Annotated in this window: 52 protein-coding genes (2 of these 52 only partly in view); 24 read left to right on the top strand and 28 right to left on the bottom strand. The window is 67.5% G+C overall.

The window, feature by feature from the left end:
* The 4 genes from KF709_08050 to KF709_08035 all read left to right on the top strand — a co-directional run.
* Window positions 1-745 carry the 3' portion of a PQQ-binding-like beta-propeller repeat protein gene (locus KF709_08050; GenBank protein MBX3174351.1) on the top strand. The gene continues 554 nt to the left of window position 1, outside the view, so the window shows 745 of its 1,299 coding nt (coding positions 555-1,299); its start codon lies beyond the left edge, outside the window; its stop codon occupies window positions 743-745.
* 153 nt (window positions 746-898) lie between these two features.
* Entirely contained in the window at window positions 899-1,465 is a 567-nt protein-coding gene (locus KF709_08045) for a sigma-70 family RNA polymerase sigma factor (GenBank protein ID MBX3174350.1), read from the top strand.
* 467 nt (window positions 1,466-1,932) lie between these two features.
* Window positions 1,933-2,586, top strand: coding sequence for a thioredoxin domain-containing protein (locus KF709_08040; protein MBX3174349.1), 654 nt, complete (start codon window positions 1,933-1,935; stop codon window positions 2,584-2,586).
* 49 nt (window positions 2,587-2,635) lie between these two features.
* Window positions 2,636-3,808 (top strand): hypothetical protein, encoded by a 1,173-nt coding sequence (locus KF709_08035; GenBank protein MBX3174348.1) that lies wholly within the window; start codon window positions 2,636-2,638, stop codon window positions 3,806-3,808.
* A 92-nt stretch (window positions 3,809-3,900) separates the two neighbouring features.
* Here KF709_08035 and KF709_08030 read toward each other — a convergent pair whose 3' ends face one another.
* The 6 genes from KF709_08030 to KF709_08005 all read right to left on the bottom strand — a co-directional run bounded on the left by KF709_08030 (window position 3,901) and on the right by KF709_08005 (window position 11,185).
* A complete protein-coding gene (locus KF709_08030) occupies window positions 3,901-5,076 on the bottom strand; it encodes a hypothetical protein (GenBank protein ID MBX3174347.1) in 1,176 nt (391 codons plus the stop codon).
* A 2-nt stretch (window positions 5,077-5,078) separates the two neighbouring features.
* Complete coding sequence (gene gyrA / locus KF709_08025; protein ID MBX3174346.1) at window positions 5,079-7,598, bottom strand: DNA gyrase subunit A; 2,520 nt, start codon at window positions 7,596-7,598, stop codon at window positions 5,079-5,081.
* A 332-nt stretch (window positions 7,599-7,930) separates the two neighbouring features.
* Window positions 7,931-8,644: a mechanosensitive ion channel gene (locus KF709_08020; protein ID MBX3174345.1), complete on the bottom strand. Its 714-nt coding sequence runs from the start codon at window positions 8,642-8,644 to the stop codon at window positions 7,931-7,933.
* A gap of 36 nt (window positions 8,645-8,680) precedes the next feature.
* Window positions 8,681-9,898 carry a hypothetical protein gene (locus KF709_08015; protein ID MBX3174344.1) on the bottom strand — a complete coding sequence of 406 codons (1,218 nt, stop codon included), beginning with the start codon at window positions 9,896-9,898 and terminating at the stop codon, window positions 8,681-8,683.
* Between the two features lie 26 nt (window positions 9,899-9,924).
* Entirely contained in the window at window positions 9,925-10,149 is a 225-nt protein-coding gene (locus KF709_08010) for a hypothetical protein (GenBank protein MBX3174343.1), read from the bottom strand.
* Window positions 10,142-11,185: a zinc-binding dehydrogenase gene (locus KF709_08005; GenBank protein ID MBX3174342.1), complete on the bottom strand. Its 1,044-nt coding sequence runs from the start codon at window positions 11,183-11,185 to the stop codon at window positions 10,142-10,144. The genes KF709_08010 and KF709_08005 overlap by 8 nt, the downstream gene beginning before the upstream one ends.
* Window positions 11,186-11,215: 30 nt before the next feature.
* Here KF709_08005 and odhB point away from each other — a divergent pair, with 30 nt between their 5' ends.
* Window positions 11,216-12,586 (top strand): 2-oxoglutarate dehydrogenase complex dihydrolipoyllysine-residue succinyltransferase, encoded by a 1,371-nt coding sequence (gene odhB / locus KF709_08000; GenBank protein ID MBX3174341.1) that lies wholly within the window; start codon window positions 11,216-11,218, stop codon window positions 12,584-12,586.
* Between the two features lie 11 nt (window positions 12,587-12,597).
* Window positions 12,598-14,007: a dihydrolipoyl dehydrogenase gene (gene lpdA / locus KF709_07995; GenBank protein MBX3174340.1), complete on the top strand. Its 1,410-nt coding sequence runs from the start codon at window positions 12,598-12,600 to the stop codon at window positions 14,005-14,007.
* A gap of 129 nt (window positions 14,008-14,136) precedes the next feature.
* On the opposite strand, the gene KF709_07990 is transcribed toward lpdA, so the two are convergent.
* The gene (locus tag KF709_07990) at window positions 14,137-14,661 is read right to left on the bottom strand and encodes a DinB family protein (protein MBX3174339.1); all 525 of its coding nucleotides are present in this window, start codon (window positions 14,659-14,661) and stop codon (window positions 14,137-14,139) included.
* Window positions 14,662-14,802: 141 nt separating this feature from the next.
* On the opposite strand from KF709_07990, the gene KF709_07985 reads away from it, so the two are divergent.
* Window positions 14,803-15,171 (top strand): GxxExxY protein, encoded by a 369-nt coding sequence (locus tag KF709_07985; GenBank protein ID MBX3174338.1) that lies wholly within the window; start codon window positions 14,803-14,805, stop codon window positions 15,169-15,171.
* A 91-nt stretch (window positions 15,172-15,262) separates the two neighbouring features.
* Here the strand turns inward: KF709_07985 and KF709_07980 are convergent, their stop codons facing one another.
* The 3 genes from KF709_07980 to KF709_07970 form a co-directional block, all read right to left on the bottom strand.
* On the bottom strand, window positions 15,263-15,553 hold the full coding sequence (locus KF709_07980) for a hypothetical protein (GenBank protein ID MBX3174337.1): 291 nt from the start codon (window positions 15,551-15,553) through the stop codon (window positions 15,263-15,265).
* Window positions 15,553-16,119: an RNA polymerase sigma factor gene (locus KF709_07975; protein MBX3174336.1), complete on the bottom strand. Its 567-nt coding sequence runs from the start codon at window positions 16,117-16,119 to the stop codon at window positions 15,553-15,555. Before KF709_07975 ends, KF709_07980 begins: the two co-directional genes overlap by 1 nt.
* A gap of 139 nt (window positions 16,120-16,258) precedes the next feature.
* Window positions 16,259-17,353 carry a CoA transferase gene (locus tag KF709_07970; GenBank protein ID MBX3174335.1) on the bottom strand — a complete coding sequence of 365 codons (1,095 nt, stop codon included), beginning with the start codon at window positions 17,351-17,353 and terminating at the stop codon, window positions 16,259-16,261.
* Window positions 17,354-17,517: 164 nt separating this feature from the next.
* Here KF709_07970 and KF709_07965 point away from each other — a divergent pair, with 164 nt between their 5' ends.
* The 10 genes from KF709_07965 (at window position 17,518) to thyX (ending at window position 26,191) form a co-directional block, all read left to right on the top strand.
* Window positions 17,518-17,994, top strand: coding sequence for a hypothetical protein (locus tag KF709_07965; protein MBX3174334.1), 477 nt, complete (start codon window positions 17,518-17,520; stop codon window positions 17,992-17,994).
* A 9-nt stretch (window positions 17,995-18,003) separates the two neighbouring features.
* Window positions 18,004-19,197, top strand: coding sequence for an ArgE/DapE family deacylase (locus tag KF709_07960; protein ID MBX3174333.1), 1,194 nt, complete (start codon window positions 18,004-18,006; stop codon window positions 19,195-19,197).
* The gene (locus KF709_07955; GenBank protein MBX3174332.1) at window positions 19,185-19,403 is read left to right on the top strand and encodes a hypothetical protein; all 219 of its coding nucleotides are present in this window, start codon (window positions 19,185-19,187) and stop codon (window positions 19,401-19,403) included. Before KF709_07960 ends, KF709_07955 begins: the two co-directional genes overlap by 13 nt.
* Entirely contained in the window at window positions 19,400-20,017 is a 618-nt protein-coding gene (locus tag KF709_07950; protein ID MBX3174331.1) for a ribonuclease HI, read from the top strand. Before KF709_07955 ends, KF709_07950 begins: the two co-directional genes overlap by 4 nt.
* Window positions 20,018-20,030: 13 nt before the next feature.
* Window positions 20,031-20,675 carry a zinc ribbon domain-containing protein gene (locus tag KF709_07945; protein MBX3174330.1) on the top strand — a complete coding sequence of 215 codons (645 nt, stop codon included), beginning with the start codon at window positions 20,031-20,033 and terminating at the stop codon, window positions 20,673-20,675.
* A complete protein-coding gene (locus tag KF709_07940) occupies window positions 20,636-21,748 on the top strand; it encodes a hypothetical protein (GenBank protein ID MBX3174329.1) in 1,113 nt (370 codons plus the stop codon). Before KF709_07945 ends, KF709_07940 begins: the two co-directional genes overlap by 40 nt.
* A 41-nt stretch (window positions 21,749-21,789) precedes the next feature.
* On the top strand, window positions 21,790-22,563 hold the full coding sequence (locus KF709_07935) for a hypothetical protein (protein ID MBX3174328.1): 774 nt from the start codon (window positions 21,790-21,792) through the stop codon (window positions 22,561-22,563).
* Window positions 22,560-23,648 carry a phytoene/squalene synthase family protein gene (locus KF709_07930; GenBank protein MBX3174327.1) on the top strand — a complete coding sequence of 363 codons (1,089 nt, stop codon included), beginning with the start codon at window positions 22,560-22,562 and terminating at the stop codon, window positions 23,646-23,648. The genes KF709_07935 and KF709_07930 overlap by 4 nt, the downstream gene beginning before the upstream one ends.
* Window positions 23,641-25,371 carry an FAD-binding oxidoreductase gene (locus tag KF709_07925; GenBank protein MBX3174326.1) on the top strand — a complete coding sequence of 577 codons (1,731 nt, stop codon included), beginning with the start codon at window positions 23,641-23,643 and terminating at the stop codon, window positions 25,369-25,371. The genes KF709_07930 and KF709_07925 overlap by 8 nt, the downstream gene beginning before the upstream one ends.
* Before the next feature lie 64 nt (window positions 25,372-25,435).
* Window positions 25,436-26,191, top strand: coding sequence for an FAD-dependent thymidylate synthase (gene thyX, locus KF709_07920; GenBank protein ID MBX3174325.1), 756 nt, complete (start codon window positions 25,436-25,438; stop codon window positions 26,189-26,191).
* Between the two features lie 127 nt (window positions 26,192-26,318).
* Here the strand turns inward: thyX and KF709_07915 are convergent, their stop codons facing one another.
* The 3 genes from KF709_07915 to KF709_07905 all read right to left on the bottom strand — a co-directional run bounded on the left by KF709_07915 (window position 26,319) and on the right by KF709_07905 (window position 30,183).
* Complete coding sequence (locus KF709_07915) at window positions 26,319-26,696, bottom strand: hypothetical protein (GenBank protein ID MBX3174324.1); 378 nt, start codon at window positions 26,694-26,696, stop codon at window positions 26,319-26,321.
* 746 nt (window positions 26,697-27,442) lie between these two features.
* Entirely contained in the window at window positions 27,443-29,530 is a 2,088-nt protein-coding gene (locus KF709_07910; GenBank protein ID MBX3174323.1) for an elongation factor G, read from the bottom strand.
* A 137-nt stretch (window positions 29,531-29,667) separates the two neighbouring features.
* Window positions 29,668-30,183 carry a hypothetical protein gene (locus KF709_07905; GenBank protein ID MBX3174322.1) on the bottom strand — a complete coding sequence of 172 codons (516 nt, stop codon included), beginning with the start codon at window positions 30,181-30,183 and terminating at the stop codon, window positions 29,668-29,670.
* 668 nt (window positions 30,184-30,851) lie between these two features.
* On the opposite strand from KF709_07905, the gene KF709_07900 reads away from it, so the two are divergent.
* The 3 genes from KF709_07900 to KF709_07890 all read left to right on the top strand — a co-directional run bounded on the left by KF709_07900 (window position 30,852) and on the right by KF709_07890 (window position 33,473).
* Complete coding sequence (locus KF709_07900; protein MBX3174321.1) at window positions 30,852-31,994, top strand: hypothetical protein; 1,143 nt, start codon at window positions 30,852-30,854, stop codon at window positions 31,992-31,994.
* A gap of 275 nt (window positions 31,995-32,269) precedes the next feature.
* Window positions 32,270-33,079, top strand: a complete 810-nt coding sequence (locus KF709_07895) for a helix-turn-helix domain-containing protein (protein ID MBX3174320.1) — start codon at window positions 32,270-32,272, stop codon at window positions 33,077-33,079.
* Window positions 33,066-33,473, top strand: a complete 408-nt coding sequence (locus KF709_07890) for a response regulator (protein ID MBX3174319.1) — start codon at window positions 33,066-33,068, stop codon at window positions 33,471-33,473. The genes KF709_07895 and KF709_07890 overlap by 14 nt, the downstream gene beginning before the upstream one ends.
* 18 nt (window positions 33,474-33,491) lie before the next feature.
* On the opposite strand, the gene KF709_07885 is transcribed toward KF709_07890, so the two are convergent.
* Window positions 33,492-34,088, bottom strand: a complete 597-nt coding sequence (locus tag KF709_07885) for a hypothetical protein (protein MBX3174318.1) — start codon at window positions 34,086-34,088, stop codon at window positions 33,492-33,494.
* Between the two features lie 50 nt (window positions 34,089-34,138).
* On the opposite strand from KF709_07885, the gene KF709_07880 reads away from it, so the two are divergent.
* Together KF709_07880 and rho are read left to right on the top strand one after the other, a co-directional pair.
* A complete protein-coding gene (locus KF709_07880; protein ID MBX3174317.1) occupies window positions 34,139-34,327 on the top strand; it encodes a hypothetical protein in 189 nt (62 codons plus the stop codon).
* Between the two features lie 248 nt (window positions 34,328-34,575).
* Window positions 34,576-36,270: a transcription termination factor Rho gene (rho, locus tag KF709_07875; protein MBX3174316.1), complete on the top strand. Its 1,695-nt coding sequence runs from the start codon at window positions 34,576-34,578 to the stop codon at window positions 36,268-36,270.
* 113 nt (window positions 36,271-36,383) lie between these two features.
* Here rho and KF709_07870 read toward each other — a convergent pair whose 3' ends face one another.
* The 9 genes from KF709_07870 to KF709_07830 form a co-directional block, all read right to left on the bottom strand.
* Window positions 36,384-37,772: a dipeptidase gene (locus KF709_07870; protein MBX3174315.1), complete on the bottom strand. Its 1,389-nt coding sequence runs from the start codon at window positions 37,770-37,772 to the stop codon at window positions 36,384-36,386.
* Complete coding sequence (locus KF709_07865; protein ID MBX3174314.1) at window positions 37,769-39,385, bottom strand: glycosyltransferase family 39 protein; 1,617 nt, start codon at window positions 39,383-39,385, stop codon at window positions 37,769-37,771. The genes KF709_07870 and KF709_07865 overlap by 4 nt, the downstream gene beginning before the upstream one ends.
* Window positions 39,386-39,389: 4 nt before the next feature.
* Complete coding sequence (locus tag KF709_07860; protein MBX3174313.1) at window positions 39,390-39,542, bottom strand: hypothetical protein; 153 nt, start codon at window positions 39,540-39,542, stop codon at window positions 39,390-39,392.
* A 70-nt stretch (window positions 39,543-39,612) separates the two neighbouring features.
* The gene (locus KF709_07855) at window positions 39,613-40,191 is read right to left on the bottom strand and encodes a DUF4332 domain-containing protein (GenBank protein ID MBX3174312.1); all 579 of its coding nucleotides are present in this window, start codon (window positions 40,189-40,191) and stop codon (window positions 39,613-39,615) included.
* A 290-nt stretch (window positions 40,192-40,481) separates the two neighbouring features.
* Entirely contained in the window at window positions 40,482-41,402 is a 921-nt protein-coding gene (nadC, locus tag KF709_07850) for a carboxylating nicotinate-nucleotide diphosphorylase (GenBank protein MBX3174311.1), read from the bottom strand.
* Window positions 41,399-42,409 carry a quinolinate synthase NadA gene (gene nadA, locus KF709_07845; GenBank protein MBX3174310.1) on the bottom strand — a complete coding sequence of 337 codons (1,011 nt, stop codon included), beginning with the start codon at window positions 42,407-42,409 and terminating at the stop codon, window positions 41,399-41,401. Before nadA ends, nadC begins: the two co-directional genes overlap by 4 nt.
* A gap of 35 nt (window positions 42,410-42,444) precedes the next feature.
* Complete coding sequence (locus KF709_07840) at window positions 42,445-43,956, bottom strand: L-aspartate oxidase (GenBank protein MBX3174309.1); 1,512 nt, start codon at window positions 43,954-43,956, stop codon at window positions 42,445-42,447.
* Complete coding sequence (locus tag KF709_07835; GenBank protein MBX3174308.1) at window positions 43,953-44,963, bottom strand: MCE family protein; 1,011 nt, start codon at window positions 44,961-44,963, stop codon at window positions 43,953-43,955. The genes KF709_07840 and KF709_07835 overlap by 4 nt, the downstream gene beginning before the upstream one ends.
* Complete coding sequence (locus KF709_07830) at window positions 44,960-45,736, bottom strand: ABC transporter permease (GenBank protein ID MBX3174307.1); 777 nt, start codon at window positions 45,734-45,736, stop codon at window positions 44,960-44,962. The genes KF709_07835 and KF709_07830 overlap by 4 nt, the downstream gene beginning before the upstream one ends.
* Before the next feature lie 134 nt (window positions 45,737-45,870).
* Between KF709_07830 and KF709_07825 the strand changes: the two genes are divergently transcribed.
* On the top strand, window positions 45,871-47,091 hold the full coding sequence (locus KF709_07825; GenBank protein MBX3174306.1) for an MFS transporter: 1,221 nt from the start codon (window positions 45,871-45,873) through the stop codon (window positions 47,089-47,091).
* Window positions 47,092-47,322: 231 nt separating this feature from the next.
* Here KF709_07825 and KF709_07820 read toward each other — a convergent pair whose 3' ends face one another.
* From KF709_07820 to KF709_07800, 5 genes are all read right to left on the bottom strand, one after another.
* A complete protein-coding gene (locus tag KF709_07820) occupies window positions 47,323-48,678 on the bottom strand; it encodes an NAD(P)/FAD-dependent oxidoreductase (protein ID MBX3174305.1) in 1,356 nt (451 codons plus the stop codon).
* 3 nt (window positions 48,679-48,681) lie between these two features.
* Complete coding sequence (locus tag KF709_07815) at window positions 48,682-51,342, bottom strand: PIG-L family deacetylase (protein MBX3174304.1); 2,661 nt, start codon at window positions 51,340-51,342, stop codon at window positions 48,682-48,684.
* Entirely contained in the window at window positions 51,339-54,086 is a 2,748-nt protein-coding gene (locus tag KF709_07810) for a 2-oxoglutarate dehydrogenase E1 component (GenBank protein MBX3174303.1), read from the bottom strand. The genes KF709_07815 and KF709_07810 overlap by 4 nt, the downstream gene beginning before the upstream one ends.
* Window positions 54,087-54,185: 99 nt before the next feature.
* Window positions 54,186-56,186: a protein kinase gene (locus tag KF709_07805; GenBank protein ID MBX3174302.1), complete on the bottom strand. Its 2,001-nt coding sequence runs from the start codon at window positions 56,184-56,186 to the stop codon at window positions 54,186-54,188.
* A 25-nt stretch (window positions 56,187-56,211) separates the two neighbouring features.
* Entirely contained in the window at window positions 56,212-56,925 is a 714-nt protein-coding gene (locus KF709_07800; protein ID MBX3174301.1) for a hypothetical protein, read from the bottom strand.
* 18 nt (window positions 56,926-56,943) lie between these two features.
* On the opposite strand from KF709_07800, the gene KF709_07795 reads away from it, so the two are divergent.
* A protein-coding gene (locus KF709_07795; GenBank protein MBX3174300.1) for a hypothetical protein crosses the window boundary here: on the top strand, window positions 56,944-57,671 show its 5' portion. Its footprint extends 562 nt past the window's final position; the window shows 728 of its 1,290 coding nt (coding positions 1-728); it begins with the start codon at window positions 56,944-56,946; its stop codon lies off the right edge, out of view.

The following is a 57,671-nucleotide window of genomic DNA, read 5'->3' as shown; positions in this document are numbered from 1 at the left end:
CGGCGCGCTGCGCTGGAAGTTCGCTGCCGGCGATGTCATCCACGCCACGCCGGCCGTGCACCAGGGTACCGTGTACATCGGCAGCTGGGACCGCAATCTCTACGCGCTCGACGCGCGCACGGGCGCCGAGCGCTGGCGCTACACCACGGGCAACGACACCACGATCTACAATCAGATTGGCATCGCCAGTTCGGCGGCGGTCGCGGACGGGATGGTCTTCGTGGGCGGCCGCGACGGCAAGTTCCACGCGGTGGATGCCGCCACGGGCGCCGTGCGTTGGGTGCACGACAATCGCGGTGGGTGGACGATTGGCTCGCCAGCGCTGCGCGACGGTGTCGTCTACTTCGCCACCAGCGATGGCACGCGCTTCAAGGCGCTCGACGCGCGCACGGGCGCGGTGCGCTTTGACCTGCAGAACAACGCGGTGTCGTTCTCGTCGCCGTCGATTGCCGGAAACCGCGTCTACTACGGCACCAGCGATGGCTTCCTGCACGCCGTGGATCTCACGGGCGGCAACATCGTCGCGCAATTCCAGACCGACGGCTCGCGGGCGAACCTCGCGCCCTGGGTGGACAGCACGGGACGCTTTCAGTCCGGGCGGATGTATCCGGACCGCACCCTCGACGGCATGGTGATGGGGATGCGGACGATGTACACGGTCGGGTCGATCCTGTCGTCGCCGACGATCGTCGACGGCGTGCTCTACGTCGGCAGCACGGATGGGACGCTGTACGCGATTCGGTAGCAATCTCTGCCGTTGAACAACTATTCCTCGATGAGCCTAGGGCACGCGAGCCTCTTGTGCGTACCGCGCGCACGGTGCAATGCTTGAGGGCGTTCGAGAAACTGCACCAGCCTGCCAGCACCCTGTCTTTCCGCAGATTCGGCGCGGGTGAGTATGGACGAGTCGATGTTTACCACAGAGGCGGATCGGGGATCGAGCGCGCTTCGACGGGCGGCGCTCTATTGGGCCGCAGACGCTGACGACGTCGAGGACCTTGTCCAGCAGACCTGGCTCATTGCATGGCAGCGCCGGTCTTCGTTTAGAGGCGACGGCGATTTTGTTGGTTGGCTCCTAGCGGTCGGACGATCGGTCCTTAGTAGAGAGTGGAAGAAGAGACGGCGCGAGCGCCGCGCGGAACTCTCGGAGGCAATCAGCGACGAGTCACTACCCCCTGACACCAGCGTCCAATCCGCTCACGCCCGTGATACCCAGGAAGACGAGTTGCTCGATCTCGTCATGCAGCTTCCCGCTAGACAGCGTACGGTCGTGGTGGCACATCACGGATTCGGGATGTCCGTCAAGCAAGTCGCGGAAATGCTCGGACGCAGTCCAGAGACGGTCAAAGCCACTTTGGCCCATGCGAAGAAGAATCTTCGAGGCCGGCGCGGTAGGACGGCCCGCCGGGTGCGTCCGGGGGTGCTCGAAGATTCGCGCGAGGAATCTCGCACTAACCCGATTTGACATCTGGATGCTCTCTAGGAGGCTCGTGGCGGCCTCGGCGCGGGTGCGGATTCCACAACAGAGGCCAAATCGTTTGGTGGCTACCTCGGTCCAGTTGCAGCTAACCGAGCGGCCACGCCACTCTATCCTTCACGGAGGCCGTATGCTCAGAAGTGGTGTTGCACGTTCATCGCTCGTGGTGGTGATTGCCGCACTTGCACTTCTCACCTCTTCACCAGAAGCGTCAGAAGCCGCGACATTGGCATGCGGTGATCCGATTCCTGCTTACAACTGCCAGAACGGCGACGAAGAAGACTGGGCGATTCTCTGCAACTCGTCATGCCCTGCATGGGAGGCCGCGGTTTGCTTTGAGAGTGGTGCGCTTGTGTGCCTTTCAGATCCATGGTAAGGCTGCCGCAGACTAATTTTCCTCCGGCAGCCAGGGGCGAAACAGAATGTCATCGCGCCTAGACCGGGCCCTGACGATCGTGCTGACGACAACCGCTGTGTGTTTGACGGCGGTTGTCGTCTGGCGCGAGCTGGCTCCTCGACCAACGGGGCGCGACACTTCGGCGCCAAGACAGGTCGCCTGGTGGGAACAAGCGCGCGCAGTCGGTTTGGAGATTGGAGACTCCACGGCGGCACTGAAGATTGTCGAATTCGTCGACCTGGAATGCCCCGCGTGCAGGCAGTACCACGAATCAGAGTTCGCTCGGTTCGTAGCTGAGAATGCGGATCGAGCTTACTCGCACGTAGTGGTTCACCTTCCACTTCGAGGACATCGCTTTGCCGTCGCGGCTGCGGTAGCGGCGGAGTGCGCCGCGGAGCAGGGTGTGCTGCGAGCCTTCGTGGACGTTGCTCTAATGCGCCAACGAGAGTTCGGCATTGCTTCTTGGAGCGAATTGGGCTCTGATGCCGGTGTGCCGGATCTTCCGGGGTTTGACGCGTGCCTGTCGGAACCGAGGGTGCGAGAGCGGGTTGATGCTGCAAGGAATCAGGCGCTTGCTTGGGGTATCAACGCGACACCGACGTTTGTGGTCAATGGATTCCTCTTGGGCGTGCCGCCGTCGGCCAGTCGGTTGTCTCGTTGGCTCGGTGAATCCAAGCGAGGGAGGCTGAGTCTTGCCGAAGGAACCGAGTGAGTCGCAGATCGCTGGAGGCCGAGAGCTCCGCTCGGATGCGCGCCTGCGTGTGAGTCGTGCAGCCGCGACCGTGCTTCTTGGTATCCTCGGACTGCACAGTGGCGACGCGCGCGCGCAGGCGGCCGTGGTTGACATGACCAAGGCCGAGTCAGGCAACCGCGTGAGTTTCAGTGCTATTGCGGGCGTTGTGGAGCTGGCGGACGGACGCATTGTCGTGCACGATCCAATCGATGCCGAAGTTCGAATCGTGGAGCGCGACCTTTCAGGCAGTAAGCAGCTCGTCCGTAGCGGCAGCGGACCATCCGAAGCGATGATTGCGTACCGCCTTGTTGCAGATGGATTGGGGGGGGTGCTGATTGTTGATCGTGTTGGCTCGCGTGTCATCGAAGTCGACGCAGCCGGCCGCGTGTCGGGCCAGTGGCGAGAGGCAGGAGGTCGTACATGTCTCGGCAGCGCGCGAACAACTACGATTCGTTTCGTCCTCGCTGATGGACGATTCTTCACGCAAGGTCCGCCCATCGCGACGCGCACGAACGGAGTGCGCGAAGCCGTTCCAGAGACCGCCATCGAGCGATGGCGCAACCGCTGCGAGGCGGACACGCTGGCAACGACTCCGTTTCGTCTTCCGGCGAATCCTGTCGTCATCGGCAACTCGGTCGCGGGGTCCGGCACATCCCGCCTCGCACCAGAGCCATTTGAGCCTTCAACCGAATGGGCCGTCGATGCACGCGGGCGAGTCGCGATTCTTACCCCGTTTCCCTATCAACTGAGAGTCGTGGAGGAAGGCCGGACAACGTCTATTCATACGTTGACCGCGACGCGAGTTGCAGTATCCGCTGATCACCGGCGCGCATGGTTGGAAGAGCAACGCGCCCCGCGACCGGCCACAATCATCACTCGCGGCGGACGCGCCTCAAGCTCGATGCAACGAGAGGCTATCGAGGAGCCCCGTAACTGGCCGGCCGTGCTTCCTCCGTTTCTCGCGGGCGCAACCACGATCTCTCCTCTCGGCGATGTCTGGATTCGCCGGACAGTAGAGTTCGGGAAGCCTTCGCTATATGACGTTGTGAACCTTGACTCGGGACTCATCGCGCAGGTGCGGTTCGAGCGAAACGCTCGCGTGGTGGCAGTAACGAGAACTCACGTGCTGCTTGCCCTTTCGGACGAGGACGACCTACAAACGCTGGAACGTCGAACCCTCCCAGCACCCGTCGCACGCTAGGCGATCTCGGACAAAGCGCCTCCAGGCGACGTAGGGATCGCGGGGCTTTGCAACTGCCTACAGCCATCGTGGAGCAATTCTGCGCGCACTAGTTACGGCAGCGGATGCCGGCGGATGTACAGCAGGTCATCCTCATCCTTCCGTGCCGTGTACACGCTGTTCGCCCCGAACCCTAGCAGCTGAATCCCCGGCGGGAGCTTGATCGCGTCGACGATTCGGCCCTCGGCGTCCAGCAGGTCGAAGCGTTGCCCAGGCGTACGATCGAACACGGGCACCCAGGCACGACCACGCGGATCCACCCGAATCGCGTCCGCCGTGAGCGGCGGACGCTCCGACTGCCAAGGATCGGGCTCCACGAGCTCGATTGGCGGGATGTTTGCCGCGCCGGCACCGGCGAACCCGGCCGCCTGCCGGATCCCTTCATCGATCGCGCGCCGCACTGAATCCATCATCGCCTTTCGGTCCGCCGCGGTCACCGGCATGCGCACGTACGGCAATGCCGATCCACGCTTCATCGCCGCACCCACGGGATAGATCTCCGGCACATAGCCGCGCCCACGCACGACGATCACGCGCCCGTCCGGGAACACACCCCAGGCGTCGAGTGGCGGATAGCCCGGCACGACCATCCGGATCTGCTGCGGTGAAAACTGTGGTGCGGTCGTAAACGTCGGAATCCGCGTCAGCGTGTCCCGCTTCATCGTCGCCGGATGCGTGCGCACCAGCACCGCCGAGTCGGACATACTCATCCGGCCACCTTCGAACGACACCGCGATCTGCTGCCCGTACCAGCGGCCCTGCGCGTCGATGTGCCGCGTCATCGGCTGGTTCATCATCGCCATGGGGTCACCGGCCCCCGGTAGCGGGCGCGTGCCAATCGCCTTCCCCGTCGGATCAAGCACCAGCATCCGCTGCTGGAACAGGTCCAGCGCCTGCACGGAATCGCCGGGCATCGCCCACATCCCGATCACGCTGCGGTACTCCGTGGGGCCGCCGCCCTCCTTCGACACCTCGCGCTGCTCCTGCGTCGCGAAGTTCGCGACGGCCATCCGCTTCTCACGGCCGTCGTGCACGAGGATGCTGCCGTTGCGCAGCTCGACCAACTGCAGCGGACCGGTCCAAGGCTCCTCGAGCTCGGCGTTGTGCGCGGGCAGTGCGCGCGCCGCGCGAGGCTGCTGCGCCACCGCCGGCGCCACCGCAGCCGACGCCAGGGACAGAAACACCACGGCGGCCCGCACCGCCGAGGATGGGACCGCCGTCGTGTTCATCGCTACTCCTGAGCGCTCAGCTCAATCTGTTCATCGGGTCCGTCCGATCCACCATCGACGGCCCCGTCTTCCTTGTCGTCCGATACCACGCGCGCGATCGCGGCCACCACATCGCCCATCTCGAGGTCCTTGAGTCGCACGCCCTGCGCCACGCGACCGGTCTCGCGGATCTGATTCACCGCGCAGCGCAGCGACTGCCCGCCGCGCGTGATGAGCATCAGCCCATCCTCGGGCAGTACCTCGAGCAGGCCGACCACATCGCCGGTGCGTTCCGTGCGCTTCACCGTGAGGATGCCCTTCCCGCCACGGCCCTGCACGCGGTACTCCTCGATGTTCGTCAGCTTGCCTAGCGCCAGCTCGGTCACCACAAGCAGCGAGGCCTCGCGCTTCACGACGACCATGCCGACCACCTTGTCATCGTCGGCCAGGTTGATGCCGCGCACGCCGGTGGTATCGCGGCCCATCGGCCGCGCCTCCTGCTCGTGGAAGCGGATGCTCAGCCCGTGCTTGGTCACCAGCACAACGTCGTTCGTGCCGCCCGTGATCTGCACGTCCACCAGCTCGTCGCCCTCCTCGAGCTTGATGCCCTTGATGCCCGTCGAGCGCACGTTCGAGTACTCGGAGAGCGCGGTCTTCTTCACCGTGCCCTTCCGCGTCGCGAACATCAGGTACTCGTTCTCGGAGAACTGCTTCACCGGCACGATCGCCTTCACCGTAGTGTCCGGCGTCACGTTGATGAGGTTCACGATCGGCTTGCCCTTTGCCGCCCGCGCGCCCTCGGGGATCTCGTGCACCTTCAGCCAGAAGCAGCGCCCGTCGTGCGTGAACACGAGCAGGTAGTCGTGCGTCTGCGCCACGAACAGGTGCTCCACGAAGTCCTCCGTGCGGAGCTCCGTGCCCTTGGTCCCCACGCCGCCGCGCCGCTGCTTGCGGTAGGTCGAGATGTTCGTGCGCTTGATGTAGCCCGCGTGTGAGATGGTCACGACCATCTCCTCGTTGGCGATGAGGTCCTCGACGGAGAACTCGCCCTCGTCGGACACGATCTCCGTGCGCCGCTCGTCGCCGTAGGTCTGCACCAGCGTCGCGAGCTCGTCCTTCATCACCTGCATCCGCTTCGGCTTGCTGTCGAGCAGGGCCTGCAGGTCCTTGATGGTCGCGCGGACTTCCTTGAGCTCCTCCTCCAGCTTCTCGATCTCAAGCCCGGTCAGCTTGGCGAGGCGCATGTTGAGCACGGCCTCGGCCTGCCGCTCGCTCAGCTTGAAGCGCCTCTGCAACTGCTCGCTGGCCTGCGGCGTGTCCTCGGCCGCGCGGATGACCTTGATCACCTCGTCGATATTGTCGACGCAGATCTTGAGGCCTTCCAGGATGTGCTCGCGCTCCTTGGCCTTGTCGAGGTCGAACTGCGTCCGGCGGACGATGACCTCGTGGCGGTGCGCGATGTAGTGCCCCAACACTTCCTTGAGCGGCATCACCTTCGGCACCAAGCGCCGCGTCACCGGGTCCGGCACCAGCGCCAGCATGATCACGCCGAAGGTCGTCTGCATCGACGTGTGCTTGTACAGCTGGTTCAGCACCACCTTCGGGATGGCGTCGCGCTTGAGCTCGATCACGATGCGCGTGTTCGCGTCCGACTCGTCGCGCAGGTCGCTCACGCCCTCGATCTTCTTGTCGCGCACCAACTCAGCGATGTTGATCACGAGGTTGGCGCGGTTGACCTGGTACGGCAGCTCGGTGACGACGATCTGCGACTTGTTCGAGGATTCCTTCTCCTCGATCACCGCACGCGCGCGCATCACGACCTTGCCGCGACCGGTCTCGATGTAGTCCTTGATGCCGGCGCGCCCATAGATGAACGCACCCGTCGGGAAGTCCGGGCCCTTGATGAGCTTCCGGATCTCGTCCACCTCGAGGTCCGGGTTGTCGATCATCGCTACGACCGCGGCGGCCACCTCGCGCAGGTTGTGCGGCGGGATGTTGGTGGCCATGCCGACGGCGATGCCGGCCGAGCCATTCACCAGGAGGCTAGGGAACGCCGACGGCAGCACCGTCGGCTCCTCGAGCCGGTCGTCGAAGTTGGGCGCGAAATCGACGGTGTTCTTGTCGATGTCGGTGAGCATCTCGACGGCGATGCGCGTGAGCCGCGACTCGGTGTAGCGATACGCGGCCGCAGGGTCACCATCGACGGAGCCGAAGTTGCCTTGGCCGTCCACCAGCGGATAACGCAGCGAGAAGTCCTGCACCATGCGCACGAGGGCGTCGTAGACCGACTGGTCACCGTGCGGGTGGTACTTACCGAGAACGTCACCAACGACGGTCGCGGATTTCTTGTACGGCCGCCCCGGCACCAGCCCCAGCTCGTTCATGGCATACAGCACGCGCCGGTGCACGGGCTTGAGGCCGTCGCGCACATCGGGCAGCGCACGGCTCACGATGACGCTCATCGAATAGTTGATGAACGACTCGCGGACCTCGTCCTGGATCAGGCGCGGAAGGATCCGTTCCCGGTTGTTCGGTGCGGTCATTTTCGCTCGCTCAGAGGGGCTGATTTCGCGGGGTGCGGCAGACCCCGAAATTTAGCCGATTTCAGAGGGGGAAACAACAGAAAAGACGGTGTGATTCTCTGGGTCTCTGTGTCTTGATATTTTTTGGCCACAGAGGCACAGAGACACAGAGGAACCACAACGGCGAACTGCAACTGCAACGGCAACTTCTTGGGGGAACTGCAACTGCCACGACTCAGCGCCAAGGCCGGCTGGGCGGACCCCCAAAGAAAAAGACACAGAGGGCGAGCGACGCCTGAGAACCGCGCCGACCCCTCTGTGTCTCTGTGCCTCTGTGGCAAAGCAGTTCGCCCTTAAGGCCCGTCCACCGAAGGAGGCTCCGCATCCGCCTGCGCCCTGCGCACCGCATCCCGCTCGGCACGCCACTGCTCGTAGGCCCGCCGGGTGACCTCACCGGCGAGCTCACGGTTGCCGAGCCCGAAGGAGAGCGCCAGCGCCAATGCCACGGCGCCGAAGATGATCGCAAACGCCGTCGTCACGATCCCCGTCGCCACGCCCAGCTCCTGCAGCGACATGAACACCGCCAATAGCACCACGCCCGCCTTGCCCACGCGCGCGAGGATCGTGCTCCCAGTCAGCGCCGAGGCCGAGGCAGAGATCAGGGCCGCCACCAAGTCACCCAGCACGATGCCGAGGATCACGATCACCACCGCCGCGATCACGCTCGGCACGTAGCTCACAAGCTCGCTGAACGCCTGGCCGAGGTAGTCGATGCCCAGCGTGTCCGCCGCCAGCAGCATCGCCGTGAACAGGATGAACCAGAACACGACGTTTGAGACCACGCGCGTCGGCGTCAGTGGCGTGCCCGAGGCATCAAGCGGCGCCGTCATGCCACCGCGGGCCAGCGTCTCGTTCAAGTGCACGCGGCGCAGCAGGCGCATCACCGTGCGCTGGGCGAGCCGCGCAATCAGGTAGCCAAGCGTGAGCACCACCGCCGCGCCGAAGAGCGCCGGGATGTACTCCCAGAGCCGCGCGAGGCTGTCAGTCAGTCTGTCGAGGAATGTCATGGGTCCTCAGGGGAGGACGATGGGAATGTGGACGAACTAGAACGTGATGCGCAGGATCGAATGCAGGCCGTTGGCGCCGCTGGCCGCGGCGAGCGCGCCGATCGGGTTGAACTCGGCGCTGGGCAAGCCGCGCGAGTCGTCGCCACGGGCGCCAGCCGGGCCGATGGGGCCCAGTCGTCCGCGGACGCCGGCGGCGCCGACCTCCATCCGACGACCCTGGTCCGCTGGCGGGCGCGCATAGCGCTCCGTGAGCCAGATGCCGGCCGCGCCACCCAGCGCCGCGAAGGCCAAGGTCGGCGCCGAGCTACGCTCGACGTTGCCGGACACGAGCACTCCGACACCGATACCCATCAGCGCGCCCGCACCAGCACCCAGCGAGATGAACGCACCATCGGCGCGCGAGTGGTCGAGACGACGCACAAGCAGACGGTCCGCAGCCCAGACGCCGGCGAGTCCACCGACCAGCAGCGTGCCGGCGATCGTCTGCGCGCCGGGGTCCGATTCTACGACTGCCGTACCGGCCAAGGTGCCGCCGATGGCTGCGCCAAGCCACAGCAACTGCGCATCACCCGCCGTGACCTCATAGCTGGCGCGGCCCGCATAGAGCCGACCCAGCGCGTAGCCCGCGAGGCCCGCCGCAGTCGGAATCATCACGCGCAGCTGATCGCTCGTTCCGGTTCCGTCGGAATCGTAAGGATCCACCACGTACATCAGCGCGAATGCCGACGCCGCCGAGATGTCGTGGCCGACGACCATCGACTGGGCCTCACCCTCCGTCAGCCCGCCACCGATGCCGATACCGGCACCCGCACCACCCAGCGCGCCAATCAACGTGAGCGCACCCGCCTCGCCCTCGCGCATCCGTGAGGCACCGGAGAGGAACAACCCAGCCGCGCCGCCGCGCCAAGCCATCCGCGACGACAGCACCTGCCGCGCCGGCGTGATGGCGAATTGGCGGGCCGTCTCGTTCGCGGCGAAGAACGTGCCGCCAGCCATCACCATGTAGCCGGCGATTCGCGTGGCGGGTTCCGTACCGACCATCGTCGCGAAGGCGGGCCCGTACACGAACAGCCCGAGGATCGTCTGGTTGCGCACGAAGGCCGTGCGCATCGCCGAACTCGTCAGTTGGTCCTGACGCGGCGCTTCCTCGACGGTGTCGGTGGAGAAGTCGAGCCGCGGGGGCGGCTCCTGCTGGGCTCCCGCAACGAAGGCGGTGAGCGCGATGGCGGACAGTGCGCGGAGGAGTGATCGCATCCGCGTGATAATGTAGCGACCGCCCTTCAGTTCCGTGTGCCGCGCTTCAAGTCAAAGAGCACGCTGCGCCGACACTGCGGACAGAGCAACCACTCGCGATGCCGCGCGTAGCCCAATCCGAAGCTGCCGCCGCCGATCTCGCGCTCGTGCATCCGCACCTTGCAGCGCGGGCATTCAGCGTGACCGTCGCGGCCGTAGGCCTCGCGCACCTCGCGCTCCTCCTCGGGCGTGAACTGCGCCTTCTCAGCCATCGCTCACCTTCAGCACGAGTTTGCCGAACTGTTCGCCGCGCTCCATCCGGGCGAAGGCCTCCCGCCCCTCGGCCAACGGATACACGGCATCTACGGAAGGCCACAGCCGTCCGGCCGCCAGCTCGGCAGTCACGGCATCAAACTCGGCGTCGTTCCCCATCGTCGAACCCATGATGCTCCACTGATACCAAAAGAGCCGCCGCACGTCCATCCGCAGCGACGGTCCGCTGGTCCCGCCGCAGGTCACCAGCCGACCTCCGCGCGTCAGGCTCATCAACGAGGCGTCCCAGGCCTGCTCGCCCACGGACTCAATCACCACGTCCACGCCGCGCCGCTTGGTCTTCTCTCGAACCACGCGGCCCACGTCCTCAGTGGCGTGGTTGATCAGCACGTCCGCCCCGAGCGCCTCGGCCTTCGTCAGCTTGTCAGGGCTCGACGACGTCACCCAGACCCGCGCGCCGCGCGCCTTGCAGATGCGCAGTGCGGCTTGCGCCACCCCGCCGCCGATGCCCCAGATCAGCACGTCCTCGCCCTCGCGGACGGCGGCGCGCGTCACGCACATCCGCCAGGCAGTCAGCGTGGCCAAGGTGTAGGCAGCCGCGACGTCATCCGGCACGGAGTCCGGAATGCGGCGAAGGTTCGCCGCCGGCAGCACCGCGTACTCCGCAAAGGTCCCCGGATGGTGCTCGCCGAGCAGGCCGAATCGCACGCAGAGCGACTGCTCGCCTCGCTGGCACCACTCGCACTGTCGGCAGGAGATGCCAGGGTTGACCACTACCCGGTCGCCGGCCTTCAGCCCGCCCGCATCGCCTTGCGCGGATTCGACCACGCCCATCCCGTCCGCCCCCAGCACCCAGGGGGGCACAATCGTGATGCCCGGAAGCCCGCCAATCGTCCATAAGTCGAGGCGGTTGAGGGCCACCGCCCGCATCCGTACCCGCACGTCGCCATCAGCACGCAGCTCCGGCTCCGCCACATCCTCACGGAACCGAATCTGCTCCAACCCGCCATGTGCATCGATGGTCAACGCTCGCACTGAATTCCTCCCGGCTTCTATATTTCGCGCATGATTGAGATCAAGGTGCCGCCCCTCGGCGAGTCCATCACCGAGGCGACCGTATCCCGCTGGCTCAAGCAGGAGGGCGATGCCATCGCGGTCGGCGACACCCTCGTCGAGCTTGAGACCGATAAAATCACCGTCGAAGTGCCCGCGCTCAATGCCGGCGTGCTGCAGAAGCGCGTCAAGCGCGAAGGCGATGTTGTCCAACTGAACGAGACGCTGGGGCATATCGGCGATGCCGGCAGCGGCGCGGCGGCGCCCGCCGCGAGCGCGCCGGCCCCGGCCGCACCCGCCCCGTCAGCCCCGCCCGCAGCCACCCCCGTCCCGCAGACGCCGCCGCGGATTCCGACGCCGCCGTCCACCGCCGCCATCGGCAGCGCGCCCGCGCCCCGTAACTCGGGCGAAGTCCGCGCCGCACCCTCGGCTTCCAAGCTTGCGAACGAGAACGGGCTCGACCTCTCATCCGTGCAGGGCACCGGCCGTGGTGGCGTGGTGTCCAAGCCTGACGTCGTCGACGCTCTCGAGCGCCGCACCACCGGATCCACGCCGTCGTCCACGCAGGCCAGCGACCCCGCTGCCGCGCCGCCGCCGGCCCCCAAGGCAGCCGCCCCGAGCGCCCCCCCCGCTACTGCGGCGCCAAAGCCGGCCGCCCCGGCCCCCGCCCCGCGCGCCCCCGGCGAGCGTGAGACGCGCGAGAAGATGACGACGCGCCGCAAGCGCATCGCCGAGAACCTGCTCAACGCACAGCACAGCACCGCGCACCTGACGACGTTCAATGAGATCGACATGAGCGCCGTCTCCGCCGTCCGCGCGCGGATGAAGGAGCGCGTCGAGAAGGAGCACGGCGTGAAGCTCAGCTTCATGCCCTTCTTCGCCAAGGCCGCCGCGATGGCGCTCAAGGCGTATCCGGTGGTGAACGCGCAGATCGACGGCGACAGCATCGTCTACAAGCACTACGTAAACCTCGGCATCGCCGTGGCCAGCGAGGCTGGGCTCGTCGTGCCGAACATCAAGGATGCCGACCGGCTCTCGATGGTCGGCTTCAGCCGCGCCATGAACGCCGTCGCCAAGCGCGCCCGCGACGGCAAGCTGACGATGGACGACCTCACCGGCGGCACGTTCACCATCACGAACGGTGGCGTGTTCGGCTCGCTGGTCTCCACGCCGATCATCAACTATCCGCAGGTCGCCATCCTCGGGCTGCACAAGATCCAGGACCGCCCCGTCGCCATCGACGGCCAGGTCGAGATCCGCCCGATGATGTACATCGCGCTCAGCTACGACCACCGCATCATCGACGGCCAGCAGGCCGTGCTGTTCCTCGTCCGGGTGAAGGAGCTCATGGAAGACCCGGCGTCGATGCTCATCGACGACTAGCCCTCCCTCCCGTGACCGACCAGAACCTGAATCCCGACGTCCTCGTCATTGGCGGCGGCCCCGGCGGCTACGTGGCCGCCATCCGCGCCGCGCAGCTCGGCCTCACGGTCGTCTGCGCCGAGTTCGACAAGACCCTCGGCGGCACCTGCGTCAACGTGGGCTGCATCCCGTCGAAGGCGCTGCTCGGCTCCAGCGAGCACTACGAGTTCGCCATCAAGCACGCGCAGGAGCACGGCATTCGCCTGAGCGGCGTGCAGCTGGACCTCGCGCAGATGATGAAGCGCAAGGACGATGTGGTTTCGCAGAACACCAAGGGCGTCGAGTACCTGTTCAAGAAGAACAAGGTCACCTGGGCCAAGGGCGTGGCCACGCTGCGCAAGGACAACGTGGTCGAGGTGAAGGGCATCGACGGCAATGTCACGGCCTACCGCCCGAAGAACGTCATCGTCGCCACCGGCTCCGTGCCGATGGGCTTGCCCTTCCTGCCCTTCGATGAAGAGCGCGTGCTCTCCAACGTGGGCGCGCTGCGCATCCCCGAGGTGCCCAAGCACCTCATCGTGATCGGCGGCGGCGTGATCGGCCTTGAGCTCGGCTCCGTGTGGCGCCGCCTCGGCGCGATGGTCACGGTGATCGAGTACGCGCCGACCATCCTGCCGGGCATGGACGACGACGTCATCAAGGAAGCGACGAAGATCTTCAGCAAGCAGGGCCTGGAGATTCACACGAAGACGCAGGTGACCGGCGGGCACCGCGAGGGCCAGCGCGTGGTGGTCGGCACGGGCACCAACGGCGACGCGCGCACCTTCGGCGCCGACTACGTACTGATCTCGATCGGCCGCAAGCCGGCGCTCACGGGCATCGACGCCGAGGCGCTGGGCCTCAAGCTCGGCAAGCGCGGCGAGATCGCCGTGGATGCGCAGATGCGGACCAACCTCCCGAACGTCTACGCAATTGGCGACGCCACGGGCGGCAAGCTGCTCGCGCACAAGGCCGAGGAAGAGGGTGTGATCGCCGCCGAGGTGATTGCGGGCAAGAAGGCGAAGATGCACTACCACAACATGCCGGGCGTCGTGTACACCTGGCCCGAAGTTGCCAGCGCGGGGATGACCGAGGCCGAAGTGAAGGCCAGCGGCCGTCAGTACAAGGTCGGCAAGTTCCCGTTCAGCGCGAATGGTCGCGCCCGCACGATGGGCAGCACGGAAGGTTTCGTGAAGTTCGTGACCGACGCGCGCACGGACGAGATCCTCGGCTGCCATATGATCGGCCCGAACGTGAGCGACCTACTCAGCGAGATCGTGCTCGCGATGGAGTACCGCGGCACCGCCGACGACGTGGGCGAGACGGTGCACTCACACCCGACGCTCAGCGAGGTGGTGAAGGAAGCGGCGTTGGGGGCGCTGGGGCGGACGATTCACATGTAGGGAGATGAAGGATGAAGGATGGAAGATGAAAGAGGGCGGCACCGACCATCGGTTGCCGCCCTTTATCACGTCGCGCAGTTGCCGTTGTAGTTGCCGTTCACTTCCATCCTTCATCCTCCATCCTTCATCCTAGAGGTATCGATCCTGAATCACCCCGAGATGATGGAGCAGATGCCCTGCCGTGATCCACGCAATCGCCCGTGCGGTGACGGGGCTGTCGGACGCCGTCCCCTTCCTCGTCCAGGCCTCGGCGGGCAGCCCGGTGAACAGCGTGACCGACGCCTCGCGCACGGACTCGAACTCGTCGAGGATGGACTCCATGGTGCGTGACGCGGCCCCGCTCAGGGGGGTGTAGGCGTTCTCGTCAAAGCCCGGCAGCGGCGTTGTATCACCGCGCGCGATGCGCAGCGCCCGATACGTGAAGATCCGCTCGGCATCAGTGGCGTGCAGCAGGACTTCCTTGACGGTCCACTTCCCTGGCGCGTAGGCCCGATTGGCCACGGAGTCCGGCAGGTCGCCGAGCAGCGCTGCGGCGATCTCGGCACCGCCAATCAGCGCCTCGACGATGTCCCCATCTGGGACCTGCGCGATGTAGCCCGCATAGAACTTGTTGTACTCGTCTGCCTGCGGCCGTATCCGGCGGTGTGCGCTCATAGGTGTTCCCGGTACTCGTGTGTGCGCGAGAAAGTACCACTCTCTGCGGGCTGATGCTTCTCGTGGTCGTACTCATCCAGTGTACGCTTGGTCGGTTCGAATGGTTTACCACGGAGACACAGAGACACGGAGAACTGCCGGATGCTGGAGCGGGACTGTGAGGGACTCATCGGCGCTGCCATTTCCGTGCACCGCACGCTCGGGCCGGGATTGTTGGAGTCGATCTACTCGAGGTGTCTCGGAATCGAGCTGGAGTGGCGAGGGTTCCGGGTCCATCGCGAAGTGCCCATCCCCCTGAAGTACCGCGGCATCACCCTCGACGGCCTGCTCCGCATAGACCTCATCGTAAACAATCGAATCGTGGTCGAAGTGAAGAGCGTCATCAGACACGAGCCCGTCTTCGAAGCCCAGCTCCTGACATACCTAAGACTCACAGGCCACCAAGTCGGCTATCTACTGAACTTCCATAAGCCTGTCTTGAAGGACGGCATCAAACGAATGGTGCGCTGAAGTTCTCCGTGTCTCCGTGTCTCCGTGGTAAAACAAGAGGGGCCAGCCTCACAAAGAGGCCAGCCCCCATACCACGAACCCGGAAGCGAGCTTAGTCGTCCGACAACTTCGCCAAAATCTGCGCCGGCACATGCGACGGCGTCGCCATCCGACGGCGGCGCCCAGTCTCGGCCGCGATCTTCTTCCACAGCGCCAGCTCCCGCTCCGCGCCGGCCAGCGAGGCATCCGCGACCGCGTCGCCGTCGAGGAAGGCGTGCACCGCAGGCGGCAACTCGCGGCCGTCCACCGGGACCTCGCGGTCCGTGGCAGCGTCCGCCGGCGTCGCCTGACGCGGCTCCGACGTCGGCTGGGCCGCGTCGCGGGGATCTAGGGAATCGTGCATCACGAGTATCGCTCCTCCAGCAGCTTCTGCAGCGCCTCACGGGCGCGATGGACACGCATCTTCAGGGCACCGACCGTCGCGTCCAGGAGCACCGCCATCTCTTCGTAGCTCCTGCCCTCGACGTGCTTCATCACAAAGGCTTCCCGTAAAGACGGCGGAAGCGACCCCAAGGCAACATCCAGGTCGTTGCGCAACTCCCCACGGTCCAGCTCCTCGTCCGGCGTCTCGAACGACGACGGCTGATCGTCCTCCTCGTAGCTCAGATGCGTGCGCCGGATGTTCTTGAGCCAGTCCTTGCACCCGTTGGCCACGATCCGAAAGACCCAGGCATCGAACCGGCCCCGGACCTCGGCGAGATGCTGAAACGCCTTGATGAACGAGACCTGCAGGATGTCCTCGGCGACGTCCGCGCTGCCCGTCATCCCGTAGGCGTGGCGATACAGCGGGTCGCTGTAGCGCTCGATCAGGATGCCAAAGGCGTTGCGGTCCCCGGCGAGCACGCGGTCAATGACCGCCTGGTCGGCGTCGAGGAGATCGTCCGGCGGGACGGGCTCAGTCTGTTTCACGGTCACGCCGCTAGTGTAACCCAACGGTCGCGCCTAGGACAGGCCCGCATACCACCGACCGACCCGCTCGACACGGGTCCATCGCAAGTGAGGGACGAGGCTCGCGGGCGCCTCGTCACAACGCCATCACGAGGAAACATCACGGCGCCCGAAGGAACGCCGCCCAGCCCTCGGCGCGCACGGCATCGCCGTGCTCGTTGAGGCGTGGCGGCGCCCGCCGCACGGCCGTCGCGCCGCGCGGTGCCACACCCGTGAGTGGCGACGCCTCCACCCCGCACAACGCCTCGAGTACCGGCTTCACCACACCGCAGGGAACGCCCGCCGACTCGAGCCGCGCAATCCACGCAGCTGCTGACTCGCCTCGCACACGGTCGGCGATTGCCGCCACGACGCGCTCGCGGGCCGCGATGCGCCCGGCGTTCGTGGCCAACGACGCATCGCGGGACAGCGCGTCGAGCCCAAGTGCCCGCGCGCAGGCCGCCCACTGTGGGTCGCTGCCAACCGCGATCACGAATGGACGGTCCGCCGCCTCGAAGAGTTGGTACGGCACCAGGTTCGGGTGCGCGTTGCCCCAACGCTTCGCCTCGGCGCCCGTGACCAACGCGTTCTGAGCGACGTTCACGAGAGCGGAGGTGGCGGAGTGCAGGAGCGAGACCTCGATGCGACGCGGCTCGCGGCGGCCGCCGGCGAGCGCGGCAAGGATCTGAATCGCGGCGTCCTTTCCCGCGAGCACGTCGGCCAGTGCCACACCCACTTTCATCGGCGCGCCGTCCGGTTCACCGGTGATGGCCATCCACCCGCTCTCGGCCTGCACCACGAAGTCGTAGCCCGGGCGAGGGGAGTCGAGCCCGAATCCCGTGATGGTGCACCAGACCAGTCGCGGGTGCGCGGCGAGCATCGTGTCGGCGCCGAGGCCGTGCCGCTCCAGCGTCCCCGGCCTGAAGTTCTCCAGGACCACGTCCGCTTCGGGCATCAGGCGTGCCAGGAGCTCGCGATCGGCGCTCACCGAAAGGTCAGCCGCGACGCTCAGCTTGTTGCGATTCACGGACAGGTAGTAAGCGCTTTCACCCCGGTCGTCGAACGGGGGCCCCCAGCCGCGTGTCTCGTCACCGCCGCCGGGACGCTCGATTTTGAGCACATCGGCACCTAAATCCGCCAGAATCATTGATGCCAGCGGTCCGGCAAGAACGCGGGAAAGGTCGAGAATTCTTATCTTGTGTAGCGGTAGTGTCATTATGATGGCGTTATAGAGCCGATATTTCATCGGCAATTTCCTGCTATTTCTCTCTGAAAATTGGCCTAAAATACCACCCCGCAGTCACTTGCGTAGGCCCCCAAAAATCATATACTTGCCGCCGTTCATCTCGCGCAGCACCTCGCAACACAGGACCCACCAAAATGCCCGATTCCGCGAAGCCGGCTGACGCCGCCGCTGACAAGACCACTCCCCCCAAGCGTAGCCCTGGCCACCGCGGCGCCGACGTCCGCGACACGGTCGCGGAGATGGTCGCCAAGGCCCAGGAAATCTCCCTCGAAGCCGGCTCCAAGATGGCCGCCGCGATGAAGGATGTCATCGGCGCCGCCGCCGGACTCTCCGCGTTCGCCATCGAAAGCGCCCGCGATCTCGTCCAGTTCATGGTCCGCCGCGGCCAGATGACCCAGGAAGAGGCCGACAAGCTCCTCGTCGAGGCGGAAGCCGCCTACGCCAAGAAGCACAAGGGCAAGCTGCCGCCGGCCAAGTCCTCGGCGACTGCCGCGAAGCCTGCTGCCAAGGCCGCCAAGCCGGCGGCGAAGGCTGCGGCCAAGAAGGCCCCTGCGGCGAAAAAGGCGGCTGCGAAGAAGCCCGCCGCCAAGAAGCCCGCCGCCAAGAAGTGATCCCGGGGCGTGCCCGTGCGGACTGACCCGCACGTCGCACCCGGCGACGCACTCGCCCTCACGCGCGCACTCGTCGCGTGTGACTCGCGCAATCCCGCCTTCGCCGACGATGCACCCGGCGAAGGCGCGGCCGCGGCGCTCCTGGCGGACACGCTGGGCGCCTGGGGTTTCACGGTGGACCTGCTGGAGGCCGCACCCGGTCGCCCCAACGTGCTCGCCCGCATCGGCGGCGGGCACGGTGGCCGCTCGCTGATCCTCAACGGCCATCTCGACACCGTCGGTGTCGTGGGGATGACGCACGACCCCTTTGCCGCCACGGAACGCGACGGCCGACTCTACGGGCGCGGAAGCTGCGACATGAAGGCCGGCGTCGCCGCGATGTGTGCCGCCGCGCTGCAGGCCGCCAAGGCCGGGCTCGGTGGAGAAGTCATCATCGCAGCCGTGGCCGACGAGGAGTTCGCCAGCGTCGGCACCAAGGCGCTGCTCGAGATGGGCGTGACCGCGCACGCGGCGATCGTCACTGAGCCCACGCGACTCGCCGTCTGCCCGGCGCATCGCGGATTCTCCTGGGCCGATGTCACCGTGCACGGTCGCGCCGCCCACGGCTCGCGCTATGACATCGGCGTGGACGCCATCACGCACGCGGGTCATCTGCTCAGCGAGCTCGACACGTACAATCGCGACGTGCTGGCCACACGCCAGCACCCGCTGCTGGGTCACGCGTCGCTGCACGCCGGCACCATCACCGGTGGCGGCGGTGTGAGCATCTATCCCGAGTCCTGCGCGCTTTCGTTCGAGCGCCGCACCTTGCCGGGAGAACGCGGCGAGGACTTCGCCGATGAGATCCGCGCGGCCGTCGCGCGGGTGGCCGCACGCGTCCCGAACTTCAGCGCTGACGTCACGCCCGGACTCATCCAGCAGCCGAACGATGTCGCGCCCGACCAGCCGCTGGTCACGTGGCTGGTCGAAGCAAGCGAAGCCGCCGGTAAGCCAGCCGTTGTCGAGGGCCTCTCCTGCTGGACCGACGCCGCGCTCTTCACGGCCGCCGGCATCCCCGCCATCTGCTACGGCCCGGGCGACATCGCACTCGCCCACGCCGCTGAGGAATACGTGCCCATCGCCGAGATCCAAACGGCCACCGACGTGCTGACGCGCTTCATCACCGCCTGGAGCGGACCCAAGGGGACGGCGTGGGGCAGCTGACCGTCAAGCAGTACGACGCGCTCGAGCGCGCCATCGTCGACCAGCGGCGCATCACGGTGATGCGCCGCGGCACGGAATACACGGTGATTCCCGAGCGCCTGGCGCTGATCAAGGGCCGCGAGGCCATCACGGCGCGGCATCCGTCGACGGGCGCGGCGCTCACGCTGTATCTCGACGAGGCGGATTCGCTCGAGGTGGTGAAGTGAGTGAGCCGCTTCCGCTCGTCGCCGTCTATGCCGACGAGTCCTGCCTCGGCAACGGCCGCGAAGGCGCCAACCCCGGCGGTGCCGGCGTGCTCATCGAGTTCCGCCACGCGGACGGCCGCATTACGCGCCGCGACGTGTGGATCAGCGAGCCCGGAACCACGAACAACCGGATGGCGCTGCGCTCGGTGATCGAGACCTTCCGTGCGCTCGGCGCCAAGGGCCAACACTTCCGCGTGCATTTCACCAGCGACTCGCGCTACTTGATCGACGGCCTCAGTTCCTGGCTCTTCAGCTGGTCGCGCGCCGGCTGGAAGCGCAAGACGGGGCCGATCGAGAACCTCGAGCTCTGGAAGGACGCCTGCCGCGCCAGCGTCGGGCATCGCTTCTCCTGGCACTGGGTGCGCGGCCACAACGGGCACCCGCAGAACGAGTACGCCAATCATCTCGCCACACGCGCCGCCGCCGACCAGTCGCATTCCGCCGGCGCCGTGGACTCGGAGTTCGAGCGCTGGCTCGCGGCGTATCGCGCCAAGGGCGGGCGCACGACGGACGTCGCGCCCTTCCCCGATTCCGATAGCTTCAAGGCAGCACCCGCGCTGCCACGCGTGGATTGAGGAGCAGACCCGAATGGACGCACTCGACCTCGTCTTCCGTCGCCTCGTCGTCGCCGCCCAGGCCGCCGATGCGCTCGAGCGCGCCATCGACCTCGGCGACGTGCTCGACAAGCTCGTGCCCTACAAGCTCGCGCGCCGCGACGGGCTCGACACCAACGACGACTACCTGCACGCGGTGATGCGGCTCGTCGCCGGCGAGCGCGACCTCGTGTTTGCCGACGACCTGATGCAGGACGACCTGCGCAACGAGCTCAAGTCGCCGAACCCGGACGTCGCGGTGCTGCGCACCTACGTGAACGCCAAGATCCGCATCGCCAAGGAGCCGGCGGCCAAGGTCCTCGCTGGTGACGTCGAGATCGACCTGCGTCCGCCCACGCCGTCTGGCGAGGTCGAGGTCACGTTCGAGATGGCCTCCGCGAGCGCCCCCGAGCCGCCGAGCGCCGAACCGCCCTCCACACGGCGGGTATCCACGCCCGTCGTCGCGGACACTCCCGACACGTCCTGCCCGTACTGTGCGCAGGAGCTGCCCACCGATCGCCAAGTGCGGTACTGCCCCGCCTGCGGCATCAACCTGCGCATCCGGCGCTGTCCCGGGTGCAGCGCGGAGATCGAAAGCGAATGGAAGTTTTGCGTGACCTGCGGACGCTCGGCCGCCTGAGCCTCGTGCTCGGCGCAGTGGCGATGCTCTCGACGAGCACAGCCACCAGCGCCGAGGCACAGCGCCGCCGCAACGAGCCCGCACCGCCTCCTGGCCCGCAGTGGCCACTCAAGACGCGCGAGCACGTGGACCTCTGGCTCCACGGCTTTGCGTTGCTGCAGGAGGACACCGCCAAGGTGCCCTTCTTCCAGCGCGGCTACGCCGAGCGGCTCACCGTGCTCAAGAACTCGCGCGGTCTGTACACGGAGTTCGACAAGGCACGCAACGACCTGATGCGCATCGGCGCCGAACGGAACCTCCTGCTCAACGCGCAGTTCCTGCCGCTCTACTTCGGCAGCTGGGACGAGATGCGCCAGGCCTTCGAGTACTTCTTCAAGGCCGAGGGCAACCCGCGCAGCGCGTCGAACCAGCAGGTCGCCGGCATCATCGCGTTCCTCGCCCAGCAGTTCCCGCGCAGCGACGACCGGGCCTGGGCCAAACGCTTCGTCGAGACGCTGCACGACGAGTACGCGCAGTTCTACAAGGCGTACTGGCTGGAGACCTTCCGCGCGCGCGGTGCGGCGCTCGCCAAGACGGACTCGCTGTGGCAGGGCAGCTGGCGCCCCGCGATGCAGCGCTTCCTCAGCTACGTGCAGCAGCCCGACGGCAACCTGATCCTCTCGCTGCCGCTGGGCGGTGAGGGACGCGCACTCGGCGCGGGGAAGTCGCAGAACGAGTTCGCCGTGCCCTTCCCGGCCACGCCCGACTCAGCGGAGATCGTGCTGTACGTGTTCGCGCACGAAGTCTCGGGGTCGATCGCGCGCAATGCGGTGAATGATCATCTCACGCCTGCGCAGCAGCGCGCGGGTGAGGGCGAGCGGTACAGTGCCGCTGGCCTCGTCCGCGGGGGAGCGCTGCTCGTCGAGCGATTGTTCCCGGGGATGGGCGAGCGCTACGCGCGCTACTACCTCGCGCAGATGGGCGTGGCGTACGAGGGCAGTGCCACTGCGGCGCTCGAGGCGGCGTTCCCGATGCTGCCCGAGATGGTGGCGGAGATGAAGCGGCAGATCGAACTCTCGTTCCAGGGCATCTGAGCTGTGCGCGCAGCGGTGCCTGTCCTGCCCCGACGCCTGACATGACCGGCCCCACACCGCCCGTCCTGCATCGTGCTGCGCTGGAGCGCGTGCTCCAGCGCGCCGCCGAACTGCACGCCGCAAGCACGGAGGTGCCCGAGACGCTCACCGAGGAAGAACTCGTCTCCCTCGGCGCCGAGGTTGGATTGAGCGCCACCGCCATCCGCCAGGCGTTGATCGAGGAGCGCATGCGCGTGGTGCTCCCCGAGGAGAGCGGTGTGCTCGCGTCGATTGCGGGACCCGCGACTTTCGTGGCTACCCGCGTGGTGGTGGGCACGCCCACCACGCTGCTCGCACGGCTGCGCGAGGACCTCGAAGGCGAAGAGAATCTCGCCGAGCGGCGGCGTTTCCCGGATCGCGTGGTCTGGGGCCCGCGTGGCGGATTCGCCGGCGCCATTCGACAGCTCACGCGGCTCGACGGCCGCGGCTTCCCACTCTCGCGCGCCGACGAAGTCGCGGCGACGGTCGTGGCCGCCGACAAGGAGCGCACGCACGTGCGCCTCGAGGCCACGCTGTTCGACCGCCGAGTCGGCGCGGCACAGGCCACCGGGGCCGGCGTGCTCGGCGGCGGAGCGATTGCCACCGTGGGGATTGTGCTCAACGTGCTCCCGCCGCTGGCCGTGGCCTCGGGCTTCATCCTCGCCGGCTTCACCGCCTGGCAGGCGCGCCGCAGCTACCTGCGCGACGCCCGGCACGCCCAACTGGCCATCGAACAGACCCTCGACCGACTGGAGTTCGGCGAACCGAAACGGCGACGGCTATTTTCAGGGCTATGACCGCCGTTCCGGCCGGAGTCCCGGCCTTCGTCCCACCCGCTGACCCCGCCGCGCGTATTGCCGAGGCGGAACGTTGGGGGCAGGCCATCCTGCCTGAGGTCTCGCGCACCTTCGCGATCTCCATCCGCTTCCTGCCGGGTGATTTGGGACGCGCCGTGCTCACGGCCTATCTGCTCTGCCGCATCGCCGACACGGTCGAGGACGACAACTCCACGCCGCCTGACGTCCGCGCGCAGCTGTTGGATGAGTTCCTCAAGACGCTCACCGATCGTGACGCCGCTGAGGCGTTCCCGGCCAAGGCCGCACGCCTCAAGGGCGATGAAGCGCACTTGCGACTCGTGGCCAACACGGACCTTGTGCTCGTGCTCTTCCGCACGCTGCCGCCGCGCACGCAGGAGCGCGTGGCGCATTGGGTGCGCGAGATGGGGCTCGGCATGGCCAAGTTCGTGCGCACGTATCCGCAGGGCATCCGCATCCAGACGCTGGCCGAGTACAAGGAGTACTGCTACTACGTGGCCGGCACCGTGGGATGCATGCTCACCGAGCTGTGGCATCTGCACGCCAAGCCCGTGGGCAAGCGCGAGTTCGAGAAGCTGTGGGTGAAATGCCAAGCCTTCGGCGAGGCCCTGCAGACGGTGAACATCCTCAAGGACATCGCCTGGGACGCGCAGCACGAGAACTCCATCTACATCCCGGCGCAGGACCTGGCCGCCGAGGGCAGCTCGCACGAGACGCTGCTGTCGCCGCAGCATCTCGAGCACAACCACAAGGCCGTGCGGCATTTCATCGAACTGGCGCGCACGGATCTCGATGACGCGCTCGAGTACATCCTGCTGATTCCGCGGCGCGCGGTGGCCATCCGTGCCTTCTGCGTGCTGCCACTGCTCTTTGCCTACGCCACGCTGCGCGACCTCTCCGGCTCGCGCGCGATGCTCACGGTGGGCGGCAGCGTCAAGATCTCCCGTCGCGAGGTGAAGGCGCTGATGGTCGTCGGCCTGCTCGCCCTGCTCAGCAATGCAATGCTGCGGCGCCTGGTGCGCCGCGTGAAGGCTCGGCCGTTTACGCTCGTTGCGGTCGGTGGCTAGCGGCGCGGCGACCTCGAGCGGCCGCTCCGGGGCCGATCCTGCTGCCGCTGAAGCTGCCCGCCCGGGCGCCGGAGGTTCCAGCGACTCGCTGAACGCGCCGCCCGGATTTCGCGGCACCTTCCGCAGCGACGACGTGGCCCGCGCGGTCTACAGCGAGGCAGCCGGCGTCGGTCGCATCCTGCCGACGGCCGTCGCCGTGCCCAGCGATGCCGAGGATGTCGTCACGCTGGTGCGATGGGCGGCGGCGAGTGGCGTGTCGCTCACCGCACGCGGCTCCGGCAGCTCGATGGCCAACGGCGCCATCGGTCCCGGCGTGATCGTCGACCTCTCGCGCCTGCGCGAACTCGGCGAACCAGACCTCGCGACGCAGCGCATTGTCGTCGGACCCGGCGTCACGCGGCACGAATTGAATGCCGCGATTTCCCACACCGGTCTCGTGTTGCCGGTGGATCCCTCGAGCAGCGCCTTTGCGACCATCGGTGGCCTCGTCTCCACCAACGCGGCCGGCGCCCGCACGGTCAAGTACGGCGCGATGCGCGCGTGGGTCGAGGGCCTCGACTGCGTCTTCGCCGATGGTTCCCGTGCCTGGGTGCGCCGCGGTGACTCGCTTCCCAGCGTGGCAGCCGCACAGCGGTTTCGGGACGAGGCCGCCACGCGACTTCGCCGAACGCCGCCCGCGGCACTGCGCCACGCCTACGTGCGCAAGCAAAGCTCCGGCTACGGGGTAGCGGAGTGGCAACGCACCGGAAGCCTCGTCGATCTGCTCGTCGGTTCGGAAGGCACGCTGGCCCTCGTCGTCGGTGTGCAGTTGCGACTGGCCCCGCAGCCGAAGGCAACCGTCGGCCTGCTCGCCGCCTTCCCCGACCTTGAGGGTGCCGCGGCGGCCGCCAGCCGCGTGGCGGCACTCGGCGCCAGCGCCGCTGAGATGCTAGACCGCAGCTTCCTCGAGATTGCCGCGAGTGAGGGAAATACACTGCCGGTCGAACTGCCGCGCGACACGGAAGCGGTTCTGCTGGTGGAAGTCGAGGAGCCCAGCGAAGGCATCGCCGAGCACCGCGTGCACGACCTCGCCGCCTGGTGCGACGCCGGCGGCGCGACGTTCATCGAGAAGGCCCTCGACGACGACAGCGCGCACCGCCTCTGGGCGCTGCGCCACGCGGCCAGCCCGATCCTCAATCGCCTCGCTCCCAAGCTGCAGAGCATGCAGCTGGTCGAGGACGGCTGTGTCCCACGCGAGCGCCTGCCCGAGTACGTGCGCGGCGTGCGCGAGGCGCTCGATGCCGCGCGCTTCCGCGGTGTGATCTTCGGCCACGCCGGCGACGGCCACGCGCACGTGAACGCGTTGGTGGACATGACCGAAGCCGACTGGCGCGAGCGCTGCCGCTTATTAATCGAGGACGTCACGCGACTGGTGAAGCGCCTCGGCGGCACCCTCGCCGGCGAACACGGCGACGGCCGCCTGCGCGCCCCCCTGCTCCCGCAGGTCTGGTCACCCGAGGCCCTCGCCGCCTTCCGCGCCGTAAAGGACGCCTTCGATCCGAACGGCATCCTGAACCCCGGCGTGAAGCTGGCCGAGCCCGGCGCCACGCCGCTCGCCGACGTGAAGTACGACCCCGCGCTGCCCCCGCTCCCGCAGCTAGCCCGCCAGGCGCTCGACCACATCGTGCGCACCAAAGCCTGGAACGCCGACCGCTTGGCACTGCTGGAGCCCACATCCGAGTAACTTTCAGAGCCGTGAGCCTCGCCACTCACAACTCACGACTCACAACTCACCACTGCCGTTCCCCATGCCCCAGTTCTACTCCGAGCCCAAGGTCACCGTCCTCGCCCGCCCCGTCTTCGCGGAGCCCGCGCATCTCCCGGTGAACTGGCTTGGCGAGAGCACCGACGGCGAGCGCCTCGCCGAGTTCGCCGGCCGCCTCTGCTACATGAGCCAGCGCAACCCCGCGAGCCGTAGCACGCGCGAGTACCTCGAGAACATCAAGAAGCAGGGCCACGGCTCGGTGCTCGAGCACGCGAACTATTCGTTGCTGCTTGAAGGCGTGAGTCGCTCACTGACGCACGAGCTGGTCCGCCACCGCGCGGGCTTCGCCTACAGCCAGCTGTCGCAGCGCTACGTGGACGAGTCCGACGCCGCCTTCGTGATCCCGCCCGCCATGCTCGGCGACGAGGCGCTGGTCGAGGCCTGGAAGAAGCAGATCGAGGGCGCGCAGCAGACTTACATCGCGCTCGTCGACCAGCTGATGGAGCGCTACAAGTGGGTGGACGACAAGGTCCACCGCCGCAAGATGGCCCGCGAAGCCGCGCGTGGCGTGCTGCCGAACTCCACCGAGACGAAGATCGTCGTCACCGGCAACGTGCGCGCCTGGCGCACGATGTTGGAGCTGCGTTCTAGCGAGGGCGCCGAGTTCGAGATCCGGCGCATGGCGCTGATGGTCCTGCGCGTGCTGCAGGTGGAGGCGCCGAGTTTCTTCAGTGACTTCGAGATCTACACGGCGGCGGACCGGGCTGAGTCGGCGCGCATCTCGTATCACAAGGTTTGACCGGTGCTCCTGACCGGGGCGTCGTCTCTGCTCCGCGTGCAATAACCGAAACGCCGACCGTCGCCCTGCGGCGCCGGTCGGCGTTTCGTCCTTCGCATTTTCGTCAGCGGTTTAGTCGAGAGAGTCTCTAACCGCCCGACGCCGACTGGGCACCATTCCTGCCGCGAGTTCGAGCAAACGAGTATCCGCCCAGACCTCCGGCTCCAAGAAACACCAAGGCCTTGAGCGTCTCGCGCGCGAACTCTTCCCTTCCCAAGAACAGCGAGTAGCCAACGAACCCCGAAAGCACCAGAATCACGAATCCTGAGAAGTACATGCGATCGCGCCGGGCCGCACGCGCTGCGCTTCGCTGACGCTCACGGTCCTCGGCCTGTGTCGACAGGGATGCTTTCGCGAACTCGTAGTTGTGAACATCCTGCTGCTTCTGAAGTTCAATCTCTTCCTTGCGGACCCTGAGGGTCTCTGCCTGCTGCTCGAGCATTTGCTCGAACAGCTCCGCGTTCACCTGAGCGGGAGACTCAGGCGGATTCTGCCGCGCGGGAAGTCCGGATGCACCCTCAGCTCCGCTCGTCATTTGCTGCTACTCGGATTCCGGAAGCGGCGAATCAGCATTCGCAATTTCATCGCTGCGCCGAGGACGCGAACCACCGCTTCCGACGGGGGGAAGCTGTTTCGTCAGTGTCGTCTACCCGCGGCAGCGAGCTCTCGGCTAACTCGCGTTCGAGAACGTACTCGGGCAGCCCGACAATCAGAATCTTGCCGAAGTCTTCAGATCCGACCACGGGTGGTGCGATCCGAAGCGTTCGAAACGAACCGGCATATCGCTTGAGAAGCCGCAGGTACGTCTCTGCATCCACGGCTACTTCGCGGCCAGGCAGTTCCGATGGAAGTGTTCCCATAAAAGAGACGAAGCTGGACGTCCGCTTTGGCATCTGCACAAGCTCCTAGATTGTTGCGACCTGTGATAAGCAGAATCACCAGGTATCGAATCGCCGATGCGCGAGAAATCGACATGACCGTACGCTCGCCGTCAACCTCACACTGCGCACCTCAGCATCAGTATCGGCACATTGCTACCCCTACGGAAATCCCTCGAGCAGGTTCTGGAGTTCCACGAGGGACAACCATGCATTCTCCATACCTTCGTCTTGCCCGGAGACAGACGACTCGGACCCATCCGCGATACATAGAGCCATCATAGAGACATCATAAAAACATAAAACGTGTATTCGAGACAGTTTATATCCCGTTCTACTCCGAAGCCTGCTCCTTGGTCACCTTCGCCACAACATCAGCAGGCGCCTGCTCAAACCCGTGCATGCGGTAGCGAACAGTGCCATACCCGTGCGTCAGCGACTGCAGCCGCGACGCATAGAGGTGCAGCTCCGCCATCGGCACCACCGCCTTCACCACCGTGCCGTCGCCGTCGGTTGACGGCTCCGTGCCCACGATGTGTCCGCGGCGCCCCGAGAGATCGCCCATCACGTCGCCCAGCGAGTTGTCTGGCGTGAACACTTCCACGTCCATCAGGGGCTCCAGCAGCACCGGCTTCGCCTTCGGCGCGATCGTCTTGAACGCCAGGATGCCCGCCATCTTGAAGCTCGCCTCGTTCGAATCCACCGAGTGGTACGAGCCGTCGAAGACCTCGACCTCGAAGTCCACCACCGGGAAGCCCGCGATTACCCCACGCTCGGCGGCCTCCTGCACGCCCTTGTCCACCGCCGGCACGTACTGCCGCGGGATCACGCCGCCCGAGATCTTGTCGACGAACTTGTAGCCCTCGCCGCGCGGCGTCGGCTTGATGCGGATCCAACAATCGCCGAACTGGCCCTTGCCGCCCGTCTGTTTCTTGTGGCGCCCCTGGCCCTCGGCCTTGCCGAGCAGTGTCTCGCGATACGGCACGCGCGGCGGACGCAGCGTCGCGTGCACGCCGAACTGCCGTTCGAGTCGCGCCAGCGCGACTTCGAGGTGCCGCTCGCCCAGTCCTTCGACAATCGTCTCGTGCGTCTCCGCCTCGAAGTGCGTCTGGATCGTCGGATCCTCGTCGTGCAATCGATGCAGGCCCAGCTGCAGCTTCTCCTCGTCGGCCCGCGCGGTGGCTTCGATCGCAAAACTCACCAGCGGATCCGGGAACGGGATCTGCGGCATGCGCACCGGATGCGCTTCGGTGCTCAGCGTGTCGTTGGTGTGGGTATTGCGCAGCTTGGCCACGCAGCCGATGTCGCCCGGATACAGGCGCGGCACCTCTAGGCGATCCTTGCCCTGCGGCACGGCCAGATGCGACAGCTTCTCCGGCTGCGAGCGCGTGGCGTTGAAGACCTCATCGCCGTTCTTCAGCGTCCCACTGAAGGTGCGGAAGTAGGTGACCTCACCCACGTGCGGCTCGGTGGTCGTCTTGAACACCAGCGCCGTGAACGGTCCGTCTTCCTTCGGGTGCACTTCCACCGCGTGGTCGCCCTCGGCGCCCTTCAGTGCGTGCAGTTCTTCCATCTCGTAGGCGTTCGGCATCAGGCTTACGAGCAAGTCGAGCACCGTGCGGATGCCATAGGTGAGCTGCGCCGAGCAACAGAGCAGCGGGAAGAGCTCGGCGTCCTTCATCGCCTCCTTCATGGCGTTCATCTCGTCGTCGCCGGGCAGCTCCTCGCCGGCGAAGAAGCGCTCGAGCAGCGCGTCGTCCGTGGCAGCGACGGCCTCGACCATCTCGGCGTGGTACTTCTCGAAGCGCGCCTTCTCGCTCTCGGGGATCGGGCCCTCATCAAACTCGCCGTTCTTGGTACCGGCCTTGAAGAGCTGCGCCTTCTTCGTGAAGAGATTGATAATGCCGCGGAAATCGGCACCGGCGCCGATGGGGATCTCCACCGGCACGACCTTGGCGGTGAGCTTCGCCTTGATGTCCTCGTAGGCCGCGTCGAAGTCCGCGTTTTCCTTGTCCATCATCGAGACCACGAACAGCACGGGGTCCTTGCGCTTCACGGCCTCGCGGAACATCCGCTCCGTGCCGACCTCGACGCCTGCCGTGGCACCGACCGACACGAGCGCGCCGTCAGCGGCCACGAGGCCGGCCAGCGCGTCACCGGCGAAGTCGCTGTAGCCCGGCGTGTCGAGCAGGTTGAGTTTGGTGTCCTTCCACTCGGCGTGGGCGCAGCCGAGGGAGATGGAGTAGCCGCGCTTGGCTTCCTCCGGGGAGCTGTCGGTGAGCGTGGTTCCGTCCTTCACCGAGCCGTGTCGTCGGGAGGAGCCGGAAACAAAAGCGAGCGCGTCGACCAGTGTGGTCTTCCCGCTCGCTCCGTGCCCAACGACCGCGATGTTCCGGATTTCCGCGCTTTGGTACTCCCGCATGGGACACCCTCCTCCCGCCTCCTGGCGGGCGCATCAGGGGGATGTCATTGTGCCACCTGGCCGCGGGCGATGCAAGACGGAGATTCCCCACGCACGTGCAAGGGAACCACCGGACAGGCCTGTCCGGTGCCTAGCGCCTACTCGTCGTCGGCGAAGTTCTCGGCGTCGGCGAGGCGGAGGTCGTCGAGGCGCGTCGCGTCCGAGCTGCGCCCGGCCGATGCCACGGCGACCTGCAACGAGAGCGCGCGGCGCGTGCCCTCCGGCCAGTCGGGCATCAGCAGGCCGGCCAGCAGGCGCCGGATGGAGTTGCCACCCTCGGCGAGCAGCTCGGCAGCGGTCTCACGCAGCACCGTCAGCGGGATGGCGAGCTCCTGACGGATGATCTCACCAGTGCGCCGGTCGGTGTAGGCCGCGTCGCCGACGGCCCCGTCCTGCGCGGACAGTCGGAGATCACCGGCGGCGATGGGCCCGTGGTCGCTGGCCTTGCGGGCCTCGACGGCGGCAGCGAGCGCGAGTGCCAGGGACTCGGGCGTCGGCACTCCGTAGAGCGTGACGACTTCGCGGGTGGGTGTCTCCAGCGTCTCGGGCGAGGCCACCGCGCTCACGCGCGCAATGGAACCCTGCTCGGCCTGTGTCTGATCCCACTCCACCATCACGTCCATTCTTCGCACCCCGCGTTTCCGCAGCGAAAGCCTGTTTCGCGTTCTACCCGACGGGACCGCGCGGTGTCACGGCCTGCCGTCATTGGTGCAGAGATGCAATTCACACGCCATCTGCTGCACCGACCAACTAACACGGGATGCGGTCACATCGTTCGCGCCGTTGCTCACGCTTGTCTACGCAGCCTCGTCGTTGGAAGTGTCGTCGCGGCGCCGCGGAGTCTTCACCCGGCGTGCCGGGACCCACTCGGTGCTCCGGTGCACCGACTGAGCGAACCGCATCCGATGCCAGGCCGCCACGATTGTCCGTGAGGTGGATGGTGCCGTGGCGGACATTGGCTCACGGCGCCGCTGTGGCCTCAGCTTCTATGCTGCGGCCCGACTCGTGTTTTGGGCTCTACAGCGGCTGGGCGTGAAGATATGCAACAGTTCACAGGTTCAGGACGTAAACCTCGCCAAGAGGCTGTCTCGTCACGTGGTGACGCGCTATCTTGCCGCCAGCGGCCCGAAACCCCACGTTCCTGCCACACATTTCATCTGGCCCTATGCCCATCAGACGCCCTCGCGGCCCAAAACCTGCCCTGCGACACATCGCCTTTCTGGAAGCCTTGGACAGCGCTCGGACTGACTCGGAGCGCGCTTCCGCCGAGGCTACGTTCCTCGTGCTCCGGCTGTTTGACGAGTGGATGCAGAGCGGAGGTCTCGTGGCCGCTCCGGAGTTCCCTTCCCATGCCGCCGCCACCCGGGCGATCGATCGCATTCCGGGGGACGAGGAGTCGCGCCTAGCGCTTGGGCGTGTTGCCGAGGCGATCACGATGCTGCACGAGCCGGACGCTCAGCCGGTGCTGCCGCGTGTGTATGCGCTCGGGGCGCTGCTTGAGCAACGCGGGCGATTTGCCGAGGCGGCGGACGTCTATACCAGCGTCTGTCGGTTCGTCGACGTGCGCGCGCACTTCGACCTGGCCTTCGACGCGTTCATGCGCCAGGGGTTCTGTCTCCGCAATATGGGTGAGTTCGAGCAGGCATCACGCGCATACTCGACCGCGGGCATGCACGCCGGCCGCATGCGAGACCGCGTGCGCGTGCTCGAATCACGCATCGGCGAAGCCAAGGTCCAGTGGGGTCGTGGCGACCTCCCCGGGGCCGACGCCTCGATGCTGAAGATCGCGAGCGAAGCCGTCGCGCTCGGTGCGCCGGCCGCGAAGGTTGTCGTGGCCACGAAGCACGACCGGGCAGGAATCGCCCGAAACCGCGGGGACCTCAAACAGGCCGTGCGGCTCGCGTTCGAGGCCTTTCAGCAGTCCACCACCGACTACGCGCGCGAACGCGTGCTCGGAGACCTCGGCAACTTTCTTGGACTGACGGGCGCCTTCGACACGGCCCGCGCGGCGCTCACGCTGCTCGTCGCCACCGCCAACCAGCAGGAAACGAAGTGGATCGCCGAGCAGAACTTGATGGACCTTGCGATTCGAGAGGGCAGCGAACCCAGATTCGTGCAGCATCGGCGCGCACTCGAGAAGGCGAAGCTGCCCACCAAGACGCGCCTGACCTTCATGCGGGACGTGGGCAAAGGCCTCGTGGCGTTCGGCCACCTGGATGAAGCCGAAGCCCCGCTGCGCTCAGCCCTCGAGCTGGCCGCGCGCATCGGCGCACATCAGACCGAGTTTGAGCTCGAGGGAATGCTGGCGGATCTCAGCGCCACACGTCGGGCGCTTGAGGCAAGTCGACCGGCCCGATCCGAGGCTCCACCAGACATCGCTTCGGAGATTGAGAATCTCCTGGCGTCGGTCGGCGTCGCTGTGTAGACCAGCTGCGATCGCCGGACTCAGTATCCCGTGGAGTGGACGTCGTCGGATGACGGCTTTGGCCCGAGCGGGGTGGTGCAGGCGGTGCTGGAGATGGCGAACGCGGCGAAAAGGACGGTGAGGAGAAGGCGGGTGTTGCGCATTGTGGCTCCGATAGTGGGTGGGTACTCCTGTATCGAAGCTAGATAGTATTTTGATTCCTTTAACTGCTGATTTGTGTCGTCATATATGTTTTTTGTGCCAGTTTTTGGAAGACTGCCACTGGAGGTGTCTCGGTGATTGTTGCAGCCTGTGTCGAAGCCCAGAAGCTCGCGAAGCTTCGTGGGGCCGTTGGCGAGACCCATCGCCTGCACGTCGCGCTCGACTGGGATCATGCCGACAGCATCGTGCGTCGACAGCCCGTGGACGTGCTCGTCGTGGATCCGAGCTTTGGCTCAGCTGGCGAGGTGCGCACCGAGCCAATCCGCACGCTGCGGAGCGCGTTTCGCTCGGTCCCGTTCGTGGTCTACTCCGCACTGGGCTCCAGCACCCTCCGCCCGCTTATCGAGCTGGGGCGCGATGGAATGGAGCAGCTCATCATCTATGGCGTTGATGACGATCCGCGGCAGCTGCGTCGCGTGCTCGAGCGCCAGCCGGGCGTGGCGCTCGCGGCGCGCCTGAGCGAGATGCTGCAGCCGCGGCTGCGCGCGCTCCCGGCGGCAGTCTCCAACGCCATCGAGCGCGTGATTCACACGCCCGCGGCGTTCAAGGGTGTCCCCGACCTGGCCGCGGCCGCGAACGTCTCACGCCGCACGATCTACCGCGAGTGCGAGCGCGCCGACCTCTCCTCGCCGCGCGAGATCATTGCCGGTGCCCGCGTGCTGCGCGCCTACGCCTTTCTGCGCGAGTCGGACTATGCGATCGAGGACGTGGCCGAGCACCTGCGCTTCTCGAGCCCACACCATCTCACGAAGACGATGCGCTGGGCCTGCGGGATGACCACCGCCCGCGCCCGCGACCGGATCGCGCCGGACGACTTCGTGCAGATGCTCGCCGAGCGGCTGATGCCGGCGCCGGGATCCCCGCCAGCCGATGAAGCCCCCTGAGGCCTCAGCCCCGCGGATTCTGGTGGTGGACGACGATCCCGTCATTGCGCGGCTCGTCGTTCGCTTTCTCAAGCCGTTGGGATACGAGGTCCTGACCGCCGGGTCCTCGGACGAGGCGGTGCTGCAGCTTGATGAGCGCGTGGACGCGATGGTGCTCGACGTGCGCATCCCCGGGATGCGCGGCGACGCCTTCTACTATCTCGCGACGGCGCGCCAGCCCTGGCTGCTCGGACGCGCGCTCTTCGTCACCGGCGACGGCACCAAGGACTCCGAAGGCGTCGCACGCGCGACGGGCTGCGAGGTGATGCTCAAGCCATTCTCCTTCGACCTGCTGCGCATCCAGGTCCAGAAGCTCGCGCCGCTGCCAAGCCAGCGTGTCCCGCGCGTCGGCTGACGCGCAGTCGAGGCAGCGCTAGGCCTTCCAGTTCCGCAGCGTGGTGAGCGCCGCGGCCAGCGCCTCGCGCTCTCGCGCCTCGGTCGCGGTCGCCATCAAGAGCTCATAGGTACCGATCGCCAGCTTGAGCGCGACCGGATCGTTCTCGGCGCTGGCGACACTTGCCGCGTTGTCGGCCAACGCGGCGTGCGCGAGCTTGTCCTCCGGGAAGCGCTGCGTGACCTGCTGCCAGCGCGACATCCGCCCGCGCGGCGAGGACTCGGTCAGCGCCCAGAGGTGCCAGGCGGCGCGATTCGACGGATCCGCCGCGAGCGCGCGGCCCGCAATCTCGCCCACGACGTCCGGCCCACGACCGGTGAGCCAGTATGCGTTGGCCAGGGCCACCAGTGCGTCCGCGTTCTCCGGCTCGCGCTCCACCACGCGCTCATAGACCGGGCCGGCGACCTCGTGCAGTTCACGATACGGCTCGACGGCCGCCAAGAGCTCGCGCGTGTCGGGCGTGGCGTGGCAGACGGCGTCGAGTTTCGCCAACAGCGTGGCGATGTCGGCGTCGTGCCGATATGCTTTCACGGCAGCCGCCACCGCGGCGCGTGCCTCGTGCACGGACTTGACCATCCGCGAAAGCTATCGGCCCCCACTTGGCGATGGCACCGAGACCACCCGACGTGTCAGAGCAACCGGCCAAGAGCCTCAAGCACACGCTCAACAACCCGCTGGGGGCCATCCTCGCGGAGTTGCAGCTGCTGGAGATGGAGGACCTGACGCCGGCCCAGCGCGAAGGTATCGAGCGCGCCATTGCCCAGGTGCGCCGCCTGGTCGGCCTCATCCGCGAGCACGTGCCCGACGACGCCTAGACTTGCGCCCACGCCCGGGAACCGGCATACTGATACAACCGCCCGTCACGGTGAGGCCCGTTGCCCACCCGGACGGTTGCGCTCCCAGACGCTCCCCCGCCGTGCCCATTCGCGCGGCGCACTCCCGGCACTGATGGCCGGGTCTCGGCTGGATTCCGTCTCAGGACGCTCCGCTTTTACAACGCTCCATCGTTGCTCCGCGGGATTTTTCTCCCGACACGACCCGTAGTGGTCCCACACCCTCTCGCATGACCGACAGTGAACGTCCGCCCCGTCGTGGGCGTGGTGCGCGCCCGCGTGGCGCCGCCGCTGAGGATTCCCTCACCGACGCAGATCCCTATCTCGAAGCCTCCGACTCTTCCGCCGGCAACACCGATGCCGCCGCGGGTGAGGAAAGCACGTCGGAGTCGCGGCCACGCCGCGGACGCCCGCGCCGTCCCCGCCAGACGCGGAAGGACAGCGCGGAAGCCGGCGCCGAGGCCGCTGGCAACGAGGAGGCCCGCCAGGACAGTACGGCTCCATCAGGCGATGACGCCGCCGCAGGGTCTCCTCCCGACGACAGCCGCGCAGAACGCGGCGAGCGTGAACAGAGCGGGGCGGGCGAGAGCCAGCAAAACGGAAACGGTCGCCATTGGCAGGATCGCGGTAACCGCCAGGACCGTGGGGACCGCAACGAGCGCGGGGGTCGCGGGCGACGTGGCCGCCGCCAGCGCGGCCGCGGACGTCGCGGGGACCGCCACGAGCGCGGCGAGCGCGGCGACCGCCAGCAGGGGGGCAACAACGAGGAGCGCGAGTATTCGCAGAACCCGCCGGTCATCCTCGTCGTCGACGGCGAGACCACGGGTTGGTTCGACCCGGCACGCGAGGCCGGCTTCATCCGCCGCGCCGAGTACAGCTACCTGAACGAGCAGGGCGATGCCTGGGTGCCGCCGCAGCTCGTCCGTCAGTACGGCCTGCGTCGCGGTGACCTGCTCGTCGCCAAGACCGGCCACGATCAGCGCGGCCGCATGGCTGTCGCCGAGTTGGTCGAGATCAACGGCGCCGTGCCCGAGGAGGGCAAGCGCCGCCCGGATTTCCAGACGCTCATCGCGTCGTATCCGGAGCGCCGCATCACGCTGGAGACCGGCAAGCCGGCGAAGGGCGGTCCCGAGCTTACGCGTCGTGCCATCGACCTTATTGCACCCATTGGCTACGGCCAGCGTGCGTTGATCGTCGCCCCGGCCCGCGCCGGCAAGACGATGCTGATGCAGGCCATCACGGAAGGCATCGCCCTCAACCACCCGGACGCGCACCTCATCATCCTCCTCGTGGACGAGCGTCCCGAGGAAGTCAGCGAGGCGATCTCCTGGGGCGTCGGCGAAGTCGTGGCGAGCAGCTTCGACCAGCCAGCGAAGCGCCACGTCGAAGTCGTTGAGATGGTCGCCGACCGCGCGCGTCGCCTGGTCGAGACGGGCAAGGACGTCATCGTCGTGCTCGACTCGCTCACCCGCATGGCCCGCGCCTTCAACACCGCGGAGCGGGGCACCGGCCGCACGCTCTCCGGTGGCCTCGACACCTCGGCCATGGCCCGCCCGAAGGCCTTCTTCGGCTCGGCCCGCAACATCCTGCCGCAGCACGGCGGCGGCTCGCTCACGATCATCGCCACCGCGCTCGTCGAGACCGGCTCGCGCATGGACGACGTGATCTTCGAGGAGTTCAAGGGCACGGGCAACTGCGAGATCAAGCTCGACCGCAGCCTGGCCGAGAAACGCATCTTCCCCGCCTTCGACATCGCCACCTCGGGCACGCGCCGCGAGGAGAAGCTCTACAAGGCCGAGCAGATCGACGCCATCTACACGCTGCGCCGTGGCTTGCAGCAGATGCCGCCGCAGGCGGCGATGGAGTGGCTGATCAAGCGGATTGCGGCGACGACGTCGAATGACGCCTTGTTGGCGGGGCTGTAAACCAACGGCCGAACGGCAGTGGTGAGTCGTGAGTTATAAGTCGTGAGTGAAACGGCGAGCGCAGGTGCTGTTCTCTCACGACTCATGACTTACAACTCATAACTGCAGTTCGGTTACCGCATCTCATCCCACAAAAGCGCCATCGCTCGCATCCCAAGCCTGAAGTTCTCCTGGGATATCCACTCATCCGGCGCGTGCGCGTTCTCGCCCGGGAGCCCGAAGCCCACGAGCAACACCGGCGCCTTGAGGATCGTCGCGAAGTCGTTCACCACCGGGATCGAGCCGCCCTCGCCCGTGATCACCGGCTCGCGGCCAAAGACGCCGGCCAGCGCCCGCGCCGCGGCGTCGTAGATCGGCCCTGAGAGATCCGCGCGCCAGGCGTAGCCGCCGTGCAAGTGCGTCACCTTCACGGTCACGCCCTTCGGCGCCACGTTGCGCACGTGGGCCTCGACGAGCTTGCCGATCTCCGCAGGGTCTTGGTCGGGCACGAGTCGGCAGCTCACCTTGAGCATGGCGTGGCCCGGCAGCACGGTCTTGGCGCCCTCGCCCGTGTAGCCGCTCAGGAGCCCGTTCACCTCGCAGGTCGGCCGCGTCCAGAGCTTCTCCAGCGTCGTGTAGCCAGGCTCGCCGCCCAGATCCTTCACGGCGAGGTGCGACTTGAATTCGGCTTCATCGAACGGCAGCGCGCGCATGCCCTCGCGCACGTGGTCGGGGAAGGGCCGTACGTTGTCGTAGAAGCCGGGGATGGCCACCCGGCCGTCGGCGTCGTGGAAGCTGGCGACAATCCGCGCCAATGCAGTCGCCGGGTTCACCACCGCGCCGCCGTACATCCCGCTGTGGAGGTCGGAGTTTGGTCCCGTCACGTCGACCTGCAGATACGCGAGCCCGCGCAGCGAGCTCAGGATGCTTGGTACGCCTGGCGCGAACATCGTCGAGTCGGAGATGACGACCGCATCGCAGGCAAGGCGCTTCGCGTGCTCGGCGACGAAGGGCGCGAGATGATCGCTGCCGACTTCCTCCTCGCCTTCCGCCAGTACGATGACGTTCACGGGCAGCGAACCGCGCGCCGCCAAGTGGGCCTCCAACGCAGCGATGTGCAACCAGAGCTGGCCTTTGTCGTCCACGCTGCCGCGGGCGAAGATCTTGCCGTCTCGCAGCGTGGGCTCGAAGGCCGGTGAGGTCCAGAGGTCCAGCGGCTCGGGCGGCTGCACGTCGTAGTGGCCGTAGATCAGTATCGTGGGCGCACCCTTCGGCGCCTTGCGCCATTCGGCGAGCACGATCGGATGGCCCGGCGTGTCCAGCGTCTCCACCGCCATCCCGATGCGTGCGCAGTGATCGTGCAGCCACTTGGCGGCGGCGCGCATATCACCTTTGTGCTCGCTGCGTGCGCTGACGCTGGGAATCCGGAGAAAGGCGAAGAGGTCGTCGTGCAGGCGCTGGTCGTTGGCATCGAACCACGCGGCGAGCGCGGGATCGAGGGCCGTGCGAGAGGAAGCACTCATGGCAATGTCTGGTCGGAAGTCGGGTTCAGCGGCCAGCTCCCACGCCAGCCTCGGAAGATCCACACGCGGCGCGCGCCGTGTTCCTCGGCGTTGCCACGCTGGAGTGCGATGCGCGGGCCGCGCTCCACGGATGCGAAATGATCCTGCAGCGCGACGATCGCGTCGGGCAGCCGGTCGACGCGCTCGGCGCGCACATCGAGCACGTACAGCAGCGTCGCTCCCGGCGACGCCGCAGCCGTGAGTGCGGGCCAGAGGTCGTACTGGTTCCCGCGAGACGCGGCAAGGTTCAGGCTGAACGTGCGCGGCTTGCTTGGCAAGTGGAAGGCGAGGAGCGCCGCGTCCTGATATCGATTCGCCGCGACGAGCACGGGCGCGCCGGCGGTCGCGGACTCCGCGGCCATCACGGCGGCGACTTCCGTCGACGCGCGCCGCCAGCCGTGCGCGCGAGCCACCGGATCCCGTGTCGGCGGCAGTGGCCACCAACCAGCCACAACGTGCGAGAGCGCCAGCAGGGTGAGCACGCCTGCCACCCACACGGCGGCGCGCTCCCATCGCGTGCGCAGCATCGGACGCGAGGCCGCGGCGAGCAGCAGCGCGCTGACCCAGGCAATGGCCGGCCAGTTCGCTTCCACCGGACGTCGCGTGGCGCTGTAGATGAAGAAGCCGAGGCAGCTGAGCGTCACGACGGCGAACACGAAGCGGCGCGGCTCGCCGTGAGGGTTCGCCGCGCGCCAACTGGCGCGCAGGAAGGCCCCGAAGAGCAGCGGCGACACCAGTCCAATCTGTCCGCCAAGCAAGTCGAGCTCACGTTGCCACCAGGCCCCGCGTGCGGTACTGCCCAGGCCGTGCGCGAGCTGGAAGCGGAACGAGATCCAGTCGTGCTGCGCATTCCACAGGAGCACGGGCAACAGGACCATCGAAGCGGTGGCGACCGCGAGGTAGGGTCCGGGCTTCCCGAAGTGTTTTCGCAGCTCCGGGTGCAGCGCGATGCCGAACGCGACGGTCGCCGGGATGAGCACGGCCGTGTACTTGGAGGCCATCGCCAGGCCGATGGCGACACCCGCGGCCAGCCAGGCGCGTCGCTGCTCGCGGGCATTCGCACCGGGTGCGAGGGCCTGCGTGAGCGCGAGAAGCGTGAGCGCCTCGAAGGCCAGCAGCGGCGCGTCGGGCGTCGCGAGCACGAATCCCGCCGCGGAGAGCGGCATCACTGCCAGCACCAGTGCGGCGAATCGCGCGGCGATGTCGCCGGCCAGGCGCCGTGCCGTCGCGGCAACCGCCAGGCTCGCCACGGCACCGAACAGGATGGGCAGCACGCGCACACCGATGTTCGTATCGCCGAACACGGCCGTGCCCAGGGCAATCGCGTACGCCAACACGCCGGGATGGTCGAAGTACCCAGGCTGCAGGTGTCGCGACCATTCCCAGTAGTAGGCCTCGTCGGGGAAGAGCGGGACGATGGCGCCCAGCATCAATCGGGCGAGCGTTGCCGCGGCAATCAGCCAGAGCGCCTGCCGCCAGGCCACCGACGGGCCGGCCACGATCGCCGCCGTGGAGCGCGGGGTAAGCTGCGGGCCCGACGGCCGCGCAGGAATGGGCGTCGGTGTGCCGGTCACGAGGTCAGAGGTCCGCGCAGGACTTGTTGATCTGCCGGCAATCGCTGCAGATGAGTTTGCACTTCCGCCAGACCAGCGTGCGCGAGCCGCAGTGGTCGCAGGTCTCGTCCGTGGTCGGGACCTCGTCGGTGGGAGGCGTCATCTGGGGCTGGGCCACGGGCAAAAACTAACACGGGACGGCAGGGCTGATTGCCCACCGTCCCGCGCCCTGCGTCTGCTGCCCTGTCTTACGGCATCCGATACGGGCCGGATCCCGTGCCCGACACCTGATAGCCACCCGACGACTGCCCCACGCCGGCGCCTGACCCGACCACCGGCTGCCGCGGCACCGTCGGTTGGCGCTGCGCCATCGGGGAGACCGCCGTCTTTCCTGCCGTCGATGACGGAAGCGTGCGCACCATGCCCTTGTCACGTAGCACCAGGTCCTGCGCGCGGGTGACCCACTTGGTCAGCGTGCGCAATGCCGGCACCGTGCGGGTGAGCCTCTTCTCCGCATTCACCCGCGCGAGCAGGTTCATCAGGTTCTGCGGATTCCTCATGCTCAGCTCGGCGACGGACTCCACGCCCGACGCGTCGAGCAACTCACTGAACTCCGGACCGATGCCGTTCACGCGCATCAAGTCCGCGCGATGGGCCCAGGCCTCGAGATGCGCCAGGGAAATCTGCGTGCGCTCAGCGAGCTTCTTCAGCCCGCCCTCATCCTTGGCGTGCCGCAGCAACTGGTCAGTGTTCTTCACGTTCACGTTCGCCAGGATGCCGGCGAAGTGGGGGCCGATGCCCTCAATCTGCTCAAGCTTGTAAGCCATTGTCGCTCCTCCGTGATGGCCGGGCGGCGCAATGCAGGCAGCGTCACCCGGAGGGGTGGATGCGTCCAGTGGCCGCTGCAACGGGACCGGGATTCTCACACCGGTAGCGGGAGCGGCCAGGAGGCGCAGGACTCAGCGCGAGTCTCCTACGCCAGAAATCGGTGCGGCAGGTGCCGCGGTTGTACTCCATCAATGTAGTCAATCGGAGTCCCGATGTCAAGTCGTAAACGATTGTGGGGCAATCGCTTACGCCTCAGCATCGCGGCCTTGCTCTCCGAGTGGAGGCTCGACTACTCGAAGTCCAGCGCCAAGTCGAGGCTTGGGGCGCTGTGCGTGAGCGCGCCGACCGAAATGCGATCCACGCCGGTCTCGGCGATGCCACGCAACGTCTGCAGCGACACTCCACCCGAGGCCTCCGTCCAGCAGTGGCCGCGCGCGAGCTCGACGCACTCGCGCAACGCGTGGATCGGCATGTTGTCGAGGAGCAACGCATCGGCTCTTGCGGCCACGGCGGCGCGCGCCTGCGCGACCGTGTCGCACTCGATCTGGACCAACGTTCCGCCAGGCGCGTACGCGCGCGCGCGCTGTACCGCGACGGCCACATCGCCGTTGCAGGCGGCAAGATGGTTGTCCTTGATCAGCACGGCCTCGGCGAGCGTGGACCGATGGTTGATGCCACCGCCGCAGCGCACGGCGTACTTCTCGAGGAGTCGCCAGCCGGGCGTTGTCTTTCTTGTGTCGAGGATGCGCGCGCTCGTCCCGGCGACGACTGCCACGTATCGAGCGGTCATGGTTGCCACGCCGGAGAGCCGCTGCAGGAAGTTGAGCGCGACGCGCTCCGCCGAGAGCAGGCCGCGCGCGGCACCGGAGAGATAGAGCACCGTATCGCCCTTCCGCACCGGAGAGCCGTCCTCCGCGTCCACCCGGATCTCGACGTGCGCGTCGAGCAGCCGGAACGCCGCCAGCGCCAGCGGGACTCCGGCCACGACGCCGTCGGCGCGCGCGACGAGTGAGCCGCGCGCGTGGTGGCCGGGCACGACGGTCGCCAAGGTGGTCAGGTCATCGAACGCACGGTCTTCCTCGAGCGCCGTGCGCACGAGCTCGACAATCTGCGATTCAGAGAATGGAAATCCGCCGCCAGGCGGCGCATAGGCAGGCGTCGCGAGCGGCGTGATCCGCCGTGGCGGCTGGCGCTCGCGATCGGCGCTCACTCGCCGGGATCCACGCCGGGTCCGGCCGGCGTCGGCTGCCCACCGCCAATGCTCACCATCCGCTCGATGGCCAGTGTCGCGCGTGCGGCGATCTCCGGCGCCACCGTGATGCGATGCTCCAGACGCTCGAGCGCGCCGAGCACCTTTGGCAGCGTGGTCACCTTCATGTAGGCGCAGCTCGCGCGCTCGTTGGCGGCGTGGAAAGTCTTGCCCGGATAGGCGCGCTGGAGGCGGTGCAGGATTCCCACCTCCGTGGCGACGATGAACGTTTCTGAGTCTGACTCGCCGGGCCGCTTGATCATCCCCTCGGTCGAGAGGATGTGCACGCCGTCGGGATCGACATCGCCCGCGCTCACCGCCTCCACCACACTGGTGGCGCAGCCGCACTCGGGATGGATCAAGAACTCCGCCTCCGGATGCATCGCGCGTTGAAGGCGGATGTTTTCGGGGTCGATCCCCGCGTGCACGTGACACTCGCCCATCCAGACGTGGATGTTCTTCCGTCCCGTGACCCGACGCACGTGCGCGCCGAGGAACATGTCGGGCAGGAAGAGGATCTCCTGGTCCTCGGGGATCGCGTTCACGATCTCGACCGCGTTGCCCGAGGTGCAGCAGTAGTCGCTCTCGGCCTTCACCTCGGCCGTTGTGTTCACATAGGCCACCACGACGGCGCCGGGATGCTCGGCCTTCCAGTGCCGGAGCTGCTCGGCGTCGATGGTGCTGGCCAGTGAGCAGCCGGCGGCGAGGTCGGGCAGCAACACCGTCTTTTGTGGCGACAGGATTGCGGCCGTCTCGGCCATGAAGTGCACGCCGCAGAAGACGATGACATCGGCGTCGGTGCGCGCTGCCTCGCGGGACAGGCCCAAGGAGTCGCCGACGAAGTCTGCGACGTCCTGGACTTCGGGGCGCTCGTAGTTGTGCGCCAGGATGACGGCGTTGCGCTCCTTGGCCAGCGCGCGAATGCGGCGCTGCAGCGCCTCGGTCTCTTGGTCGGCTCGTGGAACCATGGTAGAAAGTTAACGCCCTTGGGCCCTGCCCCGGTTCACCACTCGATGTGGCGACCCTTCCATTTGTTCTTGGGCTTGGGGAAGTCGCTGCGATAGTGCCCGCCGCGTGACTCGCGGCGCATCAGCGCGCTCTCGACGATCAACTGGGCCGTCTCGACCATGTTGATCTCCTCGGTGGCACCGGCCGCAAGCCGCGTCTTGATCGCCGCCAGTCCCTTCCGCGCCTCCCGCAATCCCTTGGCATCGCGGTCGATGCCGGCGTGGTCCCACATCAGACGGCGGATCTCGTCCGCGGCGACCTGGGCGGCGCCGCGATCACGGAGGACCGGCACGCGCCACTCCTTGGCCTGCGGCACGCGCGGAAGCTTCGGCTGCGCGACGGCATCGCGCGCCACGCGCTCGGCGAACACGAGGCCTTCGAGCAGCGAGTTCGACGCGAGGCGGTTGGCCCCGTGCACGCCGGTGCGTGAGACCTCGCCGCAAGCATAGAGGCGCTCCATCGACGAGCGGCCGGCAAGGTCCGTGACGATGCCGCCCATCATGTAGTGTGCGGCCGGCGTCACGGGAATCAGGTCGCGGCGCGGATCGATGCCGCGTGCGAGGCAGAGCGCCAGGATGCCGGGGAATCGGCGCGCGAAGGTGCGCGAGAGCTTGGTGGCGTCCAGCCAGACGCGGCTGCCGCGTTGCTGCTCACGGAATATCTCGCGGGCCACGACGTCGCGTGGCGCGAGTTCGGCGGCGCGGTGCCGGCGCAGCATGAAGCGCGTGCCGCGATCATTCACCAAGACCGCGCCCTCACCGCGCACGGCCTCGGAGATCAGCGAGAGCGGGTTCTCCGGTGTGTCGAGCGCCGTGGGATGGAACTGCACGAACTCCATGTCCGCCACCGTCGCGCCTGCGCGGTGTGCAATGGCGTAGCCGTCGCCCGTCGCGACGAGTGGATTCGTCGTGCTGCGATACAACTGCCCGCAGCCTCCGGTCGCCAGCACCGTGGCATCGGCAATGATCTCCACCGCGCGTCCACCCACCGCCGCGCGCACGCCGCAGCAGCGCCCGCCGGAAACGATGAGGTCCAGCGCGCGCGCCGTCTCCAGCACCTCGATGTTCTCGCGCTCACGCACGCGGTGGATCAGCGCCCGCGAGACCTCGGCGCCCGTCTGGTCACCCTTGGCGTGCACGATGCGCTTGCGCGAGTGCGCGGCCTCGCGGCCCAACGTGAAGCGTCCGTGTTCGTCGAGGTCGAACTGCGCGCCCGCGTCGGCCAGCTCGCGCACGCGCGCCGGCCCCTCGGCGACCAGCACCTCGACGGCGGCCGCATCGCACAACGCCGCGCCGGCGGCCAGCGTGTCCAGGCGGTGCAGTTCGGGCGAGTCGCCCGCGCCGAGCGCCGCCGCGATGCCGCCCTGCGCCCAGGCGGTGGAGGAGTCGCGCAACGTGCGCTTGGTCAGCACGACCACGTCGCCGTGGTCGGAGCAACGACCCGCCGTGTGGAGCCCTGCGATTCCCGACCCGATGACGAGGAATCGCGTGCGGATGCGCTGGGTCAGAAGATGCTCAGGTTGACGAAGCGCTTGGGATTCGCGCGAAACTCCGACAGCAGCACGCGCAGGTCCACCAGCAGCGAGTCCGTGTTTCGATACAGACTTGGGTCGTTGAACAGCAGGCCCAGCGAACCTTCACCTCGCTCGACCCTGCCGAGCAGCGTGTCCGCTTTCGTAATGGCACGCGACAGGCTGTTCTCGGCGCGCATCAACGACTCCGACATCTCGTTCAGGCGCCCGCTCATCTGCCGGAGGTCGGCGGCAGCGGCCTGGGCGTCGGCGACAATGCGTGCGATCTCACCCGCCGAGGTCGCGGAGTCGAGCCGGCCGACGGAGCGCTGCAGCGCGGCCGCACCGGACGACAGGTCGCCCACCCCGGCGCGCACCTGCGCGGCAATCATATCCAGATTCTGCGACTGCAGGCGCACCGTGCGCGTGAGCTCGGTGGACATCACGCTGAGGTTGCGGATGGTGGTGCGCAGTTCGCGCGCCGCGGAGTCGTCGAAGGCCGTGCGCACGCGCTCGGCCACCGAGGCCACGTTGCCGGCGATGCCGCCCGCCACCGAGGTCAGCTGCGCGATGTCTGGCAGCACGGCGCCCGCGAGCGTGTTGGCCGGCGCTCCGGCGGAGTCCTGCAGCTGCAGGACCACTTCGCGAATGGCCGGCACGGCATCGCGCTGGGTAATCACGGCCTGCCATTCTCCGAACAGCGTGGATGCCTGCGTGAGCACCACGGGATTGGGCGGCAACTGAATGCCGGGATCCAGCAGCAGTGTCGTGGTCACCCAGCCGCTGTCGGCCAGGTGGATGTCATCCACGCGCCCCGCGCGCACGCCGCGGATCACGACGGCGTTGCCCACCGCCATGTTGCCGACCTCGCGGAAGCGCGCCGTGACTTCCACGCGCTGCTGGCCGATGTCGGCCTGTTGCAGCCACATCGTGACAACGACCACCAGTGCCATTCCACCGAGCACGGTGGCGCCCACGATCCAATCGTTCGACCGCCGCTTCATGTGGCCCTCCCGAGGAGCCAGACCATCGCCCAGAACGCGTCGAGGACGAGGATGAACACTGCAGATTGCACCACGGCCTGCGTGGCCGCACCTCCGACGCCCTGCGCGCCGCCGCGGGTGCGGAGGCCGTTGGCCGACGCGAGGATGGTGACCGCGAAGCCGAAGCTGGCCGCCTTCACGAGGCCGTAGCGTACGTCGAAGTTGTCGAAAAACAACCGCACGCCCTTGAGGAACTCCGGCGTGCTCAGGTCCAGCAGCACCAGCGAGGCGCCCCAGCCGGCGCCAAGTCCCACCATCATCGCGACGCCCACGACCACGGGAAACATCAGTACGCCCGCGAGGACGCGCGGTACGACGAGGTACGCCACGGGGTCGAAGGACAAGGTCTCGAGCGCATCAACTTGTTCCGTGACGCGCATCGTGCCGATTTCGGCGGCGATGTTGGCGCCGACGCGACCGGCCAGCGCGAGACCGGTGAGCACGGGTGCGAGCTCCATCATGATGGTCTTCTGCACCAGCGTGCCGACCAAGTAGCGTGGCACGGCACCGGTGAAGCTGTAGCTGGCCAGCAGCGAGAGCACCACGCCGGTGAACAGCGCAATCAGGATGCCGATGGGCAGGGAGTCCACGCCCAGCTGCCGGGCCTGCTGCGAGAAGTTCGGGCCCCAAGTCGAGACGTCCTGCAGGGAACGGCCCGACTCGACGGTGAGCCGCCCCGCCGCTCCGATGGCGCCCAGGGACTTCCGGACGGACCGCCCAATGGCCTCTATCACCCTTCGAAGTTACCGCCCGGCCCGACGCCGACCAGTAGTAGTTAACCCGTGTATCTTTCAGGGAATGCCTGCCCATCCGGCCGGCAGCCGCCCGCAGCCTCGAGGGTTCTCCGCTGGGCAAGCTCGTAGTCCTGATGGTCACCGCGTTCGTGGATATGGTGGGGCTCCTGATGGTGCTCCCGCTGTTGCCGTTCTACGCGACGCGCTTCGTGGGCCGCGGACCGCTGTGGCAGGCGCTGGACGCCGTCGGGATGGGCGGCGAAGGCACGGTGATCGCGCTGCTCGTGTCGTCGTTTGCCGTGGCGCAGCTGCTGAGCGCACCCGCCTGGGGACGGGTCTCGGACCGTTATGGTCGGCGTCCGGCGCTGATGATCGGACTCGGCGCGAGTTTCGTCGCGTATATCGTCTTTGCGTTCGCCGGAAACCTCGAACTCCTGTTCCTGTCGCGCATCGTGCAGGGCGCGGGCGGCGGCACGGTCGGCGTGATCCAGGCCTATGTCGCAGACGCCACGGAGCCGCAGGACCGTGCCAAGGCGCTCGGCTGGCTCTCCGCGGCGACGAACGCCGGTGTGGCGCTTGGACCCGCGATCGGTTCCTTCTCCGCCCGGATGGGGCCCGAGTGGCCGGGCTTGCTGGCGGCTGTGATCACGGTGGTGAACATGGGATTCGCGTGGAAGTACCTCACGGAATCCAACGAGCAGGCCGGCGTGCGCACGGCGGACCGCCCGAAGGTCTCGGGTTCGCGCGAGACCCTGTTGCGCGTGACGACGCACCCGACGCTGCCCGCGAGCCGACTGATCTGGATCTACGCCATCGGCATGGGCGCCTTCCAGGGGATGACGGCGATCCTCGCGCTGTTCCTCTATGACCGTTTTGGCATCAACGAGACGAACATCGGCTGGGTGTTCGTCTACATCGGCGCGCTGTCGGTGTTCACGCGCGCGGTGCTGCTTGGCCCGGCGGTGGATCGCTACCGCGAGCCGCGGCTCTCGCGCTACGGCGGCGCATTCCTGACGGCGGGCTTGCTGGCGCTGCCGTTCACGACGAACTACACATCGCTGGCGCTGGCGGTGTTGCTGATCCCGCTTGGTACGGCGTTCACGTTCCCGTGCGTGACGGGGATGCTCTCTCAGGTGATCCCGAACCACGAGCGCGGCCTGTACATGGGCGTGCAGCAGACCTTCGGCGGCTTGGCGCGAGTCGTGGGGCCGATCTGGGCGGGCTTTGCCTACGACTACCTCGGCAAGGGCGTCCCCTTCTTCACGGGCGCGGCGCTGGCCGCGTTCACGATCGTGATTGGGATGGGGATTGAGGCACACATCCCTGCACGCAAGCCTGTTTCTGCGGCGGCGTAGAGACTGCTAACTGCTTTGCCACAGAGGCACAGAGACACAGAGGGTTTCGCGACGGTGCTGAAGCGACCGTGCGGCCTCTGTGTCTTCTTTCTTTGGAACGGCGAGCGCGCCGACCCGCTCGCGTAGTTCATAGGAAAAACGAAGACACTGAGAGTGCAGGCAGCCGTCGCGGTGCGCTCAAGCTCTCTGTGTCTCTGTGCCTCTGTGGCAAAGCAGTTGCAGTTCCAGAGCCTACGAATCCACCGAAGCCTGCTGCGAAGACCGTACGTGGAACTCCCCGGTCCGCCCCTGCGTCGCCGGGTGCCGAGACATCGACGCGTCCTCGGTCTCGGTAATCAGGCGCACACCGCGCTCGAAGAAGATGTAGTTGTAGAACCACTGCAGCAGCACGCTGAGTCGGTTGCGGAAGCCGACAAGGTACGCGATGTGGATGAACAGCCAGAGGAACCAGGCCAGGTAGCCCGCGAAGCGGAACTTGCCGTCGAAGAAGCTTGCGACCGCCTTGTGGCGACCAATGGTGGCGAGGTCGCCCTTGTTGATGTAGCGGAAGGGCTTCGTCGGCTCGCCCTTGAGCGCGCGGCGCACGTTGTGCCCGGCCAGCGCTCCCATCTGGTTCGCCGCCGGTGCGACGCCGGGCACCCACTTGCCGTCCGTCTGCTTCACCGCGGCGCAGTCGCCCACCACGAAGACGCGAGGGTCGCCGGGCAGGCTGAGGTCCTGCTCCACCAGCACGCGGCCACTGCGGTCCAGTGGCACGTCCAGCGTCTTCGCCAATGGTGAGGCCGCGTTCCCGGCAGCCCAAAAGACCGACTGCGAGGGGATGAACTCCTCGCCCACCTGCACGCCGAACTCCGTGATGTCCGTGACCATCGTGTTCACGCGCACCTCGACGCCAAGGCGCTCGAGGTCGCGCTGCGCGCGGGCGGACAGCGATTCCGGGAATGCCGGCAGCAGTCGCGGACCGCCTTCCAACAGGATCACGCGCACCATCGCCGTGTCGATGCGACGGAAGTCGGGCCGAAACGCCCGGCGACACATCTCCGGCAACACGCCGGCCAGCTCCACACCGGTCGGCCCGCCGCCGACGAGCACGAAGGTGAGCAGCGCGCGACGCGCCGCCTCGTCCTCCTCCCACTCCGCGCGCTCGAAGGCCAGCAGGAAGCGCTTGCGGATGCGTCGCGCGTCCTCGACGCTCTTGAGGCCCGGTGCCCAGCGCTCCCAGGCGTCGTTGCCGAAATAGCTGTGCCGGGCACCGGGCGCCACGATCAAGTAGTCGTAGTGGATCGGCTCGGGTTCGCCCTTCACCCGGATGACGCGGGCGCCGCGGTCCACCGATTCGACGCTGCCGAGCAGCGTCGTCACGTTCCGCTGGCGACGCAGGATCCAACGAATCGGGGCGGTGATGTCGCTCGGCGCCAGCGCCGTCGTCGCCACCTGGTACAGCAGCGGCTGGAAGAGATGGTGGTTGGTGCGGTCGATCAAAAGCACCTCCACACCCGAGGCGCGCGCCACGGCTTGGGCAGCGCTGAGCCCACCAAAGCCGCCGCCGATGATGACGACGCGGGCCGTTCGCTTCGCCTGTGCCATACGCTATCGATCCGCTGGCAACCCTGCCGAGAGAAGGTTGACCAGCAAGCGCGCGCCACCTGGCACGCCACCGGGGATCTGACGGAAGAGCGAGAGCGAGGTGTACACGTAACGCCCCTGCCCGTACCGCAGCTCGAGCAAGGCACCGCGGCGCTCGTCCTCGTCGGGGTCGTTCATCGCCAGCGGCGTGCGATACGTCGAGTCGATGTCGGTGGGCATATACAGCGCGCGCTCCTGCACCCAGTCCGCCCAGTCTGCGTCGGTGATGCGGTTCGGCCAGCGCAGCAGGCGGGACTGTGCATCGAGCACGCGCACGGGCGCGTCCTCGCGCGTCACGCGCGCCGCCGGCCGCGAGAAGCCGATCGGCGCCGGCGTCATGCCCGGCCGCTGCATCTCGTACTGCCCGTACTGGACGACCAGGGTTCCTCCCTTGCGCACCCACTCAAACAATCGGGGATTGGACGCCGCGAGTTCCGGGTTGGCGTCGTACGCCCTGGGCCCAATCACGACGGTCGTGTACTGCTCAAGGTCAATCAGCGCCAGTTGGTCCGCTGAGATCGCCGTGGTCGGGATCTGCAGCTGCGAGAGAACCGGCGCGATACCGTCGGACACGCCGACCACATAAGCCACGCGCAGCGCGCGCGGCACGCTCACCGGCACGGCCAGCAGATACGCCGACGACTGCCGGTACAGGCGCACGGGCCGTATGTGCGGATACTCGATCGTCGCGAAGCCCTCCACGAACACCGTGCCATCGGACTCGGCCCCGACGCCAAAGTCGTAGCGGCCCGGCGCCAAGCGCCCCGTAAGCGTAAGCGCGAGTTCCTGGGTCGCGCCGGGCGCTAGCACGAGCGAGTCCGGCAGGCCGGAGCCGCGAAGTCCCTCGGGAATCAGCGTGCGGAAGCGCAGCGTGCGCGGCTGCTCCGTGTGCGAACGCAGCGTCACCGTGATGCGCCGCTCCACCTGCTCGTTCGCCCGCATGTACTCGAGCGTGCGATCGAGCCGGATGGTGATCGGCGGGACGCCGCCGACCGGACGCCGTTGTTCCCCAAGCACCGGGTCGGCGAAGCGGTACACGATGCTGCCGCCATCAGCGGTCACGCGGGTGCCGGCGATCGCCATCTCCACGCGGACATCGGTAAGCCGCCGCGCGTCGTCGGCAACGGACACGCGCGGCACCATCTCCACCGTCACACCGCTCGAGACGCGCGCGACGCCGTCCGCCGGCGACTGGCCGTCGGGGAACATCGCGCCTTCCTTGGGGCCGATCCAATACGGGCGATGATCGGCGATGGCCACGATCGGCACGTCGATCACCGTGTCCGTCCCCGCAGCGATCTCCAGCGGCGCAGCGAAGCCGATCGGGCGCGCACCAGAGATCCGTGCGCCGCCAACCAAGATCGGCCACCGTCCGCGGTTGTAGATGTTGAGGCGCGCCCGTGTGCCGTCACCGAAGGCGAGCAGCTCCTGCGTGGTCGTCACCTCCACCACCACGCCCGCCGCCTCGAGCAACGCTGCCTGCGCGCGCTCCAGCATCAGGTTGACGCTGCGCTCCAGCGCGAGGTCGGTCTCGTCGCACACCGCCGGCACGCCGTTGATGCGCTCGTACTGCGTGATCGGCACGATGCCGCAGCGCTTGACGGTCTCGCGCGCGAACACCAAACGCCCAACCAGACGCGCGAGTCCCGGCACAATCGCACCGGGATCACGGTAGTCCGCCTGGCGCCGCAACGAATCTGCAAGCGCGGCGATCGTCACCAAGGGCACGCCGCGGGTCGCTGCAAGCGTCGCAAGTCCGGCGGCTGTGGTATCCACACCATCGAACAGCGTGTGCTCGTCTGCGGCCGCGACATCGGCGTTCACGCGCGTGAGTTCTCGCGTGAGCCGAACGGGCACCGTGCCCAAGCGCTCCAACGCGCCAAAGCCCTGCGAGCGATGCTGCGACCGGCTTTCGCCGGCGATTTCCGCCGCACTGCGTCCCAGCACCGGATCGTAGCGGCCCGCGTCCATCGTCAACGTCGCCGTCGCGCCGCGCGACCCTCGCGCACTGCGATAGAACTTCTGCGGCGTCCACGGCCGGCCGTGCGTGGCCACCGGGAAGCGCAGCGTATCCGCGGCCGCGTCGAAGCCATCGCGCGCGAGGATGCCCGAGGCCTCGTGGTGCCCGTGCCCATCCGCCCGCGTGCCAGTCCACACCGCCACCACCACCTGCGGCCGGAACGCGCGGATCACCCGCACCACGTCACCGGTCAGTGCCTCGCGGTCCCACTGCGTAAACGTTTCTTCCGCCGACTTGGAGAACCCAAAGTCATAGGCCCGCGAGAAGAACTGCTGCGCACCATCCACGCGCCGCGCGGACAGCAACTCCTCCGTGCGGATCGCGCCCAACGCGTCGCCCAACTCGTTGCCGATCAGGTTCTGCCCACCATCACCGCGCGTAAGCGAGAGGTAGGCGGTGTGCACCTGGTGCCCGCGCGCCAGCATCGCCAGCAGGTTCGTGTCCTCGTCGTCGGGATGCGCCCCGATGTGCAGCACGCGTCCCGTCACGGTGATGCCGCGCAGCAGTTGGTCCAACGCAGCAGCGCCGCGCTCCTGCCCGAAGGCAAGGCGCGGCGCCAGGACTGCCACCACGAGCAGCGCGCCCCACAGCGCGCGCCGGCTCACCATCCGATCTTCGCGGCACCCGAGGGGCGCCGCGCTCCCGTCATCCGCACCGGCGCCGACAGCGCCTCGTTCACGATGCGCTGCTGCTCGGCCGCGTGCGTGTCCGCGTAGCCTTCCGCCGGACTCGCTTGCTCAGCGCGTCCGTAGTAGCGAATCACCAGCGCGTTGCCCGTGGACACGCGCAGGCGCGGCGCGACGAAGCTCCATGCACCCATGTTCTTCGGCTCTTCCTGCACCCAGGCCACCTCGTCGATCGCCGGGTAGCGGTCCACCAGCGACGCCACGTCCTCGTGCGGCCAGGGATACAGCTCCTCGACGCGCGCCACCGCGACACTCTCCGGAATGCCCGCGGCGAGCAGGTCGTAGTAGACCTTGCCCGTGCAGAACACGAGGCGCTTCACGTGCTGCCGCTTCTCGGCGCCGGCGGGATCGTCGATCACCGCGCGGAAGCCCGCCTCGCTCAGGTCCGTCACCTTGCTCGCCGCCTGTGCCAGGCGCAGCAGCGACTTGGGCTGCATCAGCACCAGCGGACGGCGCGGCACCTTCGTCTGCCGCCGCAGGATGTGGAAGTACTGCGCCGGCGTGCTGGGATACGCCACGCGCATGTTGCCCTCGGCGCAGAGCTGCAGGAATCGCTCAAGACGTGCGCTCGAATGCTCCGGGCCCTGACCCTCGTAGCCGTGCGGCAGCAGCAGCACGAGTCCCGAGTCCTGCGCCCACTTGGCGCGGTCCGACGCAATGAACTGGTCGATGATCGGCTGCGCGACGTTGGCGAAATCGCCGAACTGCGCCTCCCACAGCGCCAGCGTCCGCTTGGCCACGACGCTGTAGCCGTACTCGAAACCAAGCACCGCGGTCTCGCTGAGCGCCGAGTTGTAGAGCTCGAAACGTCCCTTGGCGCCGGGGAGATGGGCCAGCGGCGAATACTTGCGGCCCGTCTCGACGTCGCTGAGTACGGCGTGGCGATGCGAGAAGGTCCCACGCTCCACGTCCTGCCCCGACATCCGGATGTGCAGGCCATCGACGAGGATGCTGGCGAAGGCCATCTGCTCGGCGTGGCCCCAGTCGATCGAGGCCTCACCCGAGAGCGCGTCGCGCCGACGCTCAAGCTGCTTGGCCAGGCGCGGATGCGGCTTGAAGTCGCCCGGATATGTCAGCAGCGCCTCGTTGTACTGACGCAGCGTCTCGGCGGGCACTGCCGTCGGCACCTGCAGCGTGCCGGAGTCCGGCTCCGCGCCCGTCTTCGGCTCGGGGGCGGTCTTGGACTCCTCGTACGCCGCCTTGTACTCCTCGGCGATCTGCTTGTCGAGCGCCTCGACCTCGTCCTTGCTGACCACGCCTTCCTGCTCCAGGCGCGCCGCCCACACGAGTCGCGCCGTCGGATGCGCCTTTACCTTCTCGTACAGTGACGGCTGCGTGTACGTGGGTTCGTCGCCCTCGTTGTGGCCCCAACGGCGGTAGCCCACGAGGTCGATCAGGAAGTCCTTCTTGAAGCGCGTGCGGTAGGCCGTGGCGATGCGCATCGCGATGATGCAGGCCTCGGCGTCGTCCGCGTTCACGTGGATGATCGGGATCTCGAAGCCCTTCGCCATGTCCGACGCGTAGCGCGTCGAGCGCGAGTCGATGGGATCCGTCGTGAAACCGATCTGGTTGTTGACGATGATGTGCAGCGTGCCACCCACGCGGTACGCGCGCAGCCGCGAGAGGTTGAACGTCTCGGCGACGATGCCCTCGCCGGGGAACGCCGCGTCGCCGTGGATGCAGATTGGCACCACGCGCGACTCGTCACGCGTCATCGGATCGTTGTTGTCGCGCTGCAGCGCGCGTACCGTGCCCGCGAGCACGGGGTTCACAATCTCCAGGTGGCTGGGGTTCGGCATCAGCGACACGCGGACCTCGCCGCCGTCGATCTGATGCGTGCCCTCGAAGCCGAGGTGGTACTTCACGTCGCCAGTGGAGGCGCCGGTGAGGTGGCCGTGCTGGCCCTGGAACTCGCCGAAGATCTGCGTCAGCGGCTTCTCGAGCACGTGGGCCAGCACGCTGAGCCGGCCGCGGTGCGCCATAGAGATGGCGACCTGCTTGGCGCCGGCGCGCGCGAGTTCCTCGACAGCCGTGTGCAGCATCGGCACCAACGCATCCGTGCCTTCGATGGAGAAGCGCTTGTAGCCCACGAAGGTGCGGCCGAGGAAGCGCTCGAAGCCGTCCACCTCGGTGAGGTGGCGCAGCGCGGCCTTCTTCTCGTCGGGCGTGAGCGGGCGCGTGAGCTTCTCGGCCGTGAACAGCTCGCGGAACCACTGGCGTTCCTCCTCGCTGCCCACGTGCTGCACCTCGACGGCGAGGTTGCGCGTGTAGCGCAGGCGCAGGCGGTCGGCCACGTCCTTGGCCGTCTCAAGGTGCGGGAAGCCCAGGGCCGCGCCGCTGACCTGCCCCAGCTGTTCCTCAGTAATGCCGTAGAACTCCGGCGTCAGCTCCTGCGCGCCTGGCGGTGGCGTGCCGAGCGGATCCAGCTGCACGGCAAGATGCCCGTAGTGGCGAATTCCGTTGATGTGGCGCGCGGCGGCGGCAGCGATGCGGGCGAACTCCTCGTCACCCTGCGCGCTGGGCCCACGACCCATCGCCTCTTCAGCGAAACGGAAAAACTGGCGCCAGGACTCATCCACGGAGGACGGGTCCTGGCGATAGGCCTCAAACATTTCTGCGGCGTAGGCGTCGTTGAAGACGCTCGCAATCGGCTCCTGTGCCATAGGGGGAAATCTAATGGGCGACGTCCGGAGGGGGACGCCGCCCAGTGGGCCGCCGTGCGTGTCGGCAGGTGGCGCCTTGCCCGCGCCGCCCCGCCTCGGCTAGTCCAGCGCCGCCAGCCGGTCGTGCATCGCCGCCGCGTTGGCCGGCCGCTGGGCGGGCTGCTTGGCGAGCAGGTCGGCGACCAGCTGGTCCAAGGCCCCCGGCACCTCGGGATTGAGCGAGCGCACGTGCGGCGGGATGTCCTCCAGCAGCTGGGCGACAAGCTGGTAGGGCGTCTCGGCCTTGAACGGCGCACGCCCGGTGAGGCACTCGAAGAGCACGCAGCCGGCAGCGTACAGGTCGGCGCGATGGTCCACGCCCTCGCCCAGCACCTGCTCCGGCGCCATGTACTCCGGCGTGCCGACAATCGCCCCCTGCATCGTCACGCCGCTCTCCTGCGGCTGCGACGCCATCCGCGCGATGCCAAAGTCCATCACCTTGAGCACGCCGTCCGGCTCGACGACCATGTTCGCCGGCTTGATGTCGCGATGGATGATGCCCTGCTCGTGGGCCACCTCCAGCGCGCGCGCCAACTGCTTGCCCACCGACAACGTCACCGCCACGGGAAGCTTGCCGCGCGTCTTGATCAGCTCGCGCAGTGACTTGCCGTCGACGTACTCCATCGTGATGAAGTACTGGCCGTTGGTCTCACCGAGATCGTGCGTGCGCACCACGTTGCGGTGCGAGATACGCCGGGCGAGCCGGATCTCGGACTTGAAGCGCTCCAGCGCCGCCGGTTCCTGCTTGAGGAAGTCCTCCTTGAGCGTCTTGATGGCGATGACCTCGCCCAGCTCGCGGTCCACGGCCTTGAACACCGTGCCCATCCCGCCCTGGCCGAGCATCTCCTTCACTTCGTAGCGATTGGCGAACAGGCCGCCCGGCTTGATGCCCTGCTCGGCGATCTGCCGCCCGACGGTGCCGCTCATAGACGGCATCTGCACCGTCTTGGCCTCGTTGGACGCCGAGCTCAGGAACTCCACCAGCTGCTGCTTCTCGCGCAGGTCGGCGAGCAGCCGGCGGAAGGCGGCGGCCAGGGCGCCAATCTCGTCGGGCGAGTTGGCGGTGATCTCGGCGTTGTAGTCGCCGTCGCTGGCGCGGCGGGTGGCGTCGGCGAGCTTGGCCACCGGCCGCGTGACCCAGCCGGCCACCAGCCAGGAGAACAGGCCGGCAAAGGCGAGGGCAATCAGCCCCGAGTAGAGGATTGTGCGCTGCAGCGCGCGGAAGACAGCGAACTCAGCGTCGCGATCGCGGAGTAGCGCGAATCCGCCGAGCGGCGTGCCGCCGGCGGACCGGAGCACGCCGCCGAGGGCCACGTACTCGTTGGCACCGATCGTCACGGTGGTTGTGGACTGCGACTCTTCCGCCTCGGCGACCGCGCGCAGGTCGGAGAGCGCGGCGCGGCTGAGTGCGCGTCGCTCCAGCGTCGCGCCGTTTGCGATGGGGTTGTCTTCCATGTCCAACGCGTAGAAGACGACCTCGAGCTGGTCGAATGCGGCTTGGCGCACCTGCGTCGCGAAGGCGTCGTCGAGGTAGCGCACGACCATCAGCGCGCCGTAGACCCGCTGGTCGAGGATCGGCACGACGGCCAGCTGCATCAGCAGGGTGTCGTCGTCGATGCCGAATGCGGTGACCGGGTCGCCCTCGAGCGCGCCGCCGATGGCCGGCGAATTGGCGAGCGAGACAAGCGGGGCGTCGGGCTCGTCGCTCTTGGCGAGCCGCGTCCCATCGCGGTCCACGAGCTGGGCCCAGTCGGACTGGGTGACGTCCACCGCGACCATCGCCTGGTCTATGGCCGTAGCCGTATCGCGGTCCGCGACGATGGCGCGCAACCCGGCATTGCTGGCCACGCTCTCCGCCGACCGCACGAGGCCCTCGCTGCGCCCATCCAACTGCGCCAGCAACCCCGTGCGCGCCGAACTCACCACGCGCTGCACCGACGCATCCGCCGCCGAGCTCGCCGAGCGGGACGTGAACGCGAGCGTCGTCGCCAACACCAGCGCGAGGACCGCGCTGGTGCCGAGGAAGATCTTCAGGGTGAGGCTGAGTCCGCGTGAGGCCACGGAGGGGGGCTGAGGCTAGCTGAAGCTAGTACCGGTCGCGGCCGGTCTTGTCGTACTCTCGCCCAAACTTGTTCTTGTGCTGCGCGAAGCGGAACCCGCGCGCATCGATCGTGAGGTCGTTTCCACCCAGTCCGCCGGCGGCGACCGTGACCTCACGCTCGAACTCGGCGGCTCGCTCGTGCCAGACGTGCAGCGTGTAGCTCCCCGCCGGCACGTTGGCGATGCGGAACGAACCGTTCTCCTGCGCCATCGCAAACCACGGCGACGGCACGACCACCACGAACGCCGTCATCCGCGGATGGATGTTGCAGTACACGGGGAACGCGCCCGCGCGGCGGAAGTGCGCATCCTTGGACTGCCCCGCCGGATACAAGCCGAGGTCAAAGACTGCGCCCGGCGTCGTCGAGAAGATGTTGTGGCGGAACGGGTCCTGATTCGGGAAGTCCACGCGGCTGCCCGGCGTCACGATGCGCACCCGTGGCATGAAGCTGCGTTCCTTCATCGCGATGTCAACGCGCTGCGGCGAGGTCCGCGCACTCGCGGGATCCTGCGGCACGAGGTAAATCACCGTATTGGCGATGTCGGTCGTTTCCTCGCCGGGACGCTCCGTGATCGTGATTCGCCCGCTCACCGCTCCTTGGGCGGACGCGGACGCGCCCATCCCGGCCAGCAACGCCGCCATCACGGCGATGCGTCCCAGCGGACGTGTGCGCTTTGAGTCCCGATACCGTGCGTGCATCACGCCAAGGGTACCCCTATGCGGAAGCTCCGGTCAAGCAACTACGTCACAATTGCGCTGTGCGGCGCCCTGCTGCTCGGGCTTGGCGCGCCGACGGCCGAAGCGCAGACGCCGGAGCAGCGGCGCCTCGACTCGCTGACGATCCGCCTCGAGGACGCCGAGGCCTACATCAATATGTTGCGGCAGCAGCTGGCCACCGAAGCCGACGCCGGCGTGCGCACGCGCTCGCGCATCGGCCTCGAGTTCTCCGGCCGCGTGCTGATGCACGTCTTCCAGAACTCCAAGGAGACGAACAACGCGGACGTGCCGATGTACCGCAAGCAGGTGCCGGACGGCACGCCCAAGGGCGGCATGGGCATGACGGTGCGGCAGTCGCAGTTCGTCGGCGCCGTCACGGTGCACGATGTGTTCGGCGGCACCTTCCTCGGCGACATCGACGTGGACTTCTTCGGCGGACAGGTGCCGAGCCCAGGCGGCCGCACGTTCCCCTTGATGCGCATCCGTACGGCGCGCGCGATCCTCGAGTGGGAGAACTCGCAGCTGTTGATCGGCCAGGAGCAGCCGCTGGTATCGAACCTGAATCCGATCAGCATCGCCGCCATCGGCGCGCCGAACTTCAGCTACTCCGGCAACCTGTGGCTGTGGCTGCCGCAGATTCGCTATGGCTGGCACACGAACGGTGCCCTGCGATTCGGCGCGCAGGCCGCGGTGCTCGCCCCGACATCCGGCGAGCCGCAGACCCCGTA

This window comes from Gemmatimonadaceae bacterium (assembly GCA_019637445.1).
Classification (GTDB): Bacteria; Gemmatimonadota; Gemmatimonadetes; order Gemmatimonadales; family Gemmatimonadaceae; genus Pseudogemmatithrix.
The sequence above is the reverse complement of the archived record's forward strand: the minus strand, read 5'-3'. Positions and strand labels throughout refer to the sequence as shown.

What these genes read in the sequence shown, in the direction of transcription:
- KF709_07930 (MBX3174327.1), top strand. Translation starts at nt 22,560, where the DNA reads ATGACCGCCGTTCCGGCCGGAGTCCCGGCCTTCGTCCCACCCGCTGAC.
- KF709_07980 (MBX3174337.1), bottom strand. Translation starts at nt 15,553, where the DNA reads ATGCACGATTCCCTAGATCCCCGCGACGCGGCCCAGCCGACGTCGGAG.
- KF709_07945 (MBX3174330.1), top strand. Translation starts at nt 20,031, where the DNA reads ATGGACGCACTCGACCTCGTCTTCCGTCGCCTCGTCGTCGCCGCCCAG.
- KF709_08010 (MBX3174343.1), bottom strand. Translation starts at nt 10,149, where the DNA reads ATGGCTGAGAAGGCGCAGTTCACGCCCGAGGAGGAGCGCGAGGTGCGC.
- KF709_07890 (MBX3174319.1), top strand. Translation starts at nt 33,066, where the DNA reads ATGAAGCCCCCTGAGGCCTCAGCCCCGCGGATTCTGGTGGTGGACGAC.
- KF709_07970 (MBX3174335.1), bottom strand. Translation starts at nt 17,353, where the DNA reads ATGACACTACCGCTACACAAGATAAGAATTCTCGACCTTTCCCGCGTT.
- odhB (MBX3174341.1), top strand. Translation starts at nt 11,216, where the DNA reads ATGATTGAGATCAAGGTGCCGCCCCTCGGCGAGTCCATCACCGAGGCG.
- KF709_07985 (MBX3174338.1), top strand. Translation starts at nt 14,803, where the DNA reads ATGCTGGAGCGGGACTGTGAGGGACTCATCGGCGCTGCCATTTCCGTG.
- KF709_07910 (MBX3174323.1), bottom strand. Translation starts at nt 29,530, where the DNA reads ATGCGGGAGTACCAAAGCGCGGAAATCCGGAACATCGCGGTCGTTGGG.
- KF709_08015 (MBX3174344.1), bottom strand. Translation starts at nt 9,898, where the DNA reads ATGCGATCACTCCTCCGCGCACTGTCCGCCATCGCGCTCACCGCCTTC.
- KF709_07990 (MBX3174339.1), bottom strand. Translation starts at nt 14,661, where the DNA reads ATGAGCGCACACCGCCGGATACGGCCGCAGGCAGACGAGTACAACAAG.
- KF709_07905 (MBX3174322.1), bottom strand. Translation starts at nt 30,183, where the DNA reads ATGGTGGAGTGGGATCAGACACAGGCCGAGCAGGGTTCCATTGCGCGC.
- KF709_07820 (MBX3174305.1), bottom strand. Translation starts at nt 48,678, where the DNA reads ATGGCACAGGCGAAGCGAACGGCCCGCGTCGTCATCATCGGCGGCGGC.
- KF709_07825 (MBX3174306.1), top strand. Translation starts at nt 45,871, where the DNA reads ATGGTCACCGCGTTCGTGGATATGGTGGGGCTCCTGATGGTGCTCCCG.
- rho (MBX3174316.1), top strand. Translation starts at nt 34,576, where the DNA reads ATGACCGACAGTGAACGTCCGCCCCGTCGTGGGCGTGGTGCGCGCCCG.
- KF709_07855 (MBX3174312.1), bottom strand. Translation starts at nt 40,191, where the DNA reads ATGGCTTACAAGCTTGAGCAGATTGAGGGCATCGGCCCCCACTTCGCC.
- gyrA (MBX3174346.1), bottom strand. Translation starts at nt 7,598, where the DNA reads ATGACCGCACCGAACAACCGGGAACGGATCCTTCCGCGCCTGATCCAG.
- thyX (MBX3174325.1), top strand. Translation starts at nt 25,436, where the DNA reads ATGCCCCAGTTCTACTCCGAGCCCAAGGTCACCGTCCTCGCCCGCCCC.
- KF709_07835 (MBX3174308.1), bottom strand. Translation starts at nt 44,963, where the DNA reads ATGAAGCGGCGGTCGAACGATTGGATCGTGGGCGCCACCGTGCTCGGT.
- KF709_07800 (MBX3174301.1), bottom strand. Translation starts at nt 56,925, where the DNA reads ATGCACGCACGGTATCGGGACTCAAAGCGCACACGTCCGCTGGGACGC.
- KF709_07870 (MBX3174315.1), bottom strand. Translation starts at nt 37,772, where the DNA reads ATGAGTGCTTCCTCTCGCACGGCCCTCGATCCCGCGCTCGCCGCGTGG.
- KF709_07810 (MBX3174303.1), bottom strand. Translation starts at nt 54,086, where the DNA reads ATGGCACAGGAGCCGATTGCGAGCGTCTTCAACGACGCCTACGCCGCA.
- KF709_08030 (MBX3174347.1), bottom strand. Translation starts at nt 5,076, where the DNA reads ATGAACACGACGGCGGTCCCATCCTCGGCGGTGCGGGCCGCCGTGGTG.
- KF709_08020 (MBX3174345.1), bottom strand. Translation starts at nt 8,644, where the DNA reads ATGACATTCCTCGACAGACTGACTGACAGCCTCGCGCGGCTCTGGGAG.
- KF709_07940 (MBX3174329.1), top strand. Translation starts at nt 20,636, where the DNA reads ATGGAAGTTTTGCGTGACCTGCGGACGCTCGGCCGCCTGAGCCTCGTG.
- KF709_07965 (MBX3174334.1), top strand. Translation starts at nt 17,518, where the DNA reads ATGCCCGATTCCGCGAAGCCGGCTGACGCCGCCGCTGACAAGACCACT.
- KF709_07935 (MBX3174328.1), top strand. Translation starts at nt 21,790, where the DNA reads ATGACCGGCCCCACACCGCCCGTCCTGCATCGTGCTGCGCTGGAGCGC.
- nadA (MBX3174310.1), bottom strand. Translation starts at nt 42,409, where the DNA reads ATGGTTCCACGAGCCGACCAAGAGACCGAGGCGCTGCAGCGCCGCATT.
- KF709_07885 (MBX3174318.1), bottom strand. Translation starts at nt 34,088, where the DNA reads ATGGTCAAGTCCGTGCACGAGGCACGCGCCGCGGTGGCGGCTGCCGTG.
- KF709_08045 (MBX3174350.1), top strand. Translation starts at nt 899, where the DNA reads ATGGACGAGTCGATGTTTACCACAGAGGCGGATCGGGGATCGAGCGCG.